Here is a 56,032-nt window from a genome sequence, read left to right as displayed (position 1 = left end):
CCTTCAGCCTTTCATCGCGTGCGCGAGGGAGTTCAGTCGGGTCTTGATCGACGAATCGATCATCTGGCTGCCGATCTTCACGACCAGGCCGCCGAGCAGCGAGGGGTCCACCGACAGGTCGACCGAGACCTCGCGGCCGATACGGGTGCGGAGCTGCTGCTTGAGCGCATCCACCTGTTCGGCATCGAGCGGGTGCGCCGAGGTCACTTCCGCGGTCGTCTCGCCGCGGTGGCGGGTGGCCAGCGCGCGGAAGGTGCGGATGATCGCCGGCAGCTGTGCCAGACGGCGGTTCTCGGCAAGCACGCCGAGGAACTTGGTCGTCGTCGCATCCAGGCCCATCGCGCCCGCCGCAGCGGCCACGGCCTTGCCGGCGGCCTGGCGGCCGATCAGCGGGCTGGTGGTCAGCGCCTTGAACTCGGGCGATTCGTCGAGCGCCGCCCGCACGGTCGCAAGGCTGGCTTCGACGGCCTCGATGGCCTTGGCGTCACGTGCCAGCTCGAACAGCGCGGTTGCGTAGCGTCCGCTTAGGCTGGCCTGAATACCGCCGGAATTCTCCACGCGATTCGTTTCCTCTCGGAGGGTCGGAAGTGACCCCATGCACAAAAGGGGGGCGACGCAAACTGCGCCCCCGATGGGTTGCCGGGCTGCTAGCATCGCGCTTGGCCGTATGCAACCCGAGTCGCCGAAACGTCACACGCTGGTTTCATGTTTGGGTTTCGACGTGTCTGGAAGCGCCCAAGAAAAAGGGCAGGCGATGCGCTCGCCTGCCCCGAAATCATGGGATTAGCGAGCGTCAGGCGACTCGCAGCGCCGCCGCGCGCTTGCGCCGGAACATGCCGCCGACCAGCGCGAAGCCGCCGATCATCGTCGCCCAGCTGGAGGGTTCGGGAACCGCGCTCAGGAACACCTGGCTCTGCTGGTCCTTGGAGAAGAGCAGCTGCAGCTTGTGCCCCGCGATCGCGGTCCAGCCGCCGGTGGTGATCTGGGTGAGATAGCTGTTGGCCAGCGCGCGGGCATCGTCGCTGTTGCCGCCGACGGTGTAGAATTGGCCGCTGGTGGTGTCGTAGCTGCCGCTATGCTCCTCGAGGATCTCCCACACCGCGAGCTGGGTAGCGGCGGAGATGGTCTTGCGCGCGAGCAGGTCGCTGGTGTTGCCGCGCAGGACCTGCGAGTTGGTGAGCAGGGTGAGCAGCTGCTGCTGGCGGGTGACGTCGCCGAGCACGGCGGAAATGCCGGTGCGCTCGAAGCTGCCGGTGCCGATCGCGGTGAAGGCGTCAGCGCAATAGGTGAGGAACTCGACCGTCTTGCCGTTCTCGGTGCCGGTGAAGCGGAAGCGGCTCATGCCCGGCCAGTTGCCGACGAAACCGGTGGGGGTGTAGATCATCTGGTCGGCGGCGAGATAGCCGGGATCGTCGTCATAGTCGGTGATCACCACCGTGGCATGGGCGGCTGCCGGCACCACCGCGCCGAGCGCCAGGGCTGCGGCCATCAGGGCATTGCGCATCGTCTTCATGTTCCCACCTGTTGTGGGGACGAGCGCTAGCGGGCGCGCGGGGGGCGGGGCTAGCTTATTGAAATTGGTGAATGACCGGCTTTGGCACAGCCGTGCCGGAGTGGGACGGATACCCAAATTCCTCCCCGGTACGGGGAGGGGGACCATTTGCGCGAGCAAATGGTGGAGGGGCCGCCGCGGCACGCGGCGGTGCCCCCGGCCTCAAAACGCGAAAGACCGCGCCTTTCGGCGCGGCCCCTCCACCATGCTGCGCATGGTCCCCCTCCCCGTGCCGGGGAGGAGTTTAGGTGTCAGCGCGCGCGGCCCTGACCGCCGCCGCCCTGGCCGCGATTGCCGCCGGGGCGACCCTGGCCGCTGCCGGCCGGACGCGCGTTGAACTTGCGCTTGGGCGCACCCGGACCGCGACCGGCACCGGCGCCCGCACCGGCATGGCCGGCACCTTCGGCGCGACGCGGCTGCTCACCGCGCGGACCCTCGGCCCGGCGCTGCTCGCCACCCCGCGGCGCATCGCCACGCGGGCCACCACGACCACCGCGCGCCGGCTGGCCGTCGCCACGACGCCCCGAGGCATGCTGCATCGCGCGGCCGTTGCGGCCGTTCTGCTCGTCGCGGCTCGCCGGCATCGGCGAGCGGGTCGCCTTGATCTTGTCGGCCTCGGCCATGAAGTTCTCCGGCAGCGGCTGCACGGTGAGCTTCTGGCGGGTCAGCCGCTCGATGTCCTTCAGATACGGACGCTCGTCATCGGCGCAGTAGCTGATCGCGATGCCGTCGGCGCCGGCGCGCGCGGTGCGGCCGATGCGGTGGACATATTGCTCCGGCACGTTGGGCAGCTCGAAGTTGAACACATGGCTGACGCCCGACACGTCGATGCCGCGCGCGGCGATGTCGGTCGCCACCATCAGCTTGACCTTGCCCGAGCGGAACTCGCCCAGCGCCCGCTCGCGCTGCGGCTGGCTCTTGTTGCCGTGGATCGCGTTGGCGGCGATGCCGTTGCCGGCGAGCAGCCGCACGACGCGGTCGGCGCCATGCTTGGTGCGGGTGAAGATCAGCGCGCGGTCGATCTCGAGGCTGCGCAGCTGCATCGTCAGCAGCGCCTGCTTCTCGGTCTGGTTCACATAGGTGACGAACTGCTCGACGCGCTCCGCCGTGGTGGCGACCGGGGTCACCTTCACTTCCACCGGGTTGTGGATGAACTGGCTGGCCAGCTCGCGGATCGACTTGGGCATGGTCGCCGAGAAGAACAGCGACTGGCGCTTGGCCGGCAGCTCCTTCACGATGCGGCGCAGCGCATGGATGAAGCCGAGGTCGAGCATCTGGTCGGCCTCGTCGAGCACCAGGATCTCGATGCCCAGCAGGATCATGTAGCACTGGTCGAGCAGGTCGACGAGGCGGCCCGGCGTCGCGACGAGGATGTCGACGCCGCGCGCCAGATCGGTCTTGTTCTTGTGGACCGAGGTGCCGCCGAACACGGTGGCGATGCGCAGGCCGGTGCCGCTGGCGTAGTGCTTGGCATTGTCGGCGATCTGCGCGGCGAGCTCGCGGGTCGGCGCGAGGACGAGCATGCGGCAGCCGCGCGGCTGGGCGCGCTTGCCGCTGGCGACGAGGCGGTCGATCGACGGGAGCATGAACGCGGCGGTCTTGCCGGTGCCGGTCTGGGCGATGCCGAGCAGGTCGCGGCCTTCGAGCAGCGCGGGGATCGACTGCGCCTGGATCGGCGTAGCCTCGTTATAGCCCTTCGCCGCAAGCGCAGCGAGGACGGTCTCGGAAAGGCCGAGGTCTTTGAACAACATGGGAATACCTTACGAATAGATGCCGGCGCACGCGCATCTTCGAAAGGCGCGGGCGTAGGCGGGGTCAACAAGTGACGCCCCGCGTGATTTGGGAAGCCGGTAAGAACGAGGCAGAGCCGAGCGGCGCTTTTTCCCTTCCGGGCCTGCGCCGCCGATCACGCTGCAAATAAATGCCTCGTCGTGATGGCGCATATGGCAGCGATGCTGCGCCGCGTCAAGAAGCGTGGCGGCGTTGGTCAGGCGTTAACCCCGTTTGCGGTAGAAGCCCGGGTCTGGGGCAAGGGAACAGGCACGAGTGCTCGTCGCGCGACTGGAAGTTTGGGGAAGCATGGACGCGCGCGGCGCGGTGCGCTTCCTGGTGAATCGGGAAACCACCGTGCGCGGCATGGACGGCCGCCCGTTCGACGCGGTGGTCGAGAATTTCTCGCGCACCGGCTTCCTGTTCAACGCCGATGTGGCGCTGCCCGAGGGGACGCTGATCTGGATCGGCATGTCCGGCGCCGGCGCGCGCGAGGCGCGGGTGGTGTGGCGCGAGGACACCCGCCACGGCTGCGAATTCCTGATGCCGCTCAGCCAGCGTGACCTGCAGCATGCGTTCCGCAGCCGGGAGCGGATGGTGGAGGATCTGGAGGCGCGGCTGCGGCGGGCGAGCATGTTGCGTGAGGGGGAGTAGGGCGAACCGCCCCCTGCCTTATTCCCCCAAGCGGAAGTCCCGCACGCTCGCCGGGGTGAACGAAAGCCCGCTGAACGCGGCCTCCGTTCCGGTTCCTGTCGGTGACTGGGCACTCAGCCCCAGCTGCAGCGCGGCAGGATAGTCGTTCCGGAACACCCGAACGAGCTGCCAGGTCTTGCCGTCGATGGAGTAATAGAAACCGATCGACTTGGTGTCCGAGGAGAGCTTCAGGAATGCCGATGGCGCGCCGACCGCGTCATGATTGTTGTCGTCAGACGTGCCGTTGGTGCGGACCGTCACGATACGGGCGAGACCACGCTCATCACGTTCCAGCGCCATCTTCAGCCAGTGCTTGTCGTCGACCCAGACATAGGCGGCAGCGGCATCATAGGTGCTCGCCAGCTTCGGCGCGACCCGAACCACGAAGGTGAACGGCTTGGTGTTGTCGATCCGCGTGAGCACGACCGGCGCGTTGCCATAGATCGTGGTCCCGTCGACCTCGTTGAAGAAATCGGTCTTCGGTCCCGCAGCGATCGTCAGCTTGCCGTTATCGAGTCGGGCCTGCTCGATGCCACCGTTCAGCGCACCGTCGAAGCGCAGTCCGCCGAACGACAGCGCCGCTGCAGCCCCGCGTTGCTCCTGCGCCATGCTTGCACCGGCGAACGCAGCCACCATTACGATCGTGGATGCGAGCAGCAGTTTTCCGGTGCGCATGATACTCCTCTCTGGCAGTTCTTTTGGGGAAGCTTCACCCCGAAACGAACGGAAGGCAATATCGATCGTACGCCGGTTTTGCCCGCCTCAGCCCGCCGTCGAATCCACCACATACTCTCGCTCGCGATACGCGAACCAGTCGAAGTCCGCCGGGGTGCCCGTGCCGCCCATGTCCTGGCAGGCCATGCCGATGAACGCGCCTGTGAAGTTGGGCAGGCCGGGGGCGCTCGCCTCGTCGGAGAGGATCGAGGCATCGAACAGCTCGGGGAGCCAGTGCCAGGCCTCCGCCCCCGCCATCCGCCAGCCGAAGCGCAGCCGCTCGTAATCCATTTCGCAGCGCAGCTCGATCGGCCCCGCCGGCAGCGGGATCGGCGCGGTGAAGGCGTCGCCCTGGGGGGCGTCGGGCAGCGCTGTCATCACGCGGAGGTGGCGGCCCACGTCCTCGTCATGGCTGACATGCAGGTAGTGGAACTTGGTGCCGTTATAATAGGCGACCAGCCCCGCCGCCTGCTGGAAGTCCTGCGGTTCGAAGTCGAGCACGCAAGTCGTCGAGGTGCAGAAGGCCTGGAGCCGCCGCGCGACCAGCGCCTGGGTGAAGACGCTGCCGATCGTCTCGCGCCCGAACAGGCGGAGATGGCCGGGCCTGGCGGTGAGGCTGAAGATCTGGTCGGGCTCGGGGGTGCGCAGCCATTGCAGGTCGATCGGCAGCGTGGCCGAGTCGAAGTCGTGCCGCTCCTCGGTCTGCCGCCCCGGCGAGAGGGTGTTGCTGAGCGCGGGCACCTCCAGCTCGGGCAGGCCGCGGCCGTCGCGGGTGTAGAGCCAGCCATCCTCGGCCCAGCGCATCGGCTGGATCGCGGTCTCGCGGCCGAGCACGCAGCGGCCGCGATTCGGCAGCGGGCGCCCACACAGATAGGCGAGCCAGGGCTCCCCGTCCGCCGTGTGGACCAGATCGGCATGGCCCGCGCGTGCCAGCACCGCGTCGGGGCGGGTGCGGCTGGAGAGGATATAGGTGTCCGGATGCAGCTCGTACGGCCCGGTGATCGCCCGCGAGCGCGCCATGGTGACGGCATGGTTCCAGCCGGTGCCGCCCTCGGCGGTGAGCAGATAGTAGAAGTCGCCGCGGCGATAGAGGTGCGGCGCCTCGGTCAGCCCCAGCGCGGTGCCCGGGAAGATGTTGGTGCGCGTGCCGACCAGCTTCTCCGACGCCGGATCATATTCCTGCAGCACGATCCCGGCGAAGCGGTTGCGGCCCGGGCGATGGTCCCAGAGCTGGTTGACCACCCATTTGCGGCCGTCCTCGTCATGGAACATCGAGGGGTCGAACCCGCTCGAATTGAGGTGGATCGGATCGGACCACTCCCCGTCGATCGTCTCGCAGGTGACGAGGTAATTGTGGAAGTCGCGCAGCGACGCGCCCGAGGCGCCGCCCATGGTCGTGCGGCCGTAGCGCTTCACATCGGTGTAGAGCAGGTGGAAGCGGGCGCCGTCATGGGTGAGGCACGGTGCCCACACGCCGCAGCTGTCCGGATCGCCGCGCATGTCGAGCTGCGACGCGCGCACCAGCGGCCGGGCGACCAGCGTCCAGTTGGCGAGGTCGCGGCTGTGGTGGATCTGCACGCCGGGGAACCACTCGAAGGTCGAGGTCGCGATGTAATAGTCGTCGCCGACGCGGCAGATCGACGGATCGGGGTTGAAGCCGGGAAGGATCGGATTGCGGATCATCGGGGCGCCTTGACGAGGGTCCAGAGAAGAAGGGCGGCGACGAGGTCGAGCAGCCCGAGGGCGATGAAGAAGGGGCCATAGCCGAGCGAGGCGACCAGCCCGCCGATCAGCAGCGAGAAAATGAGGATGCTGCTGTTGGCGAAGGTGCCCGCCAAGCCGGCGACGGTGCCGAGCTCGTTGCGCGGGAAGAGGTCGCTGGCCATGGTGATGACGGTGACCGAGAGGGTCTGGTGCGCGAAGCCACCGAGGCAGAGGAGGGCTACCGCCAGCCAGGCGCTCTCGACGCTGGCGACGAACACCATGCCGGTCATCAGCAGCGCGCCGAAGGTGAAGGTCCAGCGCCGCGCGTTGATCAGGCTGATCCCGCGCCGCTGGAGGAACAGCGCGAGGGCGGGGCCGAACATGCAGCCCAGATCGGCGGCGATGAAGGGCAGGAAGGCGGAAACCGCGATCTCGCCCAGGTTGAAGCCGCGCACCTTCACTAGATAGAGCGGCATCCAGAAGGTCAGCGTCCCCCAGGTCGGGTCGGCGAGGAAGCGCGGCAGGGCGATGCCCCAGAAGTTGCGCTGGGCGAGCAGGCGCAGCGGCGAGGGGCGCTCGCCGCGTTCCTGGATATGCGCTTCCTGGCCGCTGAGGATCAGGTCGCGCTCTTGGCTCGAGATGCTCGGATGGGTCTGCGGGGTGCGATAGTTGAGCAGCCACAGCAGCGCCCAGAGCAGCGCCAGCACCCCGGTGACGACGAAGGCCGCGCGCCAGTTCCACAAGGCGATCGATCCCGCGACCAGCGGCGCCGCCAGCGCCGCACCGGCCGAGGCGCCGAGATTGTAGATGCCGCCGGCAAAGCCGCGCTCGCGCGCCGGGAACCACTCGGAGACGACCTTGAGGCCACCGGTGTGCGAGGTGCCTTCGGCAAAGCCCAGCATCCCGCGCAGCGCGAACAGCCATTGCCAGCTGAAGGCCAGGCCGTGCGCCATGCTCAGCAGGCCCCAGCCGGCGGCGAACAGCGCCATGCCCGAGCGCAGGCCGACCACGTCGAGGATATAGCCCACCACCGGCTGCAGCATGATGCCGCCCTGGAAGGCTGCGGTGATGTAGGAATATTGCTGCTCGTCGATGTGGAGATCGACCATGAAGCTCGGCGCCGCGACCGCCAGCGTGCTCCGCGTCAGATAGTTGAGCATCGTGCCCAGCATGACGATGCCGATGATCCACCAGCGCAGCGCGCCCGTGCGGTGCCAGAAGGACATGCACTCTCCAAACTTCCGCGCCGACACGCGTGTTAACGTTAACGTTGCCAGCAAAGCGCGCCGACTGCAAGAGCCGGGGCGGCTTTGCGCGCAAGCGGCGGGATGCCGCAACTACGCCAATGGGCGTATAGCGATGGCATGACCTATGCTGCTGCCCTGCACGATGCCCGCTGGAACGCCTTCGCCGCGCGCGACCGGGCGCAGGACGGCCGCTTCGTCGTCGCGGTGACCACCACCGGTATCTACTGCAAGCCGAGCTGCCCGGCGCGGCGGCCGCGGCCGGAGAATGTCCGCTTCTTCGATGCCGGCGCGGACGCGGCGGCGGCGGGGTTCCGCGCGTGCCTTCGCTGCAAGCCGGACGAGGCGGCGCGGGATGCGACAGCGGTTGCGCGCGCCACGGCGCTGCTCGATGCGGCGGAGGAGATGATCGGGCTCGAGGCGCTGGCCGCGGCAGTCGGCTATGCGCCGCACCATTTCAACCGGCTGTTCAAGCGCGCGACCGGCGTGACCCCCGCCGCCTATGCCCGCGGCCTGCGCGCCCGCCGGGCGGCGGCGGCACTCGACGAGGAGGACAGCGTGACCCGGGCAATCTATGCCGCCGGCTATTCGGCCCCCAGCCGCTTCTACGCTGAGGCGGGGGCGCGGCTCGGCATGGTGCCGAGCGCATGGCGTGCCGGCGGGGCGGGGGTGACGATCCGCTGGACGCTGGCGGAGACCAGCCTCGGGCCCCTGCTCATCGCCGCGACGGACAAGGGCCTGTGCCGCATCGCCTTCGACGAGGATGCGGAGATGCTCGCCCGCCGCTTCCCTGCGGCGACGGTGGTGCCCGGCGATGCCGACTTCGCCGCGCTCGCGGCGCACGTGGTGGCGCTGGTTGAGGATCCCAATCGCCAGCGCGACCTGCCGCTCGACGTGCAGGGCACCGCCTTCCAGGAGGCGGTGTGGCAGGCACTCCGCACGATCCCGCCGGGCGAGACGCGGAGCTATGCCGAACTCGCGGCGATGGCGGGCAATCCCGGCGCGGTGCGCGCGGCGGGCACGGCGTGCGGCGCCAACCCGGTCGCGCTCGCCATCCCCTGCCACCGCGCCCAACGCGGCGACGGCAGTATGGGCGGCTATGCCTATGGGCTGGAGCGGAAGCGGGTGCTGCGGGCGCGGGAAGGCGTGAGGGAGCGGAAGTAGCTCACTCCGCCCCGTCGGGCGCGCAGTGATAGACCAGCTTCTCGTTATACGCCGGCGGCAGCGTGGCGCGCATCAGCTGCTGGAGGCTGGCGAGGCTCGCGCGCTTGGCCTGGTCGGCGGTGCACTGGTTCACCGGGACGGTCGGCTTGACGTCGCGCACCTTCTGCATGTCCGCGGCCGACAGGAAATAGCGCGTGTCCGTGAGCGTACCGCTGTCCGGATCGAACTCGCGCACCGTCACCGTCTGCTCGTCGGCGGGAACGAGCACGCGCTGCCAGCGGCGGCCGGATTCGGCGTATTGCGTGCCCCCGTCGAAGCAGCCGTCGAGCCCGACATTCAGCTTCACCGCTTCGCCCGGCGAGACGGTGATCCGGCTGCGATCGGGCTGGAGCGTGCAGACCAGCGGACCCTCCGCGGCACCCGCCGGGAGTTTCGCCTCGGCGGTCTGGTTGTCCTCGGGCGGGGCGGCGATGCTCGCCTCGTCGAAGCTCGGGCGCAGCACGAACAGCGCGACCGCGCCGAGCAGCAGCGCACCGCCGCCCACCGCGGTCCAGATGCCCGGGCGCTGCCGGTCGCGCGAGAGCAGCAGGCCCGCCGCGCCCAGCGCCAGTGCGCCGAACACCAGCAGCACCGCGGCACCCGCCATATAGGTTTCGCGGGCGGACTCATTCGCTGCGCGCGCTTTGTCGATCGCGGCTTCGCGGGCGCGCGCCGCGGCCGATTCGGCCTGCGCGTTGCGGTTGGCGATGTCGGCGCGGTCCTTCTCCTCGGCCGCCTTGTCGAGCGCGTTGCGCTGCTCGACGCTGATGCACGGAGCGGCGATCGAGACGAAGGGCTGCTTGGCCTGGGTGAGGAAGGCAGTCAGCTCGGGATAGGAGATGGCGAACGCAAAGGTCGAATCGCCCTCCTCGCTGTTGGTGATCGCCGAGTTGACCCCCAGCACCCGCCCGCACGCATCGAGCAGCGGCCCGCCCGAATTGCCGCGGGCGATGCTGGCGGTGTGGAGCAGCACCGAAATGCCCTCCAGCGTCCGCGTGCCGGCAAAGCCGCCCTGCGAGCGCACCGGCGATTGCGGGGTGATGAAGTCCGCCGCCGAGCGCGCCGTCGCGATGTCGACATTGCCTGGATAGCCGAGCGCGATCAGCGTTTCGCCGTCGGTCACCGCGCCGCTGGACAGCGCCAGCGTTGGCAGCTTGGCGCCGCTGAACTCGATCAGCGCCAGGTCGCGCTTGGTGTCGATCGCGATCAGCTTGCCCTGGAAGGACTTGCTGCCCTCGGACGGCACCACGCCGATCACGACGTTGCCGGGATAGCGCGAGGCAAGCTCGACGACATGCGCGTTGGTGACGACACGGTTGGGCGCCACCGCGAAGCCACTGCCATGGCCGAAGCCGACCACCTCGTCGTCTGCGACCGCGATGGTGACGATCCGCACCACCCCGCGCCCCGCCGCGGAGATGTCGTCGGCACGCGCCGGCACACTCCAGGCGAGCAGCATCGCCACCAGCATGATCACCTGCCGCATGCGCGGAAACGCCCCGGTTCTAGCCATGGCCCGCGCTTTCGGCGAAAAGCGGCGCCGGTTCAAGCGCAGCGGCGCCATGGTTGTTATTTCGCGGGCGCGGGCGCGGGCGCGGTCGCTGGTGCAGGCGCAGAAGCCGATGCTGCGCCGGCCTTCATCTGCGCATCGATCGTGTCGATCATCTTGGATGCGGCTGTGCCGATGCCCGAGGCGTGTGGATCATAGGTAAGCACCAGCAGCATTGCCCGCGCCGTGGCCAGCTTCTTCTCGCCTATCAGCATGTCGGCGGCCTGCATCCGCAAGCCGCGATCCTGCGGCGCGAGTTCATAGGCGTGCATCAGGCCGTCGCGCGCGATCTCGGGCGGCCATTGGCGGCGCTCGGCATAGCTGCGGAAGAACAGGATCAGCGGCCGCGGATCCTCGGTATCGAGCCGGTTGGCACGCCCGATGGTGCGACGAATCTCGGCCCAAGTTTCCGGCTTCTCGTCCTTCGCGGCTTCGGCGATCGCCATCTGCGCCATCGCGCGGTAGCAATGCGCCTCAACCAGCTTCGGGTCCGCCGCGATGGCGCGATCGGCGGCGGCGAGCGCGGCGGCATGGTCGCCCGCGTCATAGGCGGCCTCGGCCAGCGCGCGCTGGACCTCGGGATCGTCAGGGAAGCGCGCCGCGATCTTCTTGGCGTCGGCATAGACGGCGGGGGCGGTCTTCTCGTCCACCCCCGCGTCGGAGCGGATGCGTACCGGCATGATCGCGGCTTCGCCCGGCCGCAGCAGGCGCAGCGTTACGGGCGGGATGGCGAGGTTTTCCGCCCGGACGCGAAAGCCGCTGATTTTAGGCTGCTGGAGGAAGCGCTCCAATTCCTTGTTCAGCGCGCGGAGGTCGCCGAACGCGGCGACGGCCGCCGCCTCGGGAGATTTCCGTTCCTTGGTGATCGCGTCGAGATAGGCGCTCAACTGGCCTTTGCGGCTCGGCTCGAAGGTCAGGTAATGGACCAGCGCCCAGCCGCGCCCGTACAGCGCGTCGCGCTGATCCGCCCGCAGCTTGCCCGCCGCCCCCGCCAGGATCTGCTGGATCGGCAGCGGATTGCCGGTGAGCAGACCATAGGCGCGATACATAGGTGCGCCGCCGAACTGCATGCTGCCGTCGCGATCGAAGCTGGCGGTGGCGTGGAACTCCGCCCAGCCTTCGGACACCCAGGACGGGAAGGCCGCGTCCGGCCAAGTGGTGAACATGAAATGATGGGCATATTCATGCTGCAGCACCTGCTGCGAACCGAGCGCGAGCGGTCCGTCGCCGGACAGGTCGCCCGGCACGAACGCCACCGAGGCACCGGCGCGCGGAATGTAGAAGCCCGCGACGTCCGCGCTGCCGGCAAGGGCTGCGACGCGGTCTTCGCTGCTGACGAAATAGACCGTCACCCGCCCGGCCTTGCCAAGCGAGGATTCCGGGATGCCGCGCGACAGGCGCAGCGCCTTGTCGAACTTCTCCAGCCGTTCGGCATTGCGGCGCAGCGCCGCTTCGGAGGCGTTGGCATAGACGATGAAATGTGCGGTTTCGGCTACGCGCCAATCGGCGCATGCCGGGCCCGCGATGAAGCTCGCCAGAGCCGACGCCAGCAAAACCAACCACTTCATGCCCGTTCCCCATCGTCCCCAGGGTGCCACGATATCGCGCGCGGGGGCGATGGCAAATCGAATCGGCGCGCTCAGACAAAGCTGTAGGGGTCCACGTCGACCGCGACGCGCACCCGGGCGCTCCAGCTCAGCCCACCCAGCCAGTCGCGGATCACGTCCTGCACGTCGAAGCTGCGCTTGGCGTGGACGAGCAGGCGGAAGCGATGCCGCCCGCGCAGCATTGCCAGCGGCGCAGGCGCGGGGCCGTAGACGTGCATCTCGGCCAGCTCGGGCGCCGAGCGGCCGATCATCCGCGCGGTTTCCTCCGCCGAGGCCTTGTCCTCCGAGGACACGATGATCGCGGCATAGCGGCCGAAGGGCGGGGCATCGGCTTCGCGTCGCGCTTCGGTCTCGGCGGCGTAGAAGGCCTCGGCATCGCCCGAGATCAGCGCCTGCATCACCTGTGCCTCGGGGGCGTGGGTTTGGATGAACACCGTGCCCGGCTTCTCGCCGCGGCCGGCGCGGCCTGAGACCTGCATGATCTGCTGGAAGGTGCGCTCGGACGCACGCAGGTCGCCCCCGTCGAGCCCGAGATCGGCATCGACCACGCCGACCAGCGTCAGGTTGGGGAAGTGATAACCCTTCGTAACGAGCTGGGTCCCGACGACGATGTCGATCGCGCCATGCTCCATCCGCGAGACGAACTCGGCTGCCTTGGCGGGGGACCAGAGCGTATCCGAGGTGACGATCGCCGTGCGGGCATCCGGCCACAGCGCCGCCACTTCGTCGGCAATCCGCTCAACGCCGGGGCCGCAGGCGACCAAGGTGTCGTCGGACTTGCACTCGGGGCACATGCTTGGCGTCGGCATGGTGTGGCCGCAATGGTGGCAGGACAGGCGGTGGAGCAGCCGGTGCTCGACCATCCATGCCGTGCAGTTCGGGCACTGGAAGCGGTGGCCGCAATGCCGGCACAGCGTCAGCGGCGCATAGCCGCGCCGGTTGAGGAACAGCAGCGACTGCTCGCCGCGCTTCAACGTCTCCTCGATCGCCGCCACCAGCCGCGGGGCCAGCCAGCGGCCGCGCTCCGGCGGCTCGCGGATCAGGTCGATGGCCTCGATCTTGGGCAGCTGCGCCGCACCATAGCGCCCGGGCAGCTTGAGCTCGGCATAGCGGCCGACCTCCACCTGGTGCCGCGTCTCGATCGCCGGGGTGGCGGAGGCGAGGACCACCGGGCAGCGCTCGAACATGCCGCGCATCACCGCCACGTCGCGCGCGTGGTAGTGCACGCCGTCTTCCTGCTTGAAGCTGGTCTCATGCGCCTCGTCGACCACGATCAGGCCGAGCTTCGGATAGGGCAGGAACAGCGCCGAGCGCGCGCCCACCGTCACCAGCGCCTCGCCGCTCGCGATCGCACGCCAGGCACGACGGCGCTCGGAGCTGCGCAGGCCCGAGTGCCACGCCACCGGCTCGCAGCCGAAGCGGCCGGCGAAGCGGGTAAGGAACGGTTCGGTCAGCGCGATTTCGGGGAGCAGCACCAGGGTCTGCTTGCCGGCCGCGATCGCCTCGGCGACGGCTTCGAAATAGACTTCGGTCTTGCCCGAACCGGTGACGCCGTCGAGCAGGAAGGGCTGGAAAGCGGCGGTTTCCACGGCGGTGCGCAGTCCGCCCGCCACGGCTGCCTGGGCGGGATTGAGCGCGGGCGGGGCGAAGGCCGGGTCGGGGAGCGGGTAGGGGGCCTGGGTGTCAACCGTAACCGCCTCGATCGCACCGGTCTTGACCAGCCCGCGAATGACGGCGTCAGAGACCTCGGCGATGGCGGCAAGTTCGCGCACCAGCCCCTGCCGCTCGCCGATCCGCTCCAGCGCCTGCGCGCGCTGCGGAGTCAGGCGATCGGGGACCTGCCCGGTCGCGCGATATTCGGTGATCGTCGGCGCTGCCTCGAACGCCGCCGAGGTGCGCAGGGTCATCGCCAGCACCGAAGAGGGCGGGGCGAGATAATAGTCCGCGGTCCACTCGATCAGCCGCCGGACAGGCGCGGGGATCGGGGGCGCGTCGGCAACGGCGAGGATGGCGCGAAGCCGATTGTCGCCGATCTCCTCGGTGGGCAGCCGTTCGGGTTCCCAAACGACGCCTGCGAACTGGCGCGGGCCGATCGGCACGATGACGATGCTGCCGGGCTCCACCGTCATGCCGTGCGGCACGCGATAGTCGAGCGGCCCCAGAGCCGGATGGAGGACGAGAATGCGCGCGCGGGACATGATCGGCCCCTCATATGGGCATTTTCGGCGGAACGGGAATCCCGTATCGCCGGTTCGTCGTCTGAGGAGACCCGCCGATGCTGTTGCTCGCCCTGCTGCTTGCCCAGACTGCGCCCGCCCAGGCGACCACCGCGTGCAAGGCGCCCGACGCCAGCCTGCCGACGACGCTTGCCGGCTGGAGCACGCCGGGCGACGAGCTGGTGGCCGACAAGGCGGTGTCGCTGGCGACGGTCGACGCGTCGACGCTCAAGGGCCTGCCCAAGGGCGCCAAGCCGGGGCGCGCCGCGATGATCGAGTTCCGCATCGCCAAGGCCGGCACCTATGGCATCGCGCTCGACCAGCCGGGCTGGGTCGATGTTGCGCCGGGGGCGGCGGGCGGCGAGGCGCTCACGTCGGTGGCGCATGGGCATGGGCCGGACTGCTCGACGATCCGCAAGATCGTGCGGTTCGAGCTGGCGCCGGGCACGTACCTCGCGTTCGCCAGCGGTCTGCAGCAGGCCAAGGCCAAGCTGATGCTGGTGCCGAACTGAATCGGCTTGTTCTGCGTTCGGAACGAATATAGAACAGCGACTCGCTGAACAGGGAGTCGGCGATGCTGATACAGATAGCTGGACTGGCCATGGCGGTGCCGCAGTGCACCGAGCTTCCGCGATCCTTGTCGGGCTGGGAACGTAGCGCCGACGGGCTCGATACCCGCCACGCGACGACGATTGCCGCGAAGAACGGCGCGGCGGAAACGCAGGTGACGATCCGCAAGGCCGGCACCTTCGGCATCGCCGCGGACCAACCCGGCTGGATCGACGTGGCCAAGGGCAGCGGCCGCCCGCTGCGCATGGCCTCGCGCGCGCCGGGTATCATGTGCGCAAAGATCGAAAAGATCGTGTACTACAAGCTCGAACCCGGCACCTACCGCGTCACCATCGGCAAGCTGCAGAAGCCGCAGGTGAAGCTGATGCTGGTCTATGGCAATCGGTCGCAGGGATTTGCCCGGCGGGGCCGGGTCGGCTAGGCGGGCGGCAACGCTCCACTGGAAGGTTCTGCCATGAAGTTCTTCGCCGACACCGCCATCATCGACGACATCCGCGACCTGGCCGATGCCGGGCTGCTGGACGGCGTCACCACCAACCCGTCGCTGATTGCCAAGTCGGGCCGCAACTTCCTCGAAGTGGTGGCGGAGATCTGCGAGATCGTCGACGGCCCAGTCTCGGCCGAGGTCGTCGCGCTCGATTTCGAGGGCATGATGCGCGAGGCGGAAATCGTGCGGAAGATCGCCGACAATGTCGCGGTCAAGCTGCCGCTGACGATCGACGGGCTCAAGGCATGCAAGGCGCTGACCGACGACGGCACGATGGTTAACGTGACGCTCTGCTTTTCGGCCAACCAGGCGCTGCTCGCGGCCAAGGCGGGTGCGACCTTCATCTCGCCCTTCGTCGGCCGCCACGACGATATCGGCTTCGACGGCATGGACCTGATCGAAGACATCCGCCTGATCTACGACAATTATGATTTCGGCACCGAGATCCTGGTCGCCAGCGTCCGTCACCCGATCCATGTGCTGCAGGCCGCCAAGATCGGGGCCGACGTGATGACCGCGCCGCCGGCGGTGATCAAGCAACTGGTCAAGCACCCGCTGACCGACAAGGGCATCGAATCGTTCATGGCCGATTGGGCCAAGACCGGCCAGACGATCGGCTGAGGCTGGGGTGAAGCGCACATTCCCCTCCCGCTTGCGGGAGGGGTTAGGGGAGGGACTGACGTGGAGCCTGCAGCACGTCCGGGGAAGTTCAGCCCCTCCCCCGTCCCCTCCCGCAAGCGGGAGGGGTGCGCAGGGGGCGAGCCCTGGGCACGGCCATGACCGACCTCCCCCTTCCGCGCCGCTTCGCTGAGCATCTCGGCCGCGACCGGCGGCGATCGGCGCACACGATCCGCGCCTATGAGGCGACGGCGATCCGGCTGCTGGGCTTTCTGCAGGGGCATTGGGGCGGCCCCGTCGCGCAGGAAGCGCTCGCCAAGGTCGGCGCTGCCGATCTCCGCGCCTATCTCGCCCATCGCCGCAATGAAGGCCTGTCCAACGCCTCCGCCGCGCGCGAGCTTTCCGCGGTCCGCGCCTTTCTGAAATTCGCCGGCGGCGACGATGCCCAGCTCCCCCGCCTGCGCGGACCCAAGGTGAAGAAGGGCCTGCCCCGCCCGATCGCGCCGCACGAAGCCGTCGCGCTCGCCGAATGGGCGTCGGACGAGGCGAGCGAACCCTGGATCGCCGCGCGCGACTGGGCCGTGCTGCTGCTGCTCTACGGCGCGGGCCTGCGCATCGGCGAGGCGGTGGCGCTGACCGGCGCGGCCTTGCCGCTCGGCGCGACGCTGCGCGTCACCGGCAAGCGCGACAAGACCCGGGACGTGCCGCTGCTACCCGAGGTCCGCGCCGCGATCGAAGCCTATGTCGAGGCATGTCCGTGGGGCACCGCGCGCGACCTGCCGCTGTTCCGCGGTGCCAAAGGCGGGCCGCTGCCGCCGGGGGCGATCCGCAAGGCGGTGCGCTCGGCGCGGACCAGCCTGGGGCTGTCCGATCGCACCACGCCGCATGCGCTGCGCCACAGTTTCGCGACGCACCTGCTGGGGCGAGGCGCGGACTTGCGCGCGCTGCAGGAACTGCTCGGCCATGCGAGCCTCAGTTCGACCCAGGTCTATACCGGGGTCGATGCGGCGCATCTGCTCGACGTCTACCGCGCCGCGCACCCGCGCGCCTGATCGCGGGAAGGTTGAGGGTCAGGCTGGGGCAGGTCCTGCCCGCCCCAGCCCGAATCGCCTAGCGCTTGGCCGAGTCGGCCGCCGCGCGCTTGGCATAGTCGCCGGCGAGCACGTCGAAGGCGAGCTTGTGCTGGCCGGTCTCGGAGATCAGCCCCTTGCGGTTCCAGCCCTGCTGATAGATCGGGTGCTGGCGCCGCGGCGAGCGGAAGTCCTTGAGGATCCAGGGGCTCATCCCGCGCAGGAACGGCACCTTGGCGGCCATGGCGAGCGTCGCCCGGTAATAGTCCGCCTGATATTCCTCGCTGTACTTGTGCGGGCTGGCGACCGGATCGTGATAGCCGGCGCGCGCATCCGCCCCAAATTCGGAGAAGATCAGCGGCTTGTTCGCGGGCCCGCGCCATTCCTGGCTGGCGAGATCTTCCAGCGCATCGTCGGTGTACCAGCCATTGTACGTGTTGATCGCCATGACATCGAGATCGGCGGCGAGCGGATCGTCGATCTTCATGATCTTGTTGCCCTCGCGGCCGCTCAGCAGCGCGGCGGTGACCAGGCGGCTGGGATCGAGGCTGCGGACATCGCCGATCATCGTGCGCAGGAAGGCGTTGCGCGCATCGTTGGTCGGCGTTTCGTTGGCGACGCTCCACAGCACGATCGCTGCGCGGTTGCGGTCGCGGTGGATGTTCTCTGACAGGATGCGGCGGGCGTCGGCCAGCGTATCCGGGTTGTTCCAGTTGACCAGCCAGTAGAGCGGGATCTCGCTCCACACGAGCAGGCCCATCTCGTCGGCGAGGCGGGTGGTCAGCTCGCTGTGCGGATAATGGGCGAGCCGCACGAAATTGCCGTGCAGGCCGTATTTGATCTCGCTGAGCAGCGCGCGCGCGGCGGCGGGCGTCATCGCGCGCACCGGGTTTGCGCCCAGTTCTTCCTCGTGCATCGAGATGCCGCGCAGGAAGATCGGCTTGCCGTTGAGCAGGATATCGGTGCCCTTCACCGCGATGGTGCGGAAGCCCATCCGGTCGGCGAAGTGATCGGCGCCGGCATCGATGGCGATGTCGTAGAGCTTGGGGTTCTCGGGCGACCAGCGGACGAGATTGCGCGGCACCGGCAGCGTCGCTTCCCACTTGCCTTCGCCATCGGTCTTGCCGTCGAGCGTCGCGCCGAGCGTCGGGATGCGGAACTTGACGGCGGTGTTGCCCGCCTTCGGCCCTTCGAGCTTCACCGAAACCGCGATGTGGCTGCCGTCCGGCGTCAGGCGGACAAAGGCGTCGTCGACATAGGTGTCGGGCACGGTGACGAGCGTGATGCTGCGGGTGATGCCGCCATAGGTCTCCCAGTCGGTCACCGGAGGCGGCACGTCGTTGGCGGTGCGCACCGAATCGACGCCGATGGTGATCTGGTTGCGGCCCGGTCGCAGCAGCTTGGTCACCTCGAAGGCGAAGGGGGTGTAGCCGCCGCGATGCTCGCCCAGCGGCTTGCCGTTGAGATAGACATAGGAGCGATATTCGGCCGCGCCGATGCGCAGGAACACGCGGGTCCCGGGCTTGGGTGCGGTCGCCGGGAATTCGCGCTGGTACCACACCAGACCCTGATACAACCGCATCTCGGGCGAATGGCCGATCCACGAGCCGGGCAGGCTGACCACCGGCGATAGCTGCATGTCTTGTTCGAAGAAGGTGCGTGGCTTGGCCTGCATGACGTCGGCGGCGATCACGTCGGCGGCGCGGTTGGTGCGCGCGTTCGGGGGTTCGCCGTGGAAGCCCGCGAGGCCGTCGCGATACGGGTCGATCGACCAGTGCCACGGGCCGTCGAGGCTCTGCTGCTGGCGCAGATCCGCCGCGACGAGCACGGGCTGCGCCCAGGCCGAGGATATTCCGAGAACCGCGAGCCCCATGGCCGCGAGCAGGCGCAAAGGCCGCATCATTGTCTCCCTGTTCCTCCGGGAAATCCCGGAGCCCTAGGGCATTTTAGAAGCGCGGAGTTGGACTTACAACGTGGTCTGATCAATCTGCTCCATGGCCCTTGGCGAGATAGTCGTCCGATTGCATCTCGAGCAGGCGGGACACGGTGCGCTCGAACTCGAAGCGGCCGTCGCCGCTTTCGTAGAGATGCTCGGGCACCGCATCCGCAGCGGCGAGCAGCTTGACCTTGTGCTCGTAGAGCGCGTCGACCAGCGTGACGAAGCGCGCCGCCTCGTTGCGGTTCTCCGGCCCCAGCTTGGGGATGCCGACCAGGATCACGGTGTGGAAACGCCGGGCGATGGCGAGATAGTCGGGCGCGCCGCGCGCCTCGCCGCACAGCCGCTTGAACGAGAAGACCGCGACGCCCTTTACGCATTTGGGCACGTGGATCTGCCGCCCGCCGGGGATCGGCACCTCGCAGGTGGGCACGCGGGTACGGTCCTCGACCGGATAGTCGGTGAGGCGGAAAAAGGCGGCGGAGAGGGTCGCGGTCGCCTCGGGCCCGTTGGGCACCAGCCAGGTATCGACGCTGCCGAGCCGGTCGCGCCGGTAGTCAACCGGGCCGTTGAGCGCGAGCACGTCCATTCGCTCGCCGATCAGGTCGATGAAGGGCAGGAACAGCTGGCGGTTGAGCCCGTCCTTGTAGAGGTCCCTGGGCGGGCGGTTCGAGGTTGCGACCACGGTAAGCCCATGCGCCATCATCGCGGTAAACAGCCGCGAGAGGATCATCGCGTCGGGCGGATTGTTCACCACCAATTCGTCGAAGGCGAGCAGCCGCGTGTCGCTGGCCAGTGCATCGGCGACCGCGACCACCGGATCGGCGGTATCCTTCTGCCGCTCGACGTTGAGCCGCTCGTGCACTTCGAGCATGAACTCGTGGAAATGGACGCGGCGCTTGCGGCGGATGTCGAGGCTGTCGAAGAACAGGTCCATCAGCATCGACTTGCCGCGGCCGACATCGCCCCACAGGTACAGCCCGCGCGGCACCGCCGGCTTGCGGCCGGTGAGCTTCCACAGCACGCTACCCTTGCGCGGCGCGGCCTGCAGTTCCTCGGCCAACGCGCCCAGGCGGGCGGCAGCGGCTTCCTGCTCGCGATCGGGGCGAAGCTCGCCGGCGGAGACGAGGGCGCGGTAACGATCGAGAACGCGGGTCATGGGGCAGGTCTACCAACGAAAACGAGCTGCCGGGCCGGAGGGCCAGGCAGCTCGGTGTCTCTCAAAATCGTGAAGAAAGCGCGTTCAGAGCACGCGCTCGGCGGCCATCTTCTTCACTTCGGCGATCGCCTTGGCCGGGTTCAGGCCCTTGGGGCAGGCGTTCGCGCAGTTCATAATCGTGTGGCAGCGATACAGGCGGAACGGATCCTCGAGCTGGTCGAGCCGCTCGCCGGTCATCTCGTCGCGCGAGTCGGCCAGCCAGCGATAGGCCTGGAGCAGGATCGCCGGCCCCAGGAACTTGTCGCTGTTCCACCAATAGCTCGGGCACGAGGTGGAGCAGCAGGCGCACAGGATGCACTCGTACAGGCCGTCGAGCTTTTCGCGGTCCTGCGGGGTCTGCAGCCGCTCCTTGCCCGAAGGCGTGGTGGTGACGGTTTGCAGCCACGGCTTGATCGAGGCGTACTGCGCGTAGAAGTGCGTGAAATCGGGGACCAGGTCCTTGATCACGTCCATGTGCGGCAGCGGGGTGATCTGCACCTCGCCCTTGATGTCCTCGATCGCGGTGGTGCAGGCGAGGCCGTTCTTGCCGCCGATGTTCATCGAGCAGGAGCCGCAAATGCCTTCGCGGCACGAGCGGCGGAAGGTCAGCGACGAATCCTGCTCGCCCTTGATCTTGATCAGCGCGTCGAGAACCATCGGGCCGCAATCGTCGAGGTCCACCTCGAACGTGTCGTAGCGGGGATTCTCGCCCGAATCCGGATCGTAGCGATAGATCTTGAACTTCTTCACCCGGATGGCTTCGGGGCTCGCCTTGTGCTCCTGGCCCTTGGTGATACGGCTGTTCTTGGGCAGGCGGAATTCGGCCATTCCTGAAACTTCCTCTTTCGCTTCGGCGCGACGCGTCGGTTTTGCGGCGCGGGCTATGCCTTTCGCGGGCGCAGCGCAAGTGTCCTTTGGACTACGGCCCTCAGATGACGTCCAGCACCAGCCCCAGATCGCGAGCCTCTTCGGCCTCGATATACCAGTTATAGGGCGCGCGGCGGCGCAGCTCCTCGAAATCGACGCGCGAGCCGGCGACCAGCGCGCGGAAGCCCTCTTCCTCGATCGCGATCGAATGCTCGATCTCGTTCAGTTTGGCCTTGAGGATCGCCGGCAGCATGCGCAGCGGGCCGGACAGGTCGATGCTGGAATGCATCTGCCGCTCGTGCAGCATCAGCCGGGTGCCGCCGGTGAGGAAGCGCTTGTCGACCGGGAAACCGGACATGAAGGTGGCGCCCGCCGAATAGACCGCGACCTTGCCGAGGAACAGCAGCTCGCGGCCCGTGGCTTCGCGGAGCAGACGGAGCTCGTCGGCCATGAGCCGGGCGACCTCGGGATCACCGCCGAGCGTGGAAAGCGTGACCACCAGTGGGCCTTCGCTGGGCGCGCCGAGCAGTTGGTCGCGGAAATGCTGGTACATCGCGTCGTCCACCGTGCCCTGCAGCCGCACATGCGGGGTGGCGAGCAGCGGGTAGCGCTGGAGCGGGCTCTCGGAATCGGACATGCACGGCCAACCGGCGAGGCGCGGGGGAGTTCCGCTCCTGCTAAATACCCCTCCCGCTTGCGGGAGGGGCTAGGGGAGGGTGTGTCGTGGAGGCTCTTTCTGGAACGGCATCGCCCGCTAGCCTTACTCACCCTCCCCCATCCCCTCCCGCAAGCGGGAAGGGGGGACAAGGTTCAAGGCTTCAGCGCATCCGTCGCCGGCGCGCCGACCGGCGCCGTGGCCGTCTGTGGCATCCGCGCCTCCAGCGGCGCGAGCCAGACCCCTACGCCGTCGCCGATCGTCACCTGCGGCATGGACGGATCGAGCCGCCCCGCGCGTTCCCAGCCGATGATCGTCTTGCGCGCCTCCGAAGCCGCCTCCGCGAGCGGCTGGGGCTTGCGCAGGGCGTGGTTGACCAGCGCGTCGCCGAAGAAGGTCCAGTCATTCTCCGCCCGGCACCCGAACGAAGATCGGGTGGCGGAGGCGGCGGTGAGGATGGCGGTGGTATCGCTTAGCAGCCGCTTGACGAAGGCGCCCGAATAGCAGGCGGAAATCAGCAGCAGCCGATTGCGGAAGCCGAGTCCGTCGAGCAGTTCCGCGAGCCGCTTCGGCGGCAGCACGCCGAACCCCTGGTCGCCATCGTGATAGGCGATGCCGGCGTCGGGCGCGCCATGCGCGGTGACGTAGAGGACCAGCACGTCCTGGTTGCGGTCCATCAGTTCGGCCACGCGGGCGAGCGCCAAGCTCAGCGCGGTAAGGCTGCCAGCGGGGAGGGTAGGGCCGCCGCGCCCGTCCGGGCCGGCCAGCACCAGCGTCCGTCCCTCCGCATCATAGCGGCTGGCGAGCACGCGGCCGCTCTCGCGCGCCTCGCGGGAGAACACCGGATCGCTGTCGAGCGCGACGCTCAGCACATAGGCGTCGACCACGCCCTTGCGCTCGGGCTGAAGCGCGGCGAGCGCCGCGCCCAGCCGCCGCTGCTCCGCCAGCATAGCCTGGGGATCGCGCCCGCGCTGCAGTTCGGGGCCGCTCTCGAGCCCGTCGATGCCGTCGTCGCCGGAGACGAGCCCCGGCCATTCGGTGCGATGCTCGGGCGGCTGTTGCTGCGCCGAGGCGGGAGCGACGCCGCAAAAGGCCAGCACCACGGCAGACGCACGCAACCAGAACCGCATTCGGGCCGATCCCCCGGAACAGGTGAGCCGACACTCTTGCCCGGCGCAAGGCGAAGTCAAGCGCGACCCGCAGAATCGCATTGGATTCGCGCGCGCCGACCCCTATCGCTGGGACCATGCTCAAGCGCCTCCTGATCGCCCTCGCCATCCTGATCGTCGCCGGCGGTGCCGCCTGGTACTGGCTCAGCCGCCCGGACATCGCCACGCTGCCCGAAATCGCCGTCACCGGCCGCGCGCCGGAAATCAGCGAACCCCGCTACCAGAACATCCCCACGGTGGGCGTCGCGAAGGCGGTCGGCTGGCCGGCGGGCGCCACGCCGAAGGCGGCGCCGGGCCTCAAGGTGCAGGCCTTTGCCGACAAGCTGGATCACCCGCGCTGGCTGTACCAGCTGCCCAATGGCGACATTCTGGTGGCGGAGAGCAACTCGCCGCCGCGCGACAAGGGCGGCATCACCGGTTGGGTGATGGGAATCCTCATGAACAAGGCGGGCGCGGGCGGCGCTTCGGCCAACCGCATCACCCTGCTGCGCGACAGTGATGGCGACGGCGTGGCGGATCTGCGCACCGTGTTCCTCACCGGGCTCAACTCGCCGAGCGGAATGACGCTGGCGAACGGCGCGCTCTACGTCGCCAATACCGATTCGCTGGTTCGCTATCCCTATCTGGAGGGGCAGACCAAGATCACGGCCAAGCCCGAAAAGATCCTGTCGCTGCCCGGCGGCGGCAATCACTGGGCGCGCAACGTGGTGGCCTCGCTCGACGGCAAGAGCCTGTATGTGAGCATCGGTTCGGCCTCGAACATCGCGGAGGACGGGCTGGAGGCCGAGGGCCCGATCTACAGCGCCGACAGTCCTGCGCAGATGGCAGCCGCGGCCGCGCAGCCGACCAACCGCGCGGTGATCCTGGAGGTCGATCCCGCGCGCAAGACCAGCCGCATCTTCGCTTGGGGCATCCGCAACGCCAACGGCATGGCGTTCGAGCCAAAGACTCAGGCGCTATGGGCGGTGGTGAACGAGCGCGACATGCTCGGCTCCGACATGCCGCCGGACTATATGAGCCGGGTCGATATGGGCGGCTTCTTCGGGTGGCCCTGGCAATATTGGGGGGGCTATGAGGACAAGCGGGTCGAGCCGGGCCGGCCGGACCTGCGCGAATATGTCCGCCGCCCCGACTTCGCGCTCGGCGCGCACACCGCGCCGCTGGGCCTGACCTTTGCCGACGGCGCGCGGCTGGGCGGGGCCTATGCGAACGGCGCGTTCGTCGGCCTGCACGGCTCGTGGAACCGCCAGCCGCCCTCGGGCTACAAGGTCGTGTTCGTGCCGTTCGGCGACAACGGCTTCCCGGCCAAGGGCGCCAAGCTGCAGGACGTGCTGACCGGCTTCCTCAACGCCAAGGGCGAGGCGCAGGGCCGGCCGGTGGCGGTGATCACCGGCGCGGGCGGGGCGCTGCTCGTGGCGGACGATGTCGGCAACACGATCTGGCGGGTGAGCGCGGCGCGCTGACCCGCAGCGGGCGCCTCAGGCGAGCAACCGAGGGCCTTCCTTCGCCAGCATTTCGCGGACCTTGCCCGCGAACAGGGCCAGCATGCCGGGTAGCGCGATCTCGGCATGGACCTGCGTGTCAGCCACGTCGAGGCGACTGACCACCTGCTGGCCCATCGCGGCGACGGTGAAGTGGAGGCTGTCGCCTTCCCAGCGATGCTCGACGGTCGCGCCACCGGGGATCTTCTCGGCAAGCCGGCCGATCTTTGAATCGATCCGGGCGCGGGCACCCTCGCGGCCGAGCTGGTGCGGAATGTCGACGCTAATCGTCTGCGGGATCATTTTGCGAATACCATGGCGTCATTGGCGAACGCCTTGAATTCCAGCGCGTTCCCGCTGGGATCGCGGAAGAACATCGTCGCCTGCTCGCCGGCCTGGCCCTGGAAGCGGATGTGCGGTGCGATGCCGAAGGTGACGCCGGCGGCCTCCAGCCTGGCGGCGAGCGCGTGCCAGTCCTCCATCGTCAGCACCACGCCGAAATGCGGCACCGGCACGTCATGGCCGTCGACCGGGTTGGTGGTCGCAACTGGCTTCGCGGCGGGATCGAGGTGCGCGACGATCTGGTGGCCGTACAGGTCGAAGTCGATCCACTGCTCCGACGAGCGCCCCTCGGGGCAGCCGAGCAGATCGCCGTAAAAGGCGCGTGCGGCGGCGAGGTCGTGGACCGGGAAGGCGAGATGGAAGGGGCGTGGCATGGCCCTGGCTTAGCCGCGCCCGGCGGCCCCGACAACGCTCAGACGTCGGCCGCAATCTCGCCGCGATGCCAGCGCCGCAGGTTCGCCCGCGCCTCCTGCACGAACGCCGAGCGGCGCAGCACGCCGAGCAGCGTATCGGCGATCCAGCGGCCGGGGTTGCGGAGCGGCCGGCGGAACTGGATCAGCAGCACGATGCGGGTGTGCGCGCTGTCGTTCCACACCTCGTGGTCATAGGTGTCGTCGAACACCAGGGTCTCGCCCTCGGCCCAGCGGATGGTGCGGCTGCCGATCCGCATGCGAACATCGCCGTCGCGCGGCACGACCAGCCCCAGATGGCAGGTGAGCAGCCCCTTGGTGACGCCGCGATGCGCCGGGATGTGGGTGCCGGGGGCGAGGATCGAGAACATCGCGCTGTTGAGGCCGGGCACCTGCTCGATCAGCCGCGAGGTGTGGGGGCAGCGGGCGAGATTCTCGTCGACCCGGTAGCCATAGCCGCACAGGAACAGGCTCCGCCATTTGCCAAGAGGCGCGATCGCGCGGTGATCGGGCGAGATGGCGGCGAGCGACGGCGCGCCCGGCTGGGTGCCGATCGCCGCAAGTGCCTCGTCGCGGATCGCCTGCCAATCCGCCCGCAGCGCCCCGGTCCACGGAAAGGCCCGCATGTCGAGTACCGGCGTGTTGGGGACGAGCGAGGAAGTGGCGATCAATCGATCGAAGGTGCCGCGCAGATGCTTGCCCCAGCGGAGCAGCAGCGGCCGGGGGCGCGGGCGAGACTCGGCGAGCGGAGCGATGTCGCCCATTCGCCCGACCGGCGCCTCGCTGGTGGCAATGTCCACGCGCAACTTCCCCGCAGCTTCCACGTTACGCCCGCAGTTCGGTGCTGCAACGCAACAATCCATGCCCCCGGTCTAGGCCGTCACTTGGGTCCAAAACATGGCGGGTCCATGGATTCTTGTGGCGTACATCCGGCAGAAAGGTTGCCGGTGGCATGCCGCGCCACTCGCCTCTAGAAAGGGCTGCATGTTCTCTTCTCTGCGCACCCCGCGCTTCGCCCTGCTTCTCCTCGCACTCGCCGCCCCGTCGCTGCCCACCCCGGTGCTGGCGCAAGGCCGGCCCGAGGGCGTCCAGACCGCCGAGGATCCCTGGCTCTACAAGGGCAGCGACCTCGTCCATGACGACAAGTGGAAATTCGGGCGGCTTTCCAACGGCGTGCGCTATGCGGTGCGCAAGAACGGCGTGCCGCCGGGGCAGATCTCGATCCGAGTCCGCATCGACGCCGGCTCGCTGATGGAACGCGAATCGGAACGCGGCTTCGCCCATCTGCTCGAACATCTCAGCTTCCGCGGATCGACTTATGTGCCCGACGGCGACTCGAAGCGGATCTGGCAGCGCCTGGGCGTCACCTTCGGCTCGGACAGCAACGCCGCGACGACGTTCATCAGCACGACCTACAAGCTCGATCTGCCCAATGCGACGCCCGAGGGCCTCGACGAGAGCTTCAAGATCCTCTCCGGCATGATGGCCAACCCGGCGATCACGCAACAGTCGCTCACCGCCGAGCGCCCGGTGGTGCTGGCGGAGGGCCGCGAGCAGCCCGCGCCGCAGAAGCGGATGCAGGACGCGCTCTACCAGCTGATCTTCGCCGGCCAGCTGCTCGCCGATCGCGAGCCGATCGGCACGGTGGAAGCGCTCAACGCTGCCACCCCGGCCAGCGTGCAGGCCTTCCACGATCGCTGGTATCGCCCCGAACGCGCCACGGTGATCGCGATCGGCGATGTCGACCCGGCGGTGCTCGAGGCGATGATCAACAAGTACTTCTCGAGCTGGCAGGGCAAGGGCGAGGCGCCCAAGACCCCCGATTTCGGCAAGCCCGAGGCCGATCACCCGATCGCCGCGAGCATCGTCGAGCCGGCGCTGCAGCCGGTGGCGCTGATGGCGATCGTGCGGCCCTGGACGGTCTATGCCGACACGGTGATCTTCAACCAGAAGCGCATGATCGACATGGTGGCGATCCGCATTCTCAACCGCCGCCTCGAATCGCGCGCGCGCTCGGGGGCGTCGTTCATCGGGGCGGGGGCGGATCTCGACGATATCGCCCGCTCGGCCAATGTGACGACGCTCACCGTGCTGCCGACCGGCGACGACTGGGAAAGCGCGCTGCGCGACGTCCGCGCCACCGCCGCCGAGCTGATGGCCGCACCGCCGAGCCAGGCGGAGATCGACCGCGAACTCGGCGAGATCGACGCGGTGATGCGCAACCGCATCTCCACCGCGCCGGTCGAATCGGCGGTGTCGCTGGCGGACGACCTCGTCCAGGCGGTCGACATCAACGAGACGGTGACGACGCCCGAGGCGTCCTACGCGATCTTCAAGGGCGCGATCGCGGCGCGGATGTTCACGCCGGCGGCCGTTCAGGCCTCGGCCAAGAAGGTGTTCGAGGGCACCGCGACGCGCGCGCTGGTCAACACCCATGCGCCCGATCCCGATGTCGTCCGCAAGGTGACGACGGCCCTCCAGGCGGACGTTAAGGCGGCGGCGATGAAGCGCCGTGCGCTCAACGTGAAGTTCGATCAGCTGCCGCGCATCGGCGCGCCGGGCAAGGTCGTCGAGCGCAAGCGCATCGACCCCGATCTCGCGATCGACGAGGTCACCTATGCCAACGGCGTCAAGCTGCTGATGCGCGAGGATACGTCCGAGACCGGCAAGGTCTGGGTCAACATTCGCTTCGGCCGCGGTCTGCGCGCGATGCCGGGCGACAAGCGCGTGCCGGGCTGGGCGGGCAAGACCGCGCTGATGGCCAGCGGTATCGGCAAGTTCGGCCAGGAGGAGCTCGACGCGCTGACCGGCAACCGCCAGATCGGCCTGGGCTTCGACATCGAGGAAGACGCCTTCGTCTTCCAGGCGCAGACCAACAAGCAGGATCTTGCAGACCAGCTCCGGCTGTTCGCGACCAAGCTCGCGGCGCCCGGCTGGGATCCCAACCCAATTACCCGCGCCAAGGCGGCGACGCTCGCGTCCTATGCGGGCCTCTCGGCCTCGCCCGACGCGGTGCTCGGCCGCGACCTCGACGCGCTGCTCCATGACGGCGATCCGCGCTGGGGCGTGCCGAGCCGCGAGGAAGTGGCAGCGCTCACCCCGCAGGCGTTCCGCGCCTTCTGGGAGCCGCTGCTCCAGACCGGCCCGATCGAAGTGGAGATCTTCGGCGACATGAATGCCGACGCGACGGTGCAGGCGGTGGCGGCAAGCTTCGGCGCGCTCAAGCCGCGCGCTCCGGGTGCGGAAAGCGGCGCGCCGGTGCGCTTCCCGGCGCATGTCACGACCCCCGTGGTGCGCACGCATACCGGTGCGGTGGACCAGGCTGCGGCGGTGATCGCCTGGCCGACCGGCGGCGGTAGCGCGGGTCTGGCCGAGAGCCGCAAGCTGGAGATCCTGACCGCGGTGTTCCGCGACCGGCTGATCGAGCAGCTGCGCATCCAGGCGGGCGTGAGCTATTCGCCCAATGTGATGAGCGACTGGCCGCTGGGTCTCTCCACGGGCGGCAAGATCGCGGCGCTGGGCATGGTGCCGCCGGACAAGACCGACTTCTTCTTCAAGCTCGCCCGCGACATCGCGGCGGACCTGGTGGCGAAGCCGATCGACGCCGACGAGCTCAACCGCGCGCTGACCCCGCTCAAGCAGCAGCTGCTGCGCATGTCGAGCGGCAACATGTTCTGGATGAACCTGGTCGAGGGCGGCACGCAGGACCCGGCGCGGATCGCGGGCATGCGCAGCCTGGCGAAGGACTATGCGGCGACGACGCCGGCCGAGCTGCAGGCACTGGCGGCCAAGTATCTGCGGCCGGACAAGGACTGGACCATGGTGGTGCTGCCGGAGAAGGCTGCGAAGTAACATCGCCGACGAATAGGAAGGGCCGGGCGCGAGGGGATCGCGTTCGGCCTTTTCGTGTCAGCCGCGCGCGAAGCGGACGAGCTCGGGCAGCGCGTCGGCGAGACGGTCCATGTCCGCCATGCTGTTGAACAGCGCGGGCGTCACGCGCACGCAGGCGCCGCCGGCAATGCCGTCGCGGTGGACGGTGAAGATCTTGTGCTGGTCGAGCAGCCGCGCCGCGAGCCTGGCATTGGCCCCGCTGCTGGTGACGCCACGCGCCCGGAACGAGGTGATCGCGCCATGCGAGGCCGGATCGTCCGGCGTCAGTACTTCGATCCCGTCGACCTGACGTGCGCGTGTCACCCAGCGGTCCCGCAAGGCGCGTAGCCGCTCGGCCCGGCGGGTGCTGCCGATCGCCTGCTGGAAGGCGAGCGCTGCCGGCACGGTGAGGCTCGCGGCGAAGTCATAGGTGCCGAGATGGACCTTGGAGAACAGCGTGTCCGGTCCGTTCGCTGCATTGGCGGGGTGGCGGTCGATCTTGCCGAGCGCCGCCTTGCGGACATGGAGGAAGCCGACACCCAGCGGCGCGCCGAGCCACTTGTGCCCGTTGATCGCGATGAAATCGCAGTCGAGGTCGGGCACCGAGAAGTCGAGCTGGCACCAGCTGTGCGCCGCATCGACGATCACGTCCGCGCCTTTCGCGCGCGCCAGCGCCGCGATCTCGCGCACCGGCAGCACCAACCCGGTGCGGTGGCTGAGATGGGTCAACAGGATCAGCTTGAGCCGCGGATTCGCCGCGAGCGCCGCGGCATAGGCGTCGATCAGTGCCTGGCGGCTGGCTGGCTCGGGCAGCGCGATCTTCACCAACTGCACGCCGCGTGAGCGGACGAGGCTCGCCATGCACGCTTGGGCGCTGTCATAGTCGAGATCGGCGATCAGCACCGCGTCGCCCGGCTGCAGCCGGTTATAGCCGAGGATCAGCGTCTCCAGCGCCTCGGTGGCGTTGCGGGTGAGGACCAGCTCGTCCGGCCCAACGCCCATTGCTGCGGCGGCCTGGTCGCGCACCGCCACCAAGTCCTTGGTCAGCCCGCGCCGGGCATAGAAGCTGGTGTCGCGGTTCACCCGGGCGAGCTGTTCCTGATAGGCGGCGAAGACGGGGCGGGGCATCATCCCCCAATTGCCGTTCTCCAGCTGGATCACGTCTGCCGGCGGGGTGAACTGGGCGGCGATTCCGCGCCAATAGGGATCGTCGTCCATCGCCCATGCTCCGCCGGGGAGGCCGAGGGCGGGAAGCGCGAGGCTCCCCGCGAGCAGCGAACGACGATCCATGCGGTGCATCAGAAGCGCAGCTCCACCCGGCCATAATATTGTCCGCCATCGGTATCATAGGGGGCGTTGCGCGAGTAGATCAGGCCGCGATTGGCCTGGTTGTTCGCCTCCGCCGGATAGGTGTCGAACAGGTTCTCCGCGCCCGCCCGCAGCGTGAGCATCTTGGTGACGTGGACGCTCACGGAGGCATCGAACAGCGCGATGCCGCCGAAGCGCTGGAACAGCTCGCCGGTGGCATTGCCGGTCACGTCGGTCCAGGCGCCGTAATAACGGCCGCGGAGCATCACGCCGACCTTGCCGAGATCATAGCTGAGCGTACCGGTCGCGTTGTGCTGCGGCAGCCGCTCCTGGAAGATGCGGCGCTGGGTATCGTTGGCGATCGACGCGCTGTTGCCGCCGCGCACCTTGGTCTCGTTATAATTGTAGGCGAGGCTGAGGTTCGCCTTGCCCGGCCCGACCGGCCGCGCATAGCTCACCACCACGTCGACGCCGCGGGTGCGGGTATTGAAGTCGTTGGTGAAATAGCTGACCGAGGTGAAGCGATCGGGGTTCGCGAAGCTCGCCGGCACCGCGAAGGTGGCCGACTGGCCGAAGCGATCGTCGACGTCGATCTGGTAGAGGTCCACCGTCGCGCCCAGGCCGAAATCGGTCTGGCCGACCAGGCCGGCGGTCAGCGTGCGCGACTTTTCCGGCTTGAGCGGCTTGGCGCCGAGCGCCACGGCGATCGGGTCGGTAGGCGACAGGCGGCCCTGGTTGAACACCTGCAGCGTCTTGGTGTCGAGGCCCTGCGTCACCTGGCGGGTGTTGAGCTGCGCCGGCGTCGGCGCGCGGAACCCGGTGGAGTAGGTAAGCCGCGCGGCGAGGCCATGCACCGGCTCGAAGCGGCCGGCGAGCTTGTAGGTGAAGGTGTCGCCGAACGCCGAGAAATCCTCGTAGCGGCCGGCGGCGCCCAGCGTCACCTTTTCGATCGGCGCCCATTCGAGATCGACATAGCCCGCATAGCTGCGTTGGCTCCACTGGCCCGCCTGCGCCGGGCTGAAGCCGGGGAAGCCGTTGGAGTTGGGCGCGAGGCCGGTCGCCGCGCCCGGGCCGACCGCATAGGAGGCGGGGTCGCCGGTGCCGACGCGGTAGGTCTCGACGCGCCGCTCGCCGCCGAACGCAACGTTCACCGGATCTCCGAGGCCGACCGGCAGGCGGTAGACGAAGTCGGCGTTGAGGTTGAACTCGCGCTGGGTCAGCCGACCGAGATAGAAGCTGGTCGGGCTGTTCGGACCCAGCGAAGCGTTGAGGCTCTCGCCCAGCGTATAGTCGATCCGGCTTTCGCCCTGCGACACGCTGAGGTCATAGTGGAAGCGGTCGCTGGCGTCCCCGCGGACGCCGCCCACCGCCTGATGGTCGGCGAAGCGGGTGCCGAAGCGCGGGGTGAAACCGGCGGGGTAGAGCTTGGTGAAGGAGAAGCCGGGGAAAGCGCTGCTCGCGCCGTAGACCGAAGCCGTGCCCGCCGGGTTGCGCCAGTTGAAGTCGGTCACGCCTTCGCCGCTCTGCGCGGTGCCGAAGGCGTAGAGCGTCGCGCCCTCGACCAGATCGACATGCGCATTGACCGAACCGGCGATCCGCTCCTGATCGGGCTGGCCCCAGCGCTGCACCGGCTTGGGCACGGCGAGCGTCGGGTTGACGGCCTGGAAGGCGATGGCGTCGGGACGCTGGCGGGTGCGCGAGGTCGCCTCGGCATGATCATACTGGCCGGTGAAGACGATCGAGCCGCGGTCGCCCAGCGCGATGCCGCCGCGCAAGCCACCCTGATATTCGTTGCCGTCGCCGGCATAATAGCTGGAGGCCTGGCCATAGGCCGACATGCCGGGCTTGTCGTCGAGCAGCATGTTGATCACGCCGGCGATGGCATCCGAGCCGTACTGCGCCGAGGCACCGTCGCGCAGCACCTCGACCCGGCCGATGGCATGGGCGGGGATCGCGGCGAGATCGGGCGCCTGCGCGCCGCGCGTGCCGAGCAGCGCCGAGCGGTGGAAGCGCTTGCCGTTGAGCAGCACCAGCGTCTGGTCGGCGGACAGGCCGCGCAGCGTCGCCGGGCGGACGAACGCCTGGCCGTCGGCGGCGGGAAGGCGCTGAACGTCGAACGAGGGCAGCAGCTGCGCCAGCGTGTCGTTGAGGTCGCCCGAGACGCTCGATTCGAGCATCGCGTTCGACAGCACGTCGACCGGGGCCAGCGTGTCGAACTGGGTGCGGGCGCGCTCGCGGGTGCCGGTGACGACGATCTGCTCGCCGCTATCCGGTGCGACCGCGGGTTCGGTCTGCGCCTGGGCGAAGGCGGCGGGCATGCAGGCGAGCTGCAGCGCGATCAGCGCGCTGCCGGTGCGGAAGTTCATCGGTTTCCCCTTGGTGGCCGGGGCGTCCTGCTGGACGCTTCTCAGCCCCGGCCGCTAGGCGTCCGCGATGACGACGACGCGACAGCACCAAGACGTTTCGATGAAATACCAATCTATGCCCAATTCGGGGCGGGCGCTCAGTACAGCCCGTCAAGCCGCTCCGCATACACCGCCTTGAGCACATGCCGCCGGATTTTCATGCTCGGGGTCAGCTGCTCATTCTCGATGGTGAAGGCCTCGTCGGCGAGGATGAACTTGCGCACCCGCTCGATCACCGAAAGGTCGCGGTTCACCCGCTCCACGGCCGCGCCGATCGTCGCCTTGAAATCGGCGTCGCGCGAGAGATTGCGGAACTTGCACGGCGTTGCCGTCTTGGCGCAGAATTCCTGCACCCATTCGGGATCGGGGACGATCACCGCGGTCATGTAGGGCCGCTTGTCGCCATAGATCATCGCCTGCAGGATCTCGGGCTGGAGGGTCAGCATGCCCTCGATCTTCTGCGGCGAGACATTGTCGCCCTTGTCGTTGACGATGATGTCCTTCTTGCGATCGGTGATCTTGATGCGGCCCTTGGCGTCGATCTCGCCGATGTCGCCGGTGTGGAGCCAGCCGTCTTTCAGCACGCGCTCGGTTTCGGCCTCGTTGCGCCAATAGCCGTGCATCACCAGCTCGCCGCGCACCAGGATCTCGCCATCCTCGGCGATGCGCACCTCGACGCCGTCCATCGGCGGGCCGACGGTATCCATTTTCAGGCCCACCTTGGGCCGGTTGCACGAGATGACGGGTGCCGATTCCGTCTGGCCATAGCCCTGGAGGAAGGTGAGGCCGAGCGATTCGAAGAAGATGCCGACCTCGGGGTTGAGCGGCGCGCCGCCCGAGACCAGCGCCTTGATCCGCCCGCCGAAGCGCTTGGCGAGCTTGGGGCGCAGCGTGGCATTGAGCAGCAGGTTCATCGGCGCGTCGGCGATGCCCGATTTGCCGGCGGCCTTGCGCCCGCCGATCGCCACGGCCTTTTCCAGAAGATAGGTGGCGACGCTGCCCTGCTTCTCGACCTGCTTGGTGATGCGGGTGCGCAGCACCTCGAACAGGCGCGGCACCACGACCATGATGGTGGGGCGCACTTCCTCGATGTTCGAGGCGAGCTTCTCCAGCCCCTCGGCGTAGTAGATCTGCCCGCCCAGCGCGATCGGGAAGAACTGGCCGCCGGTATGCTCATAGGCGTGGGAGAGGGGGAGGAAGGACAGGAACACCTCGTCCGCCCAGCCGAAATCCTCCGAGATGATCGCGGTGCAGCCCTGGCAATTGTGCAGGATCGCGCCGTGGTGCTGCATCACTCCGCGCGGCGATCCGCCGGTGCCGCTGGTGTAGATGATGCAGGCAAGGTCCTCGCGCCGGAAGGTCGCCTGCGCGGCGGCGGAGGCGGCACCGGTGGGATGGGCGGCGATCAGTTCGCGGAAGTCGTGAAATTCCAGGCTGCCCTGTTGCGCGAGGCGAACATCGTCGATGCCGATCACGATGCGCCCGGCCGAGGAGCGCAGCATCGCCGGCAGCAGCGTCTTGGCGAGCTTGGTGTTCGACACGATCACCGCGCATGCGCCCGAATTTTCGAGGATATGCTGGTGATCGCGCTCGGTGTTGGTGGTGTAGGTGGGCACGGTCACGCAGCCCGCCGCCATGATCGCGAGGTCACTGATGCAGAATTCGGGACGGTTCTCGGAGACCAGCATCACCCGGTCGCCGGGCTTCAGCCCGAGCGCCTTGAGCGCGGTGGCGAGGCTCGCCACCTGCCGCGCGGCCTCGGCCCAGCTGGTGGGGTGCCATTTCCCCCCGGCCTTGTGCCAGAGGAACGGCGCGTCGCCCTTCTCCGCTGCCCGCGTGAAGAACATCGCCACCAGATTATCGAAACGTTCGAGTTTGCGCATTCCTACTCCCCCTGCAGGCGCCCCATCTTGTTCCTGAGCGTCCCGCGTCATTCCGACGGGCGGTTGGGCCTGGCGCCCACCCGCTGTATAACCGTTACCGTGCCGTCCTGATCCATCGCCACGCCTTCGCTGCGCGGATCGGCGGCGCCGACCCAGCGGCCGCCCACGCGCTCGATCGCATTGGCCTTGAGACCCATCGGCGCGGTGCGGACGTCCTCGCCCAGCGCGCGCAGTGCCGGCAGCATCGCATCGAGCTGGGTGTCCTGCTCCGCAGTGGCGGTCTTGCCCGGCGCATAGAGCAGTCCGAGCCCGATCGCGTCCTGCGCGGAGAGCTTCCAGTCGACGACGCCGACGATCGCCTTTGCCACCTGCGCGATGATCGTCGAGCCGCCCGCGGCCCCGACCGCGAGCCGCACCTGGCCGTCGGCGCCGAACACGATCGTCGGCGCCATCGAGCTGCGCGGACGCTTGCCGCCCTCGACGCGGTTGGCGACGAGCGCGCCGTCCTTCACCGGCACGATGTCGAAATCGGTCAGCTGGTTGTTGAGGATCATGCCGTCGACGGTGAGGCCAGAGCCGAACGGGCCTTCCACGGTAGTGGTCACTTCGACGACGTTGCCGGCGCCATCGGTCACCGCCAGATCCGTCGTACCGGCGACCTCCTGCACCTTAGCCATCACACGCTTGGGCGCGCCCGGTGGCGACCCGGCGGCGATGCTGGTCATGGTCCTGGCGGGATCGATCAATTTGGAGCGGCTGGCGATATAGCGGCGGTCGAGCAGCCCCTTCAGCGGCACCTGCACGAAGTCGGGATCGCCGAGATACAGGTCACGATCGGCATAAGCGAGCCGCGAGCTTTCGGCGAACAGGTGCCAGGCGGTGGCCGAGTCCTTGCCGAGCTTCGCCATGTCGAAGCGTTCGAGCTGCGCCAGGATCATCAGCACGGTGATGCCGCCCGAGGAAGGCGGGCCCATGGAACAGACCTTGTATCCGCGATAGTGCCCGCACAGCACCGGCCGCGCCTTGGCGTCATAGGCGGCAAGGTCGCCGGCGGTCATCTTCGACGGATTCCGCGCTGCGCCGTTGACCGCCGTGACCAGTTTCGCCGCCTGCGGGCCGACATAGAAGCTGTCCGGTCCCTGGGTCGCGATGCGTTCGAGCAGCGCGGCCTGATCCGGGTTGCGCACCGTGGTGCCGGGCGGCAGCGGCTTGCCGTCCGTGCCGAAGAACAGCGCGCGATAGGCGGGATCGACATGGCCGGAGAACTGGGTGAGCGAATTGTTCATCCGCGGGCTGAGCACGAAGCCGTCCCGGGCAAGCCGGATGGCGGGCGCGAACAGCTTGGCCCAGGCAAGCTTGCCCGACTGACGGTGCGCGAGCGCCATCGCGCGCAACGCGCCCGGCACGCCGACGCTACGCCCGCCGGGCACCGCGGCGAAATGGCTCAGCGGCTGGCCATCGGCGCCGTAGAACCAATGGTCGTCGGCGGCCATCGGCGCGGTTTCGCGGCCGTCCACCGTCGCCATCGCCTTGGTCCTGGCGTTGTAGAGCACCATGAAGCTGCCGCCGCCTAGCCCCGAGCTCTGCGGCTCGACCACGCCGAGCGCCAGCATCGTCGCGATCGCGGCGTCGGTGGCGCTGCCGCCTTCCCGCAAGATCTCGACACCCGCCGCCGCCGCACGGGGATCGGCAGCGCTCACCATGCCCTGGGCATGGGCGAGCAGCGGCGTAAACAGCAGGAGGAGCAGCGCGACCGTTTTCTTCATGGGCCTAGGCGTAGCGCGCTTTGCCCCGGAGGCAAGCGGTCAGGCGAGCGCCCTGGCAAGCTCGCGTGCCAGACCGGCCCCGCGATAGAGCAGCGCCGAATAGACCTGGACCAGCACCGCGCCCGCCTCGATCCGGCGCTTGGCCTCGTCAGGACCGTCGATGCCGCCGGCAGAAATCAGCGGCAACTGCCCGCCCGAGGCCTCGCGCGCCTCGATCAGCTTGGTACGCGCGAGTTCCTTGAGCGGCCTGCCCGAAAGCCCGCCCGCCTCCCCGGCCTGGGGCGATGCGAGGGGCGGGCGGGAGATGGTTGTGTTTGAAACGATCAGTGCATCGACATGATGATCGATCGCCGCCCGCACCGCGCCTTCCAGCCCGGCGCGGTCGAGATCGGGCGCGACCTTGAGGAACAGCGGGGTCGTGCCGCGCGCGGCATGGGCGGCGGCCAGCAATTCGTCGAGCGCGGGGCGCGATTGCAGGTCGCGCAGGCCCGGCGTGTTGGGCGAGCTGACGTTGATCGTTATGTAATCGGCATGGGGCGCCGCCTTGGTGACGCCCAGCGCGTAATCGGCGACGCGATCGGTCGAGTCCTTGTTCGCGCCGACATTGATGCCGAGGATGCCCGGCCGTCGCTTCAGCCGCGCGATGCGCGCCAGCGCCGCATCGATCCCGCCATTGTTGAAGCCCATGCGGTTGATCACCGCCTCGTCCTCGACCAGCCGGAACAGGCGGGGCTTTGGATTGCCCGGTTGCGGGCGAGGGGTCAGCGTGCCGACCTCGACCGCGCCGAACCCGAGCCCGAACAACCCGGCGATCGCCTCCGCATCCTTGTCGAGTCCCGCGGCGAGCCCGACCCGATTCGGAAAGGTCAGCCCGGCAAGCGTCACCGGAGTCGCCGATTCGGGGCCGCCGCCGAAGGGCGCCCGCGCGCCGCCCCACAGCGCCAGTGCGCGAATCGCCGCGCGATGTGCCCGCTCCGGATCGAGCGCGAAGACCACGTTGCGAAGAATCTTGCCCATGAAAGCGCTCATGCATCGCGAGGCAAACGTCGTCAAAGGTCGGAATGTCGATTCCGTACAATACCGGGCCTCTCGAATCGGGTAGAGCATCCCTGCGACCCGAGGGGTTCCGCTTAACGGGGGGAACCCTTTCCTTTGGGCCCGACCGGGCAACCGGTCGGGCCTCTTTTCCGTTGCGCTTTACGCGCAGCCATGCTCCAGCTGTGCGACGAACCGAAGCACAGGGGAACAGCTTCGCATGCGTGGCACCGAAGAGGGCCAGGTTGCAATTGCCGCGCGCAGTGGCGCGGGGGCACGCACGCCGTTGAACATTCGCTTTCAGCCGTCCACCGGGCGGCTGATACCGCATGTCGAAAGCTTTTATCTCGCCCATATCGACGCACCGTGCATCGAGGGCGTCGAGCGTGTCGATCTCGGCCAGTGGCGCTTCTGCCTGCAGGGTGGCGGTTCGGTGAGGTTTCCGGACGGACATGGCGAGACAACGCTGCCGGTCATGGTCAACGGCCCCGGCACGGCGCACTGGACTTACCGAATCGAAGGGCCCTTCCGCTGTTTCGGCATCTCCCTGCGCGGCATCGGCTGGCGTACGCTGGTAGGCCGCCCGGCGGACCAGGTGGCCGATCGGCTGGTGGACGGCGGCGAGATCTTCGGGCCGGAGGTCCATGCGCTGCACGCGCAGCTCCGAGATCTCGATACGCTGGAAGCGATGGTCGCTGCCGTCGAGCCCTTCCTGCTCCGCCGGGTCGATACCGCGCGACGCGTGCCGAAGGCACACATCGCCTTCCTGCGCATCGTCCGCGAATGGGCGGCATCGGGCGATCCGACGATCGATGCACTGTATGATGCGATGGAGGCCGAAACCGGCATGGGCCAGCGCCAGGTCCAGCGGCTGTGCAAGGAGTATTTCGCAGGCCCGCCCAACCACCTGCGTCGCAAGTTTCGCGCGATCGGCGCGGCGATGCGCATCCACCAGGGTGCGCCGCTGGCCGAGGTGATGGCGCCCTTTGCCGACCAATCGCACATGATCAACGAGATCAAGCATTTCACCGGCCAGACGCCTGGGCTGCTGCGCGACGGCATCGATCCGGTGCTCGCCGTCACCCTGGAGAACGAGAAGTTCCACTTTCTCCCCGATGTGATCCCCGAGACAGTTGACCTAGGCGGTCGCTAGGCCCACATGCCCAATCGGATCAACTTTGTCCGATTGGGAGTCGATGCGTCTTTCGAGCCTTGCCGACTATGCCGTAGTGATGCTGGCCGCTGCCGCGCGCCACTGCGGCGCGTCGTGCCGGCTCAATGCTACGCTGCTGGCCAATGAGACCGGGCTGCCGCTGCCGACCGTGCAAAAGCTGGTCAGCAAGCTCTCCGCTGCCGGCCTGATCGAAAGCGCGCGCGGCACCGGCGGCGGCTTCCGCCTCGCTCGGCCCCCCGCAGCGATCAGCCTTGCCGATATCGTCGAGGCGATCGAGGGACCCATCGCGCTAACGGTGTGCGTCGATTCGGCCCGGCATGACTGCGCGGTGGAAGGCAATTGCCGGGTGAAGCCGCACTGGGGTGTGGTGAGCGATGCGGTGCGCTCGGCGCTCGCCCAGGTCAGCCTCGCTAGCCTCAGCAACCCTCCCGTGCTTGCAGCGCCGGCGATGCCGGTGCATGGGCGCACGCCTTCCGCTTCCGACCTTTCTTCTCCTTCTCCGGTGCTCGCCGGGGAAAGCCAGGTATCTTTCTGATGGCCACCAAGAATGCAGAGGCGCTCGCCGCCGCGAACAAGAAGTACGAATGGGGCTTCGCCTCGGACGTCGAACAGGAGTTCGCGCCCAAGGGGCTGAGCGAGGATACCGTCCGCTACATCTCGGCCAAGAAGAACGAGCCGGAGTGGATGCTCGACTGGCGCCTTAAGGCCTTCCGCCTGTGGCAGACGCTGGAGGCGCCGGACTGGGCCAAGCTCAACGTTCCGCCGATCGACTATCAGGACGCGTATTATTACGCCGAGCCGAAGCAGAAGAAGACGATCGCCAGCCTGGACGAGCTCGATCCGGAAATCCGCCGGACCTATGAGAAGCTCGGCATTCCGATCGAGGAGCAGAAGGTGCTCGCCGGCGTCGAGGGGTCGCGCAAGATCGCGGTCGACGCTGTGTTCGACTCGGTTTCGGTGGCGACCACCTTCCGTGCCGAGCTCAAGGCCGCGGGCGTCATCTTCCTGTCGATCAGCGAGGCGATCCGCGAATATCCCGAGCTGATCCAGAAGTGGCTCGGCAAGGTGGTGCCGCAGCGCGACAATTATTTCGCGGCGCTCAACAGCGCGGTCTTCTCCGACGGCACCTTCGTCTATGTGCCGGAGGGCGTGCGCTGCCCGATGGAGCTGTCCACCTATTTCCGCATCAACGCGGAGAATACCGGCCAATTCGAGCGCACGCTGATCGTCGCCGACAAGGGCGCGTACGTTTCCTATCTCGAGGGCTGCACCGCGCCGATGCGCGACGAGAACCAGCTGCACGCCGCGGTGGTGGAACTGGTCGCGCTCGACGATGCCGAGATCAAATATTCGACCGTCCAGAACTGGTATCCGGGCGACGAGAACGGCAAGGGCGGCATCTACAACTTCGTCACCAAGCGTGCGCTGTGCCAGGGGCGCAACTCGAAGGTGAGCTGGACCCAGGTCGAGACCGGCTCGGCGATCACCTGGAAATACCCCAGCTGCGTGCTGGCGGGCGAGAACAGCGTTGGCGAATTCTACTCGGTGGCGGTGACCAACAACCGCCAGCAAGCCGATACCGGCACCAAGATGATCCATCTGGGCAAGGGCAGCCGCTCGACCATCGTGTCGAAGGGCATTTCGGCTGGGCGCAGCGACAACACCTATCGCGGGCTGGTCCGCGTGGCGGCGAGCGCCGAAAATGTCCGCAACTTTACCCAGTGCGACTCGCTGCTGCTCGGCGACCAGTGCGGCGCGCACACCGTGCCGTACATCGAGGTGAAGAACCCGAGCGCACAGATCGAGCACGAGGCGACCACCAGCAAGATCAGCGACGACCAGCTGTTCTACGCGCTCCAGCGCGGGCTGGACCAGGAAGCCGCGGTGGCGCTGATCGTCAACGGCTTCGCCCGCGAAGTGCTGCAGCAGCTGCCGATGGAGTTCGCGGTCGAGGCGCAGAAGCTGCTCGGCATCTCGCTCGAAGGCTCGGTGGGATGATCCGCCCCGCTGCCCCCGCTCAGACTGCGCTCATCTTGGCTGACCTATTGACGACGCAGGGCCGCGTTCCGGGCCCGCAGGAGTATCGTGCATGTTGAACGCCCTTCTTGCCGCAGCCTTCGCCCTCCAGGGGGGCGTCGCGATCGACAGCGCGGCCCAGTTCGGCGCGGCGACCAACCATGCGCGCTGCATCGTCCGCGCGATCGGCACCGCGCCGGCGGACGCGGGCGCGCGTTCGGCCAAGGTCGCCAGCGCGATCAAGCAGTGCCGCGACTTCCTCGATTCCGATTTTCAGGCCGGCCGCCTGCTGCTCAATGATCGGCCGTACCAGCCGAGCGCCTGGCGCAAGCTGACCCCGGTGCTCGACGCGATCGAGGCCGACATCAAGGCCAGCGTCACGGCGCCCAAGCAGTACAAGATCATGTGGAAGCTGCCCGACGGCTCCCTGGTCGACGCCTATGACGCGGGCGCCCAGCCCAAGACCCTCTCTCTCGTGACCGTGGCGATCTGAACCCCATGCTGAACATCCAGAACCTGCACGCCGAAGTCGACGGCAAGGAAATCCTCAAGGGCCTGACCCTGTCGCTGAACGCGGGCGAAGTGCACGCGATCATGGGGCCGAACGGTGCCGGCAAGTCGACGCTGGGCTATGTCCTTGGCGGCCGCAATGGCTATGAGGCGACCAGCGGCAGCGTGACCTTCGACGGGCAGGACCTTCTGGAGCTCGAGCCGCACGAGCGTGCCGCCGCCGGTCTGTTCCTCGGCTTCCAGTACCCGGTCGAGATCCCCGGCGTGTCGAACGTCCAGTTCCTCCGCGAGGCGGCCAATGCCCAGCGCCGCAACCGCGGCGAGGCCCCGCTCTCGGGTGCCGAGTTCCTCAAGCTCGCCCGCGCCCAGGCGGCGGCGCTAGGCATGGATGCCGAGATGCTCAAGCGGCCGGTGAATGTCGGCTTCTCGGGCGGCGAGAAGAAGCGCAACGAGATGGTGCAGATGGGGATCCTCAACCCCAAGCTGGCGATCCTCGACGAGACCGACTCCGGCCTCGACATCGACGCGCTCAAGGCGGTGGGTGAGGGCATCAACCGGATCATGCGCGCGCCCGACAAGGCGGTGCTGCTGATCACCCATTACCAGCGCCTGCTCGACTATGTGCAGCCGGACTTCGTCCATGTGCTGGCGGGGGGGCGGATCGTGCGGTCGGGCGGGCCGGAACTGGCGCTCGAGCTCGAGCGCGAAGGCTATGGAGCGCTGGCGGCGTGACCGTACTCGATCTTCCCACGAAGAAGGCGGAGGCGTGGCGCTGGTCCGACATGGACACGCTGCGCGCCGCGGCCGAGAGCCCGCAGGCATCGGCGGGCGTCGATCCGACAAGCCTGTTCCTCGACATCGACGGCCCGCGGCTGTGCTTTATCGACGGTGTGTTCGAGCCTGCGCATAGCCGCCCGGGCCCGGTGGACGTCACCCGCCAGATCGCCGCGACCGACCATCCGCTCGGCAGCCTGGCGATCGGCGAGGGCTGGGCGCTCCATCTCGGGCCGGAGCATGCGGCGACCTGCATCCAGATCGTCCATATCGGCACCGGCGGCGAGAATCATGTGCCCGCGCGTATCCTGCTCGCCGACGATGCCGTGGCTTCGGTGGTGGAGACCTTTGCCGGCACCGGCTGGGCGAACCGGCTGACCGCGATCGCGCTCGGCAAGGGTGCGCGGCTGATGCGCTCGGTGCGGCTGGTGCAGACCGACGGCTTCGTCTCGATCCGCGACGAGGCGGAGATCGGCGAGGCGGCGAGCCTGGTGTCGATCTTCCTCGGCGCGGGCGGCATGGGCAGCCGGATCGACGGTGCGCTGACGCTCACCGGCAAGGGCGCATTCGCCGAAATGGGCGGTGCGCTGCTCACCAGCGGCACGCAGCGGCAGGAAGCCGCGGTTGCGGTGCGCCACGAGCAGGTCGAGGGCAGCTCGCGTCAGATCTGGCGCGCGGTTGCCGCCGACCAGTCGGTAGCCAGCCTCGCCGCGCGAGTGGAAGTCGCGCGCGGCGCGCAGCAGACCGACGGCGAACAGTCGCTGCGCGGGCTGTTGCTCCAGCGCACCGCGACGGTGAACCTGAAGCCCGAACTCGAAATCTTCGCCGACGACGTCAAGTGCGCGCATGGCGCAACCGTCGGCGAGCTCGATCGCAACGCGCTCTTCTACCTGCAGAGCCGCGGTATCCCGCAAGGACAAGCCAAGGCGCTGCTGACCCACGCTTTCGTCGCGGATGCGCTGGCGCGGATCGGCGAAGAGCCGGTGCGCGAGGCCTTTGCGGCGGACGCGGCGAAGTGGCTGGAGGCGGCGCTGTGAGCGTGGTGACCACGGCAGCCCCGCTCGACGTCCTCGCGGACTTCCCGGCGATCCCGGCCGGCTGGGCCTATCTCGACACCGCCGCCACCTCGCAAAAGCCCCGCCCGGTGCTCGACGCGATCGCGCGCGGCTATGGGGAGACCTATGCCACCGTGCATCGCGGCGTGTACCAGCGCTCGGCGGACATGACGCTGGCCTTCGAGGCGGCGCGGGCGCGGGTGGCCAGGTTCATCGGCGGCAAGCCGGAAGAAGTGGTGTTCGTGCGCGGCGCGACCGAGGGGATCAACCTCGTCGCGCAATGCTACGCGGCGACCCAGCTCAAGGCCGGCGATAGCATCCTGCTCTCGGCGCTCGAGCACCATTCGAACATAGTGCCGTGGCAGATGGCCGCCGAGAAGATCGGCGCACACATCGACGTGGTGCCGCTCACCGAAGACCACCGCATTGATCTCGATGCCATGGCGGCGATGCTCACCGATCAGCACAAGCTGGTCGCGCTCGCCCATGTCTCCAACGTGCTGGGCTCGGTGCTCGACGTGAAGCGGGCGACGGAACTGGCGCACGGCGTCGGCGCCAAGATCCTGATCGACGGCTGCCAGGCGGTCGCCCGGCTGCCGGTGAACGTCGCCGAGCTGGGCTGCGACTTCTACGTCTTCTCGGGCCACAAGCTCTACGGCCCGACCGGCATCGGCGTGCTGTGGGGACGATACGAGCTGCTCGACGCGATGCCCCCCTATCAGGGCGGCGGGTCGATGATCGACCGCGTGACCTTCGCCAAGACCACCTATGCGCCGCCGCCGGGCCGCTTCGAGGCGGGAACCCCGCACATCGTCGGCGTGGTCGGGCTGCACGCGGCGATCGAGTACGTGGACAGCATCGGTCTGAGCCGCATCCACGCGCACGAAACCGCGCTGGTCACCGAGACGCGCGCAGCGCTTGCAGGAATCAACAGCGTGCGGCTGTTCGGGCCGGCGGACAGCGCCGGCATCGTCAGCTTCGCAGTGGAGGGCGTGCACCCGCACGACGTCGCGACAATCCTCGACGAGGGCGCTGTCGCGATCCGCGCCGGGCATCACTGCGCCCAGCCGCTGATGGAGCTGCTGGAGGTCCCCGCCACCGCGCGGGCGAGCTTCGGCGTGTATAACGGGCCGGCGGATGTCGCCGCGCTCGTGCGAGGAATCGAACGGGTGACGAGGATCTTCGGATGAACGAAGAACGCAAGATCGTGGTGGAAGAAGTCGACGCGGTCGAGGCGCCGCCCAAGGCGCGTGTCAACGAAGCCGTCGAAGCGCCCGCCCAAGAGCGCAAGCGCGATTATCTCTCTGGCTTTCTCTCGCAGAAGCCCGTCGAGCCGGGTGCCGGCGAGCCGGGCGGGCCGCTGTACGAGGCGGTGATCGATGCGCTCAAGGAGATCTACGACCCGGAAATTCCGGTCAATCTCTACGATCTCGGGCTGATCTACGGGGTCGACATCACGGCGAACGGCCATGCCGCGATCACCATGACGCTGACCACGCCGCATTGCCCGGTGGCGGAATCGATGCCGGGCGAGGTCGAGCTGCGGGTGAGCGCGGTGCCGGGCATCGCGACGGCCGACGTCAATCTCGTCTGGGATCCGCCCTGGGACCCGCAGAAGATGAGCGATGAGGCGAAGCTGGAACTGGGGATGTTGTGATTTCTAGCCCCCGCCCGCGTGCGGGAGGGGGTTGGGGGTGGGCCCCCGGCACCCAATATCCGGAGCGCTCGCGGCGAGCGGGCGCTCACCCCTCGGTCCCCTCCCGCACGCGGGAGGGGAAGTAGGCAGGAAGAACGATGACCACCGCGACCACCGCCCGTCAGCGCCCCGCCGCGCTGCTCCTCACCCCCGCCGCCGAGGCGCGCATTGCCGCGCTGATGGCGAAGGCGCCGGAAGGCACGGTCGGCGTCAAGCTCTCCACCCCGCGTCGCGGCTGCTCGGGCCTCGCATATTCGGTCGATTATGTCAGCGAAGCCAAGCCGCTCGACGAGAAGATCGAGACGCCCGGCGGCACCTTCTTCGTCGACGGCGCTTCGGTGCTCTACCTGATCGGCTCGACGATGGACTGGGTAGAGGACGATTTCACCGCCGGCTTCGTGTTCACCAACCCCAACGCCAAGGGCACCTGCGGTTGCGGCGAAAGCTTCATGGTCTAATCGCCCCGGCTGCGGTACAGCCGCCGAAATGACTCAGGTTGCGGACGATGCCGCGCTGCCGATCTGCGTGGCGGCGCTCTATCAATTCACCCGGTTCGATGATCCGGCGGCGCTGCAGGGGCCGCTGGCCAAGCTCTGCTGTGCGCAGGGCGTGAAGGGCACGCTGCTGCTCGCGCGCGAGGGGATCAACGGCACGATCGCGGGCAGCGACGAGGCCATTGCCGCGGTGGTCGCGCATGTCCGCGCGCTGCCCGGTTGCGCCGCGGCCGACGTGAAATATTCCCGTGCCGCTGCGCAGCCCTTCTACCGGATGAAGGTACGCCTCAAGCGCGAGATCGTGACGATGGGCCAGCCGGACATCGATCCGCTCGCCAGCGTCGGCACCTATGTCGCGCCCGAGGACTGGAACGCGCTGATCGCCGATCCGAATACGATCGTGATCGACACGCGCAACGATTACGAGGTCGCCGCCGGCACCTTCCGCGGCGCGATCGACCCGCACACCAAGAGCTTCCGCGACTTCCCCGACTGGTTCCGTGCCCACCGCGAGGAATTGCTCGGCAGGGGCGAGACGCCGCCCAAGGTGGCGATGTTCTGCACCGGCGGCATCCGCTGCGAGAAGTCGACCGCCTTCCTCAAGTCCGAGGGCATCGAGGAGGTGTTCCACCTAAAGGGCGGGATCCTCAACTATCTGGAAAAGGTGCCCGAGGCGCAGAGCCTGTGGGACGGCGAGTGCTTCGTGTTCGATCAGCGGGTGACGGTGGGCCATGGCCTGGCGCCGGGCAGCTACGCGCTGTGCCACGCCTGCCGCCGGCCGGTCAGCGCCGAGGACCGCCGTTCGCCGCGCTACGAGGCGGGGGTGAGCTGCGCCGCCTGCTATGACGAGCGCAGCGATGCGGACCGCCAACGCTATCGTGAACGCCACCGCCAGGAGCGCCTGGCGGCCACCCGCGGCGAGCCGCATGTCGGCAAGGTCTATCCCGCCGACCCCGACGCCTGAGCGGAACTTCAGCGCCGGCAACACAGGGTTTCCCGCGCGCGGCTTGATCCGGCGCAAGGACGCGCCCATGTGAGCGGCATGCTGATCGAGACCGAAGCCACGCCCAACCCCGCCACGCTCAAGTTCCTGCCCGGCAGGATCGTGATGGAGGCGGGCACCCGCGACTTCGCGAGCCCCGAAGAGGCGGAAGCCTCGCCGCTCGCCACCGCGCTGTTCGCGCTGGGCGACGTGACCGGCGTATTCTTCGGCCGCGACTTCATCTCGGTGACCGCTGCGCCGGGCGTCGAGTGGCTGAGCCTCAAGCCCGACGTGCTCGGCATCCTGCTCGATCATTTCTCGGCCAACATGCCGCTCTTCCTGCAAGGCTCGGCCGCCGGCTTCAGCGTGCCGCCGGAGAGCGCCGACTTCGGCGACAATCCCGAAGATGCCGACATCGTCGCGCAAATCCGCGAGCTGATCGACACCCGCATCCGCCCGGCGGTCGCCAATGACGGCGGCGACATCGTCTATCGCGGGTTCAACGAGGGCAAGGTGTTCCTCCAGATGCAGGGTGCCTGCTCGGGCTGCCCTTCGTCCACCGCGACGCTGAAGAACGGCATTGAGCAGTTGCTCAAATATTACGTCCCCGAAGTCACCGAGGTGCGCGCGATCTGACGCGCGCGCCCGCTTCCCGCCTCCCCAGCACGAAAGGACCGCAGGCCATGGGCCAGCCGCTGAACGACGTCGCCCTCGATACAATCTTCCGCACCGCGCGGACCTTCAACGGCTATACCGACCAGCCCGTGACCCAGGCCGATATCGAGGCGATGTACGACCTGCTGAAGATGGGGCCGACCTCGGTCAACCAGCAGTCGGCGCGGTTCGTCTGGATCCTGAGCCAGGACGCCAAGGACAAGCTTGCCAGCCTGTCGAGCGGCAGCAATGCCGAGAAAATCCGCAAGGCGCCCGCCAGCGTGATCATCGGCTACGACATCAACTTCCACGAGCACCTGCCGGAATTTTTCCCGCACGCGCCCGAGGCGAAGAACTGGTTCCCGACCGAGGAAGGTCGCCGCGAACAGGCGTTCCGCAATTCCTCGCTGCAGGGCGCCTATTTCATCGTCGCCGCACGCGCATTGGGCTTCGACACTGGGCCGATGTCGGGGTTCGACAATGCCAAAGTCGATGAAGCCTTTTTTGCTGACCAGCCGGGTGTGAAGTCGAACTTCATTTCGACGCTGGGTGTGGGTGATCCTTCGAGCCTTCATGCGCGTTCGCCGCGTCCGGCATTCGTTCAGTTCAACCGGGTGATTTGACCTGCACCCAGTTCTTTGGCTAGCGCGGGACGATGGCTGAAGCCCCGCGACTGCTCGTGATCGAAACCGCCACTGCTGCCTGTTCGGTGGCGCTGCTAGCGGACAACGTTGTTCTTGCCGAACGGCATGAACTGGTCGGCCGCGGCCATGCCGAGCGGCTGATCCCGATGATCGGCGAGCTGCCTGGCGGTGGCCGCGCCGATGCGATCCTGGTCGATGTCGGCCCCGGCAGCTTTACCGGGGTCCGCGTGGGCCTCGCGGCCGCGCGGGGCCTGGCAATCGGCTGGGGCGTGCCGGTGCACGGCTATTCCTCGCTCGCATTGATCGCTGCCGCCGGGTTCGCGGGCGACACGACGCTGGCCCGGCTGTCGGTCGTGCTCGAAGGCGGCCACGGCGAAGTCTTCGTCCAGCATTTTGCAAGCCCGCTGGTCGACACCGCGCCGCTCGCCTCGCTGCAGCCCGAGGCGGCGTTGGCCGCGCTCGACGGCCGCGCTGCGTTCGGCAGCGGTGTCCGCCGTCTCGCCGCACTCGCCGAGGAGCTGGACCTGCGCGAGGTGCTGCCCCGCGCCGCCGACGCGGTGCTGCTCCCGCCTGCCTTTGCCACGCTACCGCCGCGCCCGCTCTATGGCCGTGGCCCCGACGCCAAGACGCTCGCCGAGCGGGGGCTCGCATGAGCGTCGCGCCCCAGCCGATCGAGCTGCGCGAAGGCGGGGTGCACGACCTCATCTCAGTCAATCGGATCATGCAGGCCGCCTTTGATCCGGAATTCGGCGAAGCCTGGACGCAATCGCAATGCGTGGGAATGATGGCGCTTTCGGGCGTGTGGCTCGTTGTCGCCAGCATAGGTGGTCGCGACGTCGGCTTCGCGATGGCGCGGGCAATGCTAGACGAGGCCGAACTGTTGTTGCTGGCGACCAGTCCAGGCGCGCGGGGAATTGGCGTGGGCGGAGCGTTGTTGCGCGCGGTGATCGCGGAGTCGCGCAATCGCGGCGCGACCAAGCTTCATCTCGAAGTCCGCGAAGGCAATGGAGCGATCCACCTCTATCAGCGCGAGGGCTTCGAGAAGATCGGCGAACGACGCGGCTATTATCGCGGTACTAGCGGTCTGGCGCTCGATGCTCTCACTTTGGCACGTCCGCTAGGGTAAAAATTGCAACCATTGCGACGTTGATCTCTTGCCAATGACGATGCTTCGCACGATAGGACGCATCAGGCGACATCCAGAATAGTCGCCATGAACGGGTCGAAAGGAATATCATGGAAGCTTCATCTGAAATTCAGGAAACCCTGATCGCGCTGACCGCGGATATTGTCGCTGCGCATGTCAGCAACAACAGCGTCGCCGTATCGGACCTGCCGCAGCTCATCCAGAACGTGCACGGCGCGCTTACCGGTCTGGGTACCGTGCAGCCGGAGCCGGAAGTGAAGCAGGAGCCGGCCGTTTCGGTGCGCGCTTCGGTGAAGCCCGACTATATCGTCTGCCTCGAAGACGGTAAGAAGCTGAAGATGCTGAAGCGTCACCTGATGACCCATTATCAGATGACCCCGGAACAGTATCGCGCCAAGTGGAACCTGCCGGCCGACTATCCGATGGTCGCACCGAACTATGCCGAGCAGCGCCGCAGCCTGGCGAAGAAGATCGGCCTCGGCACCAAGCGTCGCAAGACCCGCTGAGCCAACGTCCCCAGGGACAAGGCATGAAGCGCCGGCCCGGACTCCCGTCCGCGGCCGGCGTTTTCGCATTTGCTCGATCAGCATGACCGAGCGGCTTGCCCTTTTCCCCTGACGCCAATGGCGCTACAGCGGTGTCATGGTTCGCAAGATTGATCTCGAAGCGCTCTGCCACGAAAAGGGGCTGCGCATCACCGAACAGCGCAAGGTGATCGCGCGCGTGCTTTCCGACGCCGATGACCATCCCGATGTGGAAAAGGTCTATGAACGCGCCGCCGCGATCGATCCCGGCATCTCCATCGCCACCGTCTATCGCACGGTCCGCCTGTTCGAAGAGGCGGGCATTCTCGACCGCCATGATTTCGGCGACGGCCGCGCCCGCTACGAGCCGGCGCCAGAGGCGCATCACGACCACCTGATCGACGTCGAGAGCGGCAAGGTGATCGAGTTCGTCGATCCCGAGCTGGAGCTGCTGCAGAAGCAGATCGCCGAGCGGCTCGGCTTCCGCCTCGTCGACCACCGCATGGAACTCTACGGGGTTGCGCTCGAGCGCAAGAACTGAGCGCGCCCGGCGCCGCCGCGAGGAAGCGACCCAGGGCGTTCCGACCCGGCTGACCGGGGCGGAGCTGGCACGCCTGTGGTTTCGTATCGCGCGGCTGGCGCTGGCGCTGCTGGTGCATGTGCCGCTGCACTACCTCTTCCGGCTGGTGCGGTTGCCCTCGCCCTGGCCGCGGCTGTTCCTGGGTAGCGCCGCGCGGATCGCCGGCGCCAAGGTGAAGTGTGTCGGCACGCCGCTCAAGCGCGACGTGTTCTACGTCTCCAACCATCTCAGCTGGATCGACATTTTGGCACTTGGCGGGGCGAGCGGGACCGCCTTCGTCGCCAAGGCGGAGATCGGCGCCTCGCCGCTGGTCGGCTGGCTCGCGAGCCTGAATCGCACAGTCTACGTCAAGCGCGAGAACCGGATGGGTGTCGCCGAGCAGATCAACCAGCTGCGCGAGGCGCTGGCGGAGACCTGGGCGGTCACCATTTTTCCCGAGGGGACTACCACCGACGGCAAGTCGCTGCTGCCGTTCAAGACGCCGATGCTCCGGGTGCTGGAGCCGCCGCCGCCGGGCGTGATGGTGCAGCCGGTGATGCTCGATTATGGCGCGGCGGGCGAGGACATTGCCTGGATCGGGCAGGAGCGGGGCCTCAACAACGCCAAGCGGGTGCTGGCGCGCAAGCAGCGCTTCCGGCTGCGGGTGCATTTCCTCGAACCCTTCGATCCGCGCGACTTCCCCGGCCGCAAGGCGATCGCGGCGGAGAGCCGGCGGCGGATCGAGGAGGCGCTGGTGCGCACGCTGGGCCAGCCGCTGCGGCCGTTCCGCTTCGCGGAGGATCCGATCGGCTACAAGGCGCCGGCGCAGGGCTGAAAGCACCGCCTGCGTTCCCCTTCCGCTTGCGGGAGGGGCTAGGGAGGGACTGAAACGGATCAGCCGCTTCTTCCACATCCGTCCCTCCCCCGACCCCTCCCGCGAGCGGGAGGGGAGCGCATACTTCTAGGGAGTCCCACAGGCCTGTTTTCTGCCGTCATTTCCGCGTATAGGCGCGCCGATCATGACCACCCCAAAGACCTATCACGTCAAGTCGTACGGCTGCCAGATGAACGTCTATGACGGCGAGCGCATGGGCGAGCTGATGGCCGCCCAGGGCCTCGTCGCCGCGGAAGCCGATCAGGCCGATCTCGTCGTCCTCAACACGTGCCACATCCGCGAGAAGGCGACCGAGAAGGTCTATTCGGAAATCGGCCGATTGAAGCTGCGCGAGGCGGGCAAGCCGATGATCGCGGTGGCCGGCTGCGTCGCCCAGGCCGAGGGCGAGGAAATCGCCCGCCGCGCCAAGGTGGACGTGGTGGTGGGGCCCCAGGCCTATCACAATCTGCCGGAGCTGGTGGACAAGGCCGCCAAGGGCCAGCTCGGCCTCGACACCGACATGCCGATCGCCAGCAAGTTCGGCAAGCTGCCCGCGCGCCGCAAGGTGGGGGCGAGCGCGTTCCTTACCGTGCAGGAAGGCTGCGATAAGTTCTGCACCTATTGCGTGGTGCCCTATACCCGCGGCGCCGAGGTCAGCCGGCCCTATGCGGCGATCGTCGACGAGGCCAGGGCGCTGGTCGATGCCGGCGCGCGCGAGATCACGCTGCTCGGCCAGAACGTGAATGCCTGGGCCGACGATAAGGGCCACGGTCTGCACGACCTGATCATCGCCCTCGATCGCATCGAGGGGCTGGCGCGAATCCGCTACACGACCAGCCACCCCAACGACATGGCCGAGGGGCTGATCGAGGCGCATGCGCATGTGGCCAAGCTGATGCCCTTCCTCCATCTGCCGGTGCAGGCGGGCAGCGACCGCATCTTGAAGGCAATGAACCGCAGCCACACGCGCGATTCCTATCTCCGCATCATCGAGCGCGTCCGCGCCGCGCGGCCGGACATCGCGTTGTCGGGCGACTTCATCGTCGCCTTTCCCGGCGAGACCGAGGCCGAGTTCGAGGAGACGCTGCAGCTGGTCGACGCGGTCGGCTATGCCCAGTGCTTCAGTTTCAAATATTCGCCGCGCCCGGGCACGCCGGCGGCCGATCTGGTCGGCCAGTATCTGCCCGAAACGGTCGCCGATGAGCGGCTCCAGCGGCTCCAGGCGGCGCTTGGCCGTCATTCGCAGGCGTTCAACGAAGCGAGCGTCGGCCAGCGCTGCGCGGTGCTGATCGAACGGGTGGGGCGTCGACCCGGCCAGATGATTGGCAAGTCGCCCTGGCTGCAATCGGTCCATCTGGAGACCTCGGCCAAGATCGGCGACCTGATCGAAGTCGAGCTGGTGAGCGCGGGACCGAACTCGCTTGCGGGGCGCGAACTGGAGCCAGTTTCCGCGTGACCGTAGGCACGCCACGCGCCTAGAAGCGTTTCGCCGGTAAGCGGCTGACAGGGGGGCGAAATTGGCGAGGCTGGTGCGGTATCTTCCCGCGGTTTTGCTGTCGGGCGCCGCGCATGCCCAAGGCGTGCTGCCGCCACCGGCCGAGGGGCTGACCTTCGCCGCCAGCGAGCGCGTGCGCTACGAGGCGATCGACGGGCAGGCACGCGCCGGCTTCAACGCGAGCGACCAGCTCGTCAATTTCCGGACCACGCTGCTCGTGCGCTACCAGCACGGCCCGGTGAGCGTCGTCGGCGAACTGTGGGACAGCCGCGTCTATAATGGCAATCGCGGCTCGCCGGTGACGACGGGCGAGGTCAACACGCTGGAGCCGGTGCAGGCCTATGTGCAGCTCGATCTCGGCGCGGCGCTCGGGGCGGGATCGAGGCTGAAGCTGCAGGCCGGCCGGTTCATGCTCAACCTGGGGTCGCGGCGCCTGATCGCGGCGGATGACTACCGTAATACCACCAACGGCTATACCGGCGTCCGCGCGGACTGGAGTAGCGGGCGCTGGGCGGCGACGGGGATCTACACCATGCCGCAGCGCCGGCGGCCCGACGATCTCGACTCGCTGCTCTCGAACGAGCCGGCGATCGACCGCGAGGGTGCGGCCTTGGTGCTTTGGGGCGGACTGATCAGCCGCGCCCGTACGATCGGTCCGGCGCTGGTCGAGACGAGTTACTTCCATCTCGGCGAGCACGACACGCCCGGACGCCCGACGCGCGATCGCTCGCTCGACACGGCCAGCCTCCGCATCGCCCGCGATCCCGCGCCGGCCAGACTCGACTTTGAAGTCGAGGCGATCGGCCAGACCGGTTCGCAATCGGTGAGCCTGGTCGCGGGAGCGGCGCGCCAATCGGTGCGCGCGTGGTTCGTCCATGGGCGGCTGGGCTATAGCTGGGCGGGCGCGTGGAAGCCCCGACTGATGGCGGAGTTCGACTATGCGAGCGGTGACGCGCCGGGCGGCACATACGGTCGGTTCGACACGCTGTTCGGCATGCGTCGCGCGGATCTCGCGCCTGCAGGGCTCTACAATGCGATCGCCCGCAGCAACGTCGTCGCGCCGTCGCTCCAGGCCGAGGCTGCGCCCGATGCGCGGACCGAGCTGATGTTGAGCTACCGGCCGATGTGGCTGGCGGCGCGCACCGACAGCTTCTCCAGCACCGGCGTGCGCGACGCGCGCGGTCGCTCCGGCACCTTCGCCGGGCACCAGCTGGATGGCCGCGTGCGCTACCGGCTGAGCAAGGCGGTGCGACTGGAGGCCGATGCGGTGCTGCTCGCCAAGGGGCGCTTCCTGCGCGATGCGCCCAACGCCCCACCGGGGCGCTGGACCAAATATGGCGCGCTCAACCTGATGGTGAGCCTGTAACCGGGCCGGGCGCGGCGTTGCCGCCCCGGCCTCCACGCGCTTCAGGCCAGTGCCGCCGGACGCTTGCGGCGGGCGCGGATCGCGCCGCCGGCGAGGCCGAATCCGCCGATCAGCATCGCCCAGCTCGCCGGCTCCGGCACCGCGCCGCCGGTGACGCCGTCAATCTGGACGCCGAGTGCCTGCTCGCGCAGCGAACGCCAGTCGCCGCCGGTGCCGCGCTTATAGGCGGCCAGCGGGTTGGTTGCGCCGCCGGGCATATAGGTGTCCGGGCCTAGCGCGCCCTGGAACACCACCCAGTAGGAACCCGCCTTCAGCGTCCAGTTGAGCGAGTCGTCGCCCTGCCAGGCGACCGGATCCGAAATCGAGAATCGTGTCGAATAGAGCCGGTCGGCCGGCGTGAAATCGATGTCGCTGTAGATGCCGGCGACGACGAGCCCGCCGCCATTGCAGCCGAGCCAGCCGCGAATGCCGGTGATCGTCACATCGTTCTTCAGCACGATGTACCCGGCCAGGTCGCGCCCGTCGGCGAGCGTCATCGCGCTGTCGATGCTGGCATAGCCGGCGCCGGTGTCGATGATCGGCGCGGCCTGGGCAACGCCACTGGCGGCGAGCAGCGTGGCGGTGCATGCTGCGATAGCGAACTTCATTTTTCTTTCCCCGTGTAAATAGACATCGAGAAACATGTACAAGCTGCGGCGATTGTGTTCGACGCCGGCGCTGTGGAAGTACGTCTCATCGATGTGGGCCTGCGTCTCATCGCTGTCCCATAGTGAGCTTGGATGCGGGATCTATGCGAGGGAGGAGCTGGCGTACAGCAGGAGCGCACATGCGAACGCGCCCCGAAGCAGATACTTCATGGGAAACCTTGGTTGTTACTGATGTGTGGCCGCGCAGATAGCGATGGAGGCGTGCATTTCCAACCCAAGGCTGGTGCCGCTCGTTCCCGTTTCGGCACGCGCGGGGCACGGGGCGTCAAGGGAGCGAGGCAGCGGGGTGTCGCAACCGCGTCACACGCGTGCGGCATTGCGGGGGCAATCCACACGCCCCCTGTGCAGCCGCGTCCGCGTCTGCCATCTTGTTTGTCGACATGCGCCAAGGAACCTCCGCACGATGCCAAGGTTTGCCCCTCCGGGGCCGCGTGATCCCCGCGCCCCGCGCCAACACCGAAAGGACCGCATGAGCCGCAAGCCTGTCCCAGCCCAGTCCGGCGAACGATCCCGGGTAGAGGTGACCTTCGACAAGCCCCAGCTCCTGCCGCAGCTCTTCGGAGAGTTCGATTCCAACCTGCTGATGCTCGAGGAGCGGCTGGGCGTGTACATCCACGCGCGCGGCCAGCGGGTGGTGATCGAAGGCGGCACTGAGGCGGTGGCCCATGCCCGCGAGGTGCTGCAGGAACTGCATGCTCGCGTGATCCGCGGCGAGGAAGTGGACGGCGGGCTGATCGACGCAGTGATCGCGATGTCGACCGAGCCGATGTTCACCGGGATCGTCCGTGCCGAGCCAACCGGCAACAGTGGCCCCAAGCCGTCGATCATGATCCGCACGCGCAAAAAGACGATCGTGCCGCGGTCGGTGACGCAGACGCATTACATGCGCGAGCTCGCCTCGAACGACCTGATCTTCGCGCTCGGGCCGGCGGGTACCGGCAAGACCTATCTGGCGGTGGCGCAGGCCGTCGCGCAGCTGATCACCGGCAGCGTCCAGCGGCTGATCCTGTCGCGCCCGGCGGTGGAAGCGGGCGAGCGGCTGGGCTTCCTGCCGGGCGACATGAAGGAGAAGGTCGATCCCTATCTCCGCCCGATCTACGACGCGCTCTACGACTGCCTGCCCGCCGAGCAGGTCGAGCGGCGGATTGCGAGCGGTGAGATCGAGATCGCGCCGATCGCCTTCATGCGCGGCCGTACGCTGGCCGACGCTTTCGTCATCCTGGACGAGGCGCAGAACACCACGCCGATGCAGATGAAGATGTTCCTGACGCGATTCGGCCAGAACAGCCGGATGGTGATCTGCGGCGACCCCAACCAGACCGATCTGCCCGGTGGGCCGAATGCCTCGGGCCTCAACGATGCGGTGAACCGGCTGGAGGGCGTGGAAGGCATCTCGATGGTCCGCTTCGGGGTGGGCGACGTGGTCCGCCATCCGATCGTCGGCCGCATCGTCGCGGCCTATGAGGGCGAAGGTTGAAGGCTGGGATATCCCGTCCTACATTCGGGATATCCCTTTCGGAGGCGCGGCGTGGCATCGCTCTACATCAAGGACCCGGACACTGCGGCGCTTGCCGCCGAGGTAGCGGCCGCGCTCGGCACCACCAAGACCGAGGCGGTGCGCGACAGCCTGTTGCGACGCAAGGCCGAGATCGAGGCCAAGGGGCGGGCGCAGGACGTGCTCCGCAAGCTCAATGCCCATCGGCGCGCCCATCCCCTGCCGCCCCCCACCGGGCTGCCGGCCGACAAGGCGTTCTTCGACGAGTTGTGGGGCGAGGTTTGACGCTGTTCGTAGACGCATCGGCGATGGTCGCGATCATCGCCGAGGAACCCGAGCGCGATCGGCTGGTGGTCGAGGCGGTCGAGGGCGCGCCGGCGATCTGGTCGGCGATGGCGGCCTGGGAAACCGTCGCCGCACTCTCGCGTTCGCGCGAAATGGATATCAGCGCCGCACGCCACGAAGCCGCGCTCTATGCGGATCAGATCGGGCTGACGCTGGTGCCGATCGGCGCGCGCGAGCTGGAACTGGCGCTCGATGCCTA

At 68.2% G+C, this 56,032-nt stretch carries 53 protein-coding genes (1 of these 53 running past the window's edge); 30 read left to right on the top strand and 23 right to left on the bottom strand.

Annotated elements, in window-relative coordinates:
- Nucleotides 1-3: 3 nt before the first annotated feature.
- The 3 genes from QZ670_RS06895 to QZ670_RS06885 all read right to left on the bottom strand — a co-directional run bounded on the left by QZ670_RS06895 (nt 4) and on the right by QZ670_RS06885 (nt 3,303).
- A complete protein-coding gene (locus tag QZ670_RS06895; protein WP_294253298.1) occupies nt 4-558 on the bottom strand; it encodes a F0F1 ATP synthase subunit delta in 555 nt (184 codons plus the stop codon).
- A 235-nt stretch (nt 559-793) separates the two neighbouring features.
- Nucleotides 794-1,513, bottom strand: coding sequence for a PEPxxWA-CTERM sorting domain-containing protein (locus tag QZ670_RS06890; RefSeq protein ID WP_294253296.1), 720 nt, complete (start codon nt 1,511-1,513; stop codon nt 794-796).
- Nucleotides 1,514-1,803: 290 nt separating this feature from the next.
- A complete protein-coding gene (locus QZ670_RS06885; protein ID WP_294253294.1) occupies nt 1,804-3,303 on the bottom strand; it encodes a DEAD/DEAH box helicase in 1,500 nt (499 codons plus the stop codon).
- Between the two features lie 295 nt (nt 3,304-3,598).
- On the opposite strand from QZ670_RS06885, the gene QZ670_RS06880 reads away from it, so the two are divergent.
- Nucleotides 3,599-3,976, top strand: a complete 378-nt coding sequence (locus QZ670_RS06880; protein WP_294253292.1) for a PilZ domain-containing protein — start codon at nt 3,599-3,601, stop codon at nt 3,974-3,976.
- An 18-nt stretch (nt 3,977-3,994) separates the two neighbouring features.
- On the opposite strand, the gene QZ670_RS06875 is transcribed toward QZ670_RS06880, so the two are convergent.
- The 3 genes from QZ670_RS06875 to QZ670_RS06865 form a co-directional block, all read right to left on the bottom strand.
- The gene (locus QZ670_RS06875) at nt 3,995-4,690 is read right to left on the bottom strand and encodes a DUF1349 domain-containing protein (protein WP_294253290.1); all 696 of its coding nucleotides are present in this window, start codon (nt 4,688-4,690) and stop codon (nt 3,995-3,997) included.
- An 87-nt stretch (nt 4,691-4,777) separates the two neighbouring features.
- Nucleotides 4,778-6,412, bottom strand: a complete 1,635-nt coding sequence (locus QZ670_RS06870) for a glycoside hydrolase family 43 protein (protein WP_294253288.1) — start codon at nt 6,410-6,412, stop codon at nt 4,778-4,780.
- Nucleotides 6,409-7,659: an MFS transporter gene (locus QZ670_RS06865; protein ID WP_294253286.1), complete on the bottom strand. Its 1,251-nt coding sequence runs from the start codon at nt 7,657-7,659 to the stop codon at nt 6,409-6,411. The genes QZ670_RS06870 and QZ670_RS06865 overlap by 4 nt, the downstream gene beginning before the upstream one ends.
- 138 nt (nt 7,660-7,797) lie before the next feature.
- Between QZ670_RS06865 and ada the strand changes: the two genes are divergently transcribed.
- Nucleotides 7,798-8,841: a bifunctional DNA-binding transcriptional regulator/O6-methylguanine-DNA methyltransferase Ada gene (ada, locus tag QZ670_RS06860; RefSeq protein WP_294253283.1), complete on the top strand. Its 1,044-nt coding sequence runs from the start codon at nt 7,798-7,800 to the stop codon at nt 8,839-8,841.
- 1 nt (nt 8,842) lies between these two features.
- Here ada and QZ670_RS06855 read toward each other — a convergent pair whose 3' ends face one another.
- The 3 genes from QZ670_RS06855 to QZ670_RS06845 all read right to left on the bottom strand — a co-directional run bounded on the left by QZ670_RS06855 (nt 8,843) and on the right by QZ670_RS06845 (nt 14,234).
- Complete coding sequence (locus QZ670_RS06855; protein WP_294253281.1) at nt 8,843-10,393, bottom strand: serine protease; 1,551 nt, start codon at nt 10,391-10,393, stop codon at nt 8,843-8,845.
- A gap of 56 nt (nt 10,394-10,449) precedes the next feature.
- The gene (locus QZ670_RS06850) at nt 10,450-11,997 is read right to left on the bottom strand and encodes a hypothetical protein (protein ID WP_294253280.1); all 1,548 of its coding nucleotides are present in this window, start codon (nt 11,995-11,997) and stop codon (nt 10,450-10,452) included.
- Between the two features lie 71 nt (nt 11,998-12,068).
- The gene (locus QZ670_RS06845; RefSeq protein WP_294253278.1) at nt 12,069-14,234 is read right to left on the bottom strand and encodes a primosomal protein N'; all 2,166 of its coding nucleotides are present in this window, start codon (nt 14,232-14,234) and stop codon (nt 12,069-12,071) included.
- A gap of 77 nt (nt 14,235-14,311) precedes the next feature.
- Here QZ670_RS06845 and QZ670_RS06840 point away from each other — a divergent pair, with 77 nt between their 5' ends.
- The 4 genes from QZ670_RS06840 (at nt 14,312) to QZ670_RS06825 (ending at nt 16,979) form a co-directional block, all read left to right on the top strand.
- On the top strand, nt 14,312-14,764 hold the full coding sequence (locus tag QZ670_RS06840) for a hypothetical protein (protein ID WP_294253276.1): 453 nt from the start codon (nt 14,312-14,314) through the stop codon (nt 14,762-14,764).
- A 62-nt stretch (nt 14,765-14,826) separates the two neighbouring features.
- On the top strand, nt 14,827-15,243 hold the full coding sequence (locus QZ670_RS06835) for a hypothetical protein (RefSeq protein ID WP_294253274.1): 417 nt from the start codon (nt 14,827-14,829) through the stop codon (nt 15,241-15,243).
- A gap of 33 nt (nt 15,244-15,276) precedes the next feature.
- Complete coding sequence (gene fsa / locus QZ670_RS06830) at nt 15,277-15,930, top strand: fructose-6-phosphate aldolase (protein ID WP_294253272.1); 654 nt, start codon at nt 15,277-15,279, stop codon at nt 15,928-15,930.
- A gap of 155 nt (nt 15,931-16,085) precedes the next feature.
- Nucleotides 16,086-16,979, top strand: a complete 894-nt coding sequence (locus QZ670_RS06825; RefSeq protein ID WP_294253271.1) for a tyrosine recombinase XerC — start codon at nt 16,086-16,088, stop codon at nt 16,977-16,979.
- 58 nt (nt 16,980-17,037) lie between these two features.
- Here the strand turns inward: QZ670_RS06825 and QZ670_RS06820 are convergent, their stop codons facing one another.
- From QZ670_RS06820 to QZ670_RS06800, 5 genes are all read right to left on the bottom strand, one after another.
- Nucleotides 17,038-18,900: a glycoside hydrolase family 2 TIM barrel-domain containing protein gene (locus tag QZ670_RS06820; protein WP_294253267.1), complete on the bottom strand. Its 1,863-nt coding sequence runs from the start codon at nt 18,898-18,900 to the stop codon at nt 17,038-17,040.
- 79 nt (nt 18,901-18,979) lie between these two features.
- Nucleotides 18,980-20,092, bottom strand: coding sequence for a cell division protein ZapE (gene zapE / locus QZ670_RS06815; protein WP_294253265.1), 1,113 nt, complete (start codon nt 20,090-20,092; stop codon nt 18,980-18,982).
- An 84-nt stretch (nt 20,093-20,176) separates the two neighbouring features.
- Complete coding sequence (locus QZ670_RS06810) at nt 20,177-20,959, bottom strand: succinate dehydrogenase iron-sulfur subunit (RefSeq protein ID WP_294253263.1); 783 nt, start codon at nt 20,957-20,959, stop codon at nt 20,177-20,179.
- 100 nt (nt 20,960-21,059) lie between these two features.
- Nucleotides 21,060-21,635, bottom strand: a complete 576-nt coding sequence (locus QZ670_RS06805; RefSeq protein WP_294253262.1) for an ATP-dependent Clp protease proteolytic subunit — start codon at nt 21,633-21,635, stop codon at nt 21,060-21,062.
- Between the two features lie 173 nt (nt 21,636-21,808).
- On the bottom strand, nt 21,809-22,783 hold the full coding sequence (locus QZ670_RS06800) for a C13 family peptidase (protein WP_294253260.1): 975 nt from the start codon (nt 22,781-22,783) through the stop codon (nt 21,809-21,811).
- A 116-nt stretch (nt 22,784-22,899) separates the two neighbouring features.
- Between QZ670_RS06800 and QZ670_RS06795 the strand changes: the two genes are divergently transcribed.
- Complete coding sequence (locus QZ670_RS06795) at nt 22,900-24,285, top strand: sorbosone dehydrogenase family protein (RefSeq protein WP_294253258.1); 1,386 nt, start codon at nt 22,900-22,902, stop codon at nt 24,283-24,285.
- Nucleotides 24,286-24,300: 15 nt separating this feature from the next.
- Here the strand turns inward: QZ670_RS06795 and QZ670_RS06790 are convergent, their stop codons facing one another.
- Genes QZ670_RS06790 through QZ670_RS06780 form a run of 3 tightly spaced genes read right to left on the bottom strand, consistent with a single transcriptional unit; the run spans nt 24,301 to nt 25,855 of the window.
- Nucleotides 24,301-24,606, bottom strand: a complete 306-nt coding sequence (locus QZ670_RS06790; RefSeq protein ID WP_294253255.1) for a polyhydroxyalkanoic acid system family protein — start codon at nt 24,604-24,606, stop codon at nt 24,301-24,303.
- A complete protein-coding gene (locus QZ670_RS06785; RefSeq protein ID WP_294253252.1) occupies nt 24,603-25,019 on the bottom strand; it encodes a VOC family protein in 417 nt (138 codons plus the stop codon). Before QZ670_RS06785 ends, QZ670_RS06790 begins: the two co-directional genes overlap by 4 nt.
- A 38-nt stretch (nt 25,020-25,057) precedes the next feature.
- The gene (locus QZ670_RS06780) at nt 25,058-25,855 is read right to left on the bottom strand and encodes an aspartyl/asparaginyl beta-hydroxylase domain-containing protein (protein WP_294253249.1); all 798 of its coding nucleotides are present in this window, start codon (nt 25,853-25,855) and stop codon (nt 25,058-25,060) included.
- A gap of 184 nt (nt 25,856-26,039) precedes the next feature.
- On the opposite strand from QZ670_RS06780, the gene QZ670_RS06775 reads away from it, so the two are divergent.
- Entirely contained in the window at nt 26,040-28,907 is a 2,868-nt protein-coding gene (locus QZ670_RS06775) for a M16 family metallopeptidase (RefSeq protein ID WP_294253248.1), read from the top strand.
- Between the two features lie 57 nt (nt 28,908-28,964).
- Here the strand turns inward: QZ670_RS06775 and QZ670_RS06770 are convergent, their stop codons facing one another.
- From QZ670_RS06770 to QZ670_RS06750, 5 genes are all read right to left on the bottom strand, one after another.
- On the bottom strand, nt 28,965-30,224 hold the full coding sequence (locus QZ670_RS06770; protein WP_294253246.1) for an aminotransferase class V-fold PLP-dependent enzyme: 1,260 nt from the start codon (nt 30,222-30,224) through the stop codon (nt 28,965-28,967).
- Nucleotides 30,224-32,599, bottom strand: a complete 2,376-nt coding sequence (locus QZ670_RS06765; RefSeq protein WP_294253244.1) for a TonB-dependent receptor — start codon at nt 32,597-32,599, stop codon at nt 30,224-30,226. Before QZ670_RS06765 ends, QZ670_RS06770 begins: the two co-directional genes overlap by 1 nt.
- Nucleotides 32,600-32,736: 137 nt before the next feature.
- The gene (locus tag QZ670_RS06760) at nt 32,737-34,521 is read right to left on the bottom strand and encodes an AMP-dependent synthetase/ligase (RefSeq protein ID WP_294253242.1); all 1,785 of its coding nucleotides are present in this window, start codon (nt 34,519-34,521) and stop codon (nt 32,737-32,739) included.
- A gap of 47 nt (nt 34,522-34,568) precedes the next feature.
- Nucleotides 34,569-36,287 carry a gamma-glutamyltransferase gene (gene ggt, locus QZ670_RS06755; RefSeq protein WP_294253240.1) on the bottom strand — a complete coding sequence of 573 codons (1,719 nt, stop codon included), beginning with the start codon at nt 36,285-36,287 and terminating at the stop codon, nt 34,569-34,571.
- A gap of 39 nt (nt 36,288-36,326) precedes the next feature.
- Nucleotides 36,327-37,304: a quinone-dependent dihydroorotate dehydrogenase gene (locus tag QZ670_RS06750; protein WP_294253238.1), complete on the bottom strand. Its 978-nt coding sequence runs from the start codon at nt 37,302-37,304 to the stop codon at nt 36,327-36,329.
- A gap of 304 nt (nt 37,305-37,608) precedes the next feature.
- On the opposite strand from QZ670_RS06750, the gene QZ670_RS06745 reads away from it, so the two are divergent.
- From QZ670_RS06745 to QZ670_RS06655, 19 genes are all read left to right on the top strand, one after another.
- Nucleotides 37,609-38,475: a helix-turn-helix domain-containing protein gene (locus QZ670_RS06745; RefSeq protein WP_294253237.1), complete on the top strand. Its 867-nt coding sequence runs from the start codon at nt 37,609-37,611 to the stop codon at nt 38,473-38,475.
- Between the two features lie 43 nt (nt 38,476-38,518).
- Nucleotides 38,519-39,031 (top strand): SUF system Fe-S cluster assembly regulator, encoded by a 513-nt coding sequence (locus tag QZ670_RS06740; RefSeq protein WP_294253235.1) that lies wholly within the window; start codon nt 38,519-38,521, stop codon nt 39,029-39,031.
- Nucleotides 39,031-40,494 (top strand): Fe-S cluster assembly protein SufB, encoded by a 1,464-nt coding sequence (gene sufB, locus QZ670_RS06735; RefSeq protein WP_294253232.1) that lies wholly within the window; start codon nt 39,031-39,033, stop codon nt 40,492-40,494. Before QZ670_RS06740 ends, sufB begins: the two co-directional genes overlap by 1 nt.
- 91 nt (nt 40,495-40,585) lie before the next feature.
- Nucleotides 40,586-41,005: a hypothetical protein gene (locus tag QZ670_RS06730; RefSeq protein ID WP_294253230.1), complete on the top strand. Its 420-nt coding sequence runs from the start codon at nt 40,586-40,588 to the stop codon at nt 41,003-41,005.
- A gap of 5 nt (nt 41,006-41,010) precedes the next feature.
- The gene (sufC, locus tag QZ670_RS06725) at nt 41,011-41,754 is read left to right on the top strand and encodes a Fe-S cluster assembly ATPase SufC (RefSeq protein ID WP_294253228.1); all 744 of its coding nucleotides are present in this window, start codon (nt 41,011-41,013) and stop codon (nt 41,752-41,754) included.
- Nucleotides 41,751-42,833, top strand: coding sequence for a SufD family Fe-S cluster assembly protein (locus QZ670_RS06720; RefSeq protein WP_294253226.1), 1,083 nt, complete (start codon nt 41,751-41,753; stop codon nt 42,831-42,833). The genes sufC and QZ670_RS06720 overlap by 4 nt, the downstream gene beginning before the upstream one ends.
- Nucleotides 42,834-42,835: 2 nt before the next feature.
- Nucleotides 42,836-44,041 (top strand): cysteine desulfurase, encoded by a 1,206-nt coding sequence (locus QZ670_RS06715; protein WP_294253309.1) that lies wholly within the window; start codon nt 42,836-42,838, stop codon nt 44,039-44,041.
- Nucleotides 44,038-44,508 (top strand): SUF system Fe-S cluster assembly protein, encoded by a 471-nt coding sequence (locus QZ670_RS06710; protein ID WP_294253223.1) that lies wholly within the window; start codon nt 44,038-44,040, stop codon nt 44,506-44,508. The genes QZ670_RS06715 and QZ670_RS06710 overlap by 4 nt, the downstream gene beginning before the upstream one ends.
- A 137-nt stretch (nt 44,509-44,645) precedes the next feature.
- Entirely contained in the window at nt 44,646-45,005 is a 360-nt protein-coding gene (locus QZ670_RS06705; protein ID WP_294253221.1) for an iron-sulfur cluster assembly accessory protein, read from the top strand.
- A gap of 28 nt (nt 45,006-45,033) precedes the next feature.
- A complete protein-coding gene (locus QZ670_RS06700) occupies nt 45,034-46,005 on the top strand; it encodes a rhodanese-related sulfurtransferase (RefSeq protein ID WP_294253219.1) in 972 nt (323 codons plus the stop codon).
- 78 nt (nt 46,006-46,083) lie between these two features.
- Complete coding sequence (locus QZ670_RS06695) at nt 46,084-46,659, top strand: NifU family protein (protein ID WP_294253217.1); 576 nt, start codon at nt 46,084-46,086, stop codon at nt 46,657-46,659.
- 47 nt (nt 46,660-46,706) lie between these two features.
- Nucleotides 46,707-47,300, top strand: coding sequence for a malonic semialdehyde reductase (locus QZ670_RS06690; protein ID WP_294253215.1), 594 nt, complete (start codon nt 46,707-46,709; stop codon nt 47,298-47,300).
- A gap of 32 nt (nt 47,301-47,332) precedes the next feature.
- The gene (tsaB, locus tag QZ670_RS06685) at nt 47,333-47,974 is read left to right on the top strand and encodes a tRNA (adenosine(37)-N6)-threonylcarbamoyltransferase complex dimerization subunit type 1 TsaB (protein ID WP_294253213.1); all 642 of its coding nucleotides are present in this window, start codon (nt 47,333-47,335) and stop codon (nt 47,972-47,974) included.
- Entirely contained in the window at nt 47,971-48,447 is a 477-nt protein-coding gene (locus tag QZ670_RS06680) for a GNAT family N-acetyltransferase (protein ID WP_294253212.1), read from the top strand. Before tsaB ends, QZ670_RS06680 begins: the two co-directional genes overlap by 4 nt.
- Nucleotides 48,448-48,557: 110 nt before the next feature.
- Nucleotides 48,558-48,974: a MucR family transcriptional regulator gene (locus tag QZ670_RS06675; protein WP_064310290.1), complete on the top strand. Its 417-nt coding sequence runs from the start codon at nt 48,558-48,560 to the stop codon at nt 48,972-48,974.
- 136 nt (nt 48,975-49,110) lie between these two features.
- The gene (locus tag QZ670_RS06670) at nt 49,111-49,533 is read left to right on the top strand and encodes a Fur family transcriptional regulator (RefSeq protein WP_066724328.1); all 423 of its coding nucleotides are present in this window, start codon (nt 49,111-49,113) and stop codon (nt 49,531-49,533) included.
- Between the two features lie 49 nt (nt 49,534-49,582).
- Nucleotides 49,583-50,386 carry a lysophospholipid acyltransferase family protein gene (locus tag QZ670_RS06665; protein ID WP_294253307.1) on the top strand — a complete coding sequence of 268 codons (804 nt, stop codon included), beginning with the start codon at nt 49,583-49,585 and terminating at the stop codon, nt 50,384-50,386.
- A gap of 184 nt (nt 50,387-50,570) precedes the next feature.
- Nucleotides 50,571-51,881 (top strand): tRNA (N6-isopentenyl adenosine(37)-C2)-methylthiotransferase MiaB, encoded by a 1,311-nt coding sequence (miaB, locus tag QZ670_RS06660; protein WP_294253206.1) that lies wholly within the window; start codon nt 50,571-50,573, stop codon nt 51,879-51,881.
- Nucleotides 51,882-51,954: 73 nt separating this feature from the next.
- On the top strand, nt 51,955-53,286 hold the full coding sequence (locus QZ670_RS06655) for an alginate export family protein (RefSeq protein WP_294253203.1): 1,332 nt from the start codon (nt 51,955-51,957) through the stop codon (nt 53,284-53,286).
- A 41-nt stretch (nt 53,287-53,327) separates the two neighbouring features.
- Here QZ670_RS06655 and QZ670_RS06650 read toward each other — a convergent pair whose 3' ends face one another.
- On the bottom strand, nt 53,328-53,933 hold the full coding sequence (locus QZ670_RS06650; RefSeq protein ID WP_294253201.1) for a PEPxxWA-CTERM sorting domain-containing protein: 606 nt from the start codon (nt 53,931-53,933) through the stop codon (nt 53,328-53,330).
- A gap of 529 nt (nt 53,934-54,462) precedes the next feature.
- Between QZ670_RS06650 and QZ670_RS06645 the strand changes: the two genes are divergently transcribed.
- The 3 genes in view from QZ670_RS06645 to QZ670_RS06635 are tightly spaced (at most 51 nt apart) and all read left to right on the top strand, a layout consistent with a single transcriptional unit that may run on beyond the window.
- Nucleotides 54,463-55,470, top strand: coding sequence for a PhoH family protein (locus tag QZ670_RS06645; RefSeq protein WP_294253200.1), 1,008 nt, complete (start codon nt 54,463-54,465; stop codon nt 55,468-55,470).
- Between the two features lie 51 nt (nt 55,471-55,521).
- Nucleotides 55,522-55,773, top strand: coding sequence for a type II toxin-antitoxin system VapB family antitoxin (locus QZ670_RS06640; RefSeq protein ID WP_294253198.1), 252 nt, complete (start codon nt 55,522-55,524; stop codon nt 55,771-55,773).
- Nucleotides 55,770-56,032 carry the 5' portion of a type II toxin-antitoxin system VapC family toxin gene (locus QZ670_RS06635; RefSeq protein ID WP_294253196.1) on the top strand. Its footprint extends 133 nt past the window's final position, so 263 of the gene's 396 nt are visible here — the first part of the coding sequence; its start codon is at nt 55,770-55,772; its stop codon lies off the right edge, out of view. Before QZ670_RS06640 ends, QZ670_RS06635 begins: the two co-directional genes overlap by 4 nt.

This window comes from uncultured Sphingomonas sp., assembly GCF_913774285.1.
GTDB lineage: Bacteria > Pseudomonadota > Alphaproteobacteria > Sphingomonadales > Sphingomonadaceae > Sphingomonas.
Note: the sequence above shows the minus strand (reverse complement) of the source record. Positions and strands in the feature narration are given on the sequence as shown.

Bases quoted from the DNA above. Each gene is read 5' to 3' on its own strand.
- QZ670_RS06890 (WP_294253296.1), bottom strand. From the start codon at position 1,513: ATGAAGACGATGCGCAATGCCCTGATGGCCGCAGCCCTGGCGCTCGGC.
- QZ670_RS06885 (WP_294253294.1), bottom strand. From the start codon at position 3,303: ATGTTGTTCAAAGACCTCGGCCTTTCCGAGACCGTCCTCGCTGCGCTT.
- QZ670_RS06875 (WP_294253290.1), bottom strand. From the start codon at position 4,690: ATGCGCACCGGAAAACTGCTGCTCGCATCCACGATCGTAATGGTGGCT.
- QZ670_RS06870 (WP_294253288.1), bottom strand. From the start codon at position 6,412: ATGATCCGCAATCCGATCCTTCCCGGCTTCAACCCCGATCCGTCGATC.
- QZ670_RS06865 (WP_294253286.1), bottom strand. From the start codon at position 7,659: ATGTCCTTCTGGCACCGCACGGGCGCGCTGCGCTGGTGGATCATCGGC.
- ada (WP_294253283.1), top strand. From the start codon at position 7,798: ATGACCTATGCTGCTGCCCTGCACGATGCCCGCTGGAACGCCTTCGCC.
- QZ670_RS06855 (WP_294253281.1), bottom strand. From the start codon at position 10,393: ATGGCTAGAACCGGGGCGTTTCCGCGCATGCGGCAGGTGATCATGCTG.
- QZ670_RS06850 (WP_294253280.1), bottom strand. From the start codon at position 11,997: ATGAAGTGGTTGGTTTTGCTGGCGTCGGCTCTGGCGAGCTTCATCGCG.
- QZ670_RS06845 (WP_294253278.1), bottom strand. From the start codon at position 14,234: ATGTCCCGCGCGCGCATTCTCGTCCTCCATCCGGCTCTGGGGCCGCTC.
- QZ670_RS06840 (WP_294253276.1), top strand. From the start codon at position 14,312: ATGCTGTTGCTCGCCCTGCTGCTTGCCCAGACTGCGCCCGCCCAGGCG.
- QZ670_RS06835 (WP_294253274.1), top strand. From the start codon at position 14,827: ATGCTGATACAGATAGCTGGACTGGCCATGGCGGTGCCGCAGTGCACC.
- fsa (WP_294253272.1), top strand. From the start codon at position 15,277: ATGAAGTTCTTCGCCGACACCGCCATCATCGACGACATCCGCGACCTG.
- QZ670_RS06825 (WP_294253271.1), top strand. From the start codon at position 16,086: ATGACCGACCTCCCCCTTCCGCGCCGCTTCGCTGAGCATCTCGGCCGC.
- QZ670_RS06820 (WP_294253267.1), bottom strand. From the start codon at position 18,900: ATGATGCGGCCTTTGCGCCTGCTCGCGGCCATGGGGCTCGCGGTTCTC.
- zapE (WP_294253265.1), bottom strand. From the start codon at position 20,092: ATGACCCGCGTTCTCGATCGTTACCGCGCCCTCGTCTCCGCCGGCGAG.
- QZ670_RS06810 (WP_294253263.1), bottom strand. From the start codon at position 20,959: ATGGCCGAATTCCGCCTGCCCAAGAACAGCCGTATCACCAAGGGCCAG.
- QZ670_RS06805 (WP_294253262.1), bottom strand. From the start codon at position 21,635: ATGTCCGATTCCGAGAGCCCGCTCCAGCGCTACCCGCTGCTCGCCACC.
- QZ670_RS06800 (WP_294253260.1), bottom strand. From the start codon at position 22,783: ATGCGGTTCTGGTTGCGTGCGTCTGCCGTGGTGCTGGCCTTTTGCGGC.
- QZ670_RS06795 (WP_294253258.1), top strand. From the start codon at position 22,900: ATGCTCAAGCGCCTCCTGATCGCCCTCGCCATCCTGATCGTCGCCGGC.
- QZ670_RS06790 (WP_294253255.1), bottom strand. From the start codon at position 24,606: ATGATCCCGCAGACGATTAGCGTCGACATTCCGCACCAGCTCGGCCGC.
- QZ670_RS06785 (WP_294253252.1), bottom strand. From the start codon at position 25,019: ATGCCACGCCCCTTCCATCTCGCCTTCCCGGTCCACGACCTCGCCGCC.
- QZ670_RS06775 (WP_294253248.1), top strand. From the start codon at position 26,040: ATGTTCTCTTCTCTGCGCACCCCGCGCTTCGCCCTGCTTCTCCTCGCA.
- QZ670_RS06770 (WP_294253246.1), bottom strand. From the start codon at position 30,224: ATGCACCGCATGGATCGTCGTTCGCTGCTCGCGGGGAGCCTCGCGCTT.
- QZ670_RS06765 (WP_294253244.1), bottom strand. From the start codon at position 32,599: ATGAACTTCCGCACCGGCAGCGCGCTGATCGCGCTGCAGCTCGCCTGC.
- QZ670_RS06760 (WP_294253242.1), bottom strand. From the start codon at position 34,521: ATGCGCAAACTCGAACGTTTCGATAATCTGGTGGCGATGTTCTTCACG.
- ggt (WP_294253240.1), bottom strand. From the start codon at position 36,287: ATGAAGAAAACGGTCGCGCTGCTCCTCCTGCTGTTTACGCCGCTGCTC.
- QZ670_RS06750 (WP_294253238.1), bottom strand. From the start codon at position 37,304: ATGGGCAAGATTCTTCGCAACGTGGTCTTCGCGCTCGATCCGGAGCGG.
- QZ670_RS06740 (WP_294253235.1), top strand. From the start codon at position 38,519: ATGCGTCTTTCGAGCCTTGCCGACTATGCCGTAGTGATGCTGGCCGCT.
- sufB (WP_294253232.1), top strand. From the start codon at position 39,031: ATGGCCACCAAGAATGCAGAGGCGCTCGCCGCCGCGAACAAGAAGTAC.
- QZ670_RS06730 (WP_294253230.1), top strand. From the start codon at position 40,586: ATGTTGAACGCCCTTCTTGCCGCAGCCTTCGCCCTCCAGGGGGGCGTC.
- sufC (WP_294253228.1), top strand. From the start codon at position 41,011: ATGCTGAACATCCAGAACCTGCACGCCGAAGTCGACGGCAAGGAAATC.
- QZ670_RS06710 (WP_294253223.1), top strand. From the start codon at position 44,038: ATGAACGAAGAACGCAAGATCGTGGTGGAAGAAGTCGACGCGGTCGAG.
- QZ670_RS06705 (WP_294253221.1), top strand. From the start codon at position 44,646: ATGACCACCGCGACCACCGCCCGTCAGCGCCCCGCCGCGCTGCTCCTC.
- QZ670_RS06700 (WP_294253219.1), top strand. From the start codon at position 45,034: ATGACTCAGGTTGCGGACGATGCCGCGCTGCCGATCTGCGTGGCGGCG.
- QZ670_RS06695 (WP_294253217.1), top strand. From the start codon at position 46,084: ATGCTGATCGAGACCGAAGCCACGCCCAACCCCGCCACGCTCAAGTTC.
- QZ670_RS06690 (WP_294253215.1), top strand. From the start codon at position 46,707: ATGGGCCAGCCGCTGAACGACGTCGCCCTCGATACAATCTTCCGCACC.
- tsaB (WP_294253213.1), top strand. From the start codon at position 47,333: ATGGCTGAAGCCCCGCGACTGCTCGTGATCGAAACCGCCACTGCTGCC.
- QZ670_RS06680 (WP_294253212.1), top strand. From the start codon at position 47,971: ATGAGCGTCGCGCCCCAGCCGATCGAGCTGCGCGAAGGCGGGGTGCAC.
- QZ670_RS06675 (WP_064310290.1), top strand. From the start codon at position 48,558: ATGGAAGCTTCATCTGAAATTCAGGAAACCCTGATCGCGCTGACCGCG.
- QZ670_RS06670 (WP_066724328.1), top strand. From the start codon at position 49,111: ATGGTTCGCAAGATTGATCTCGAAGCGCTCTGCCACGAAAAGGGGCTG.
- miaB (WP_294253206.1), top strand. From the start codon at position 50,571: ATGACCACCCCAAAGACCTATCACGTCAAGTCGTACGGCTGCCAGATG.
- QZ670_RS06650 (WP_294253201.1), bottom strand. From the start codon at position 53,933: ATGAAGTTCGCTATCGCAGCATGCACCGCCACGCTGCTCGCCGCCAGT.
- QZ670_RS06645 (WP_294253200.1), top strand. From the start codon at position 54,463: ATGAGCCGCAAGCCTGTCCCAGCCCAGTCCGGCGAACGATCCCGGGTA.